This window comes from Aporhodopirellula rubra, from assembly GCF_014192335.1.
GTDB classification, from domain to species: domain Bacteria; phylum Planctomycetota; class Planctomycetia; order Pirellulales; family Pirellulaceae; genus Rhodopirellula; species Rhodopirellula rubra.
In genome coordinates this window covers 57,672-115,342 of record NZ_JACHXU010000025.1, presented here as the reverse complement: position 1 = coordinate 115,342, position 57,671 = coordinate 57,672, and the positions used below count along the sequence as shown (strand labels likewise).

Here is a 57,671-nt window from a genome sequence, read left to right as displayed (position 1 = left end):
CCTTTCCCGTCGCCAACCAATCCCCGACGACCTTTTCACGGACAGGAATTTCAGATTCCATCACCGTCACCATCCGATAGGTGAACCTATCGTCACCCCTCGTTACGAGAGACGGCACCTCGTTTGGTTCATGCTGCCTTGTCGAATCAAGGATTCACGTCAGGGCGTGCCGAGTTGATCTGCGACTGCAATAGATTCTTGAGGTAAGTGACCTTTTCGGGGTACTGAGCGGAGAGATCGTGACGTTCTTCGTTGTCATCGAGGATATTGTAAAGTTGGAACAAACCGCGTTTTTTGTCCGCCTCGACGAGCTTCATTCCCTCGCCCGTGATCAACGCGCAACTGCCCATGTGCGTAAAGCGATTGTTGACGATGACGTAATCGTGTGCTTCGGTTTGTGGTTTGCCTAGCAGTGTTGGCAGATACGAAATGCCGTCTTTTCCCGATGGCGGTTCGACACCGACAAGGTCCGCCAACGTCGATAAAAAGTCATAATGCGCGATCAGCAAATCGGTCTGACTCCCCGCTGCGACTTTCCCAGGCCAACGAACGATCATGGGGCACTGCATGCCACCTTGGTACCCACTGCGTTTGAGTCCCGCACGACCGCCCGCACCGTTGAACACGTCACCGTGTTCCGATGTTCGCCATTTCTTGTCCGTCAAATTGGCTTCTTCACCGTTGGGCAAACGACGATTCTTGTATTCCGGTTTGGGTCCGTAATAAAGTTCGTGCCCGTTGTCGGATGTGAAAAGCACCATGGTGTTGTCATCGATGCCTAATTGTTTCAGCTCCGCCATGATCATGCCAACGTGGTCGTCGAGCATCTTGACCATCGAAGCATATTTCTTTTCGGCCAGCGACATCGTCGGATAATCGGCAAAGTCGGGATGGAGTTCAGGGATCGCCACGGGCCCATGGGGGAGTTGCGTGGGGTGATACAGGAAGAACGGTACATCGCGGTGATCGCGGAGGTATTTCAAAATGCCCTCGATGAACACATTCTGCGAATACGTTTCTCCACCATAACCAACCGGTTCGTCACCTTGCTCACTCGTCTTGCCACAATCGGCGAGCGTGTTGCCGGGCAACTCAAACTGCTCACCGTTTCGCCACAAATAAGGTGGATAGAATCCGTGACACCGTTGGTGGTCGAAATAGCCTTCATAGAAATCCCACCCGAAACGCTTCACCCGTTCGTGCCAGGTGAGGAAGCCACGATCGAGCTTTCCGAACTGAGCGGTTTGGTAGCCGGCCTGTTGTGCGATTTGAGCAAGGAAGACCTCATTCGGCGCGATCGGATTCGCACTCTTTTTGAGTTGTTCCAATCGTCGTTGGTATTCCTCTTCGGTGATCTTGCCGGCATCACGCAGGATCGGCAGTCCGGCACGAGTCTGTGCCCAACCACCGACGCGTCCATCATGCATCCCGGTGAGCAGCGTCCAACGGGATGGTGCACAGTAGACGCCGCCGTAGTAGTTATTGAACTTCATCCCCTCGCGAGCGAGCCGGTCAATATTCGGCGTGGTGACAACCTGCTGCCCGTAGCACCCGAGCATGCCGGGACCGAGATCATCGGCAAAAATGAGGATGACGTTGGGTGATTTCGCAGGCGCGGACCTCACGAACGCGACACTCAGCGTCAATAGAAACAGTACGGCGAGGAAGCGATTGGTGATTCGGTTCATGATCTGACTTCGGTTGCTTGATTGGATTTACTGAATGCGTGCGGCGCATCACTGTGGGAGCGCAAACGAACTTAACTCAACTTCATTGCGTTCGATCCGCACCGTAACTTCGTCTCCCCTCCTGGGTCGCTCGCGTGCCACCTGCAGTCGCACGATGGCTTCCCCAAACGGATCCAACGCGGGGACCGTCTCTGACGCGATGACGTTGCCACGCACCAGGAGAGTCACCTTAGCTACTGGGGACGCAACTTGCCCGAAGTTCTCAATTTTGACACTCGCGGTATTGTCATGGAAGACCGGGGCACGTGCCGAAAGAATCGGTTCGATGTAATGCACACCTGGCAGACGCGACCAACCGAACATCAACTCTCCCGCGGTGGTTTTGCCGAGCAGTTTTCCCGCGAAGTTCTCGGAAGTGAAACCGCTGTCACCGGCAAACGTGACGATGAGGTCGTCCCCGCCTTCTTCGAATTTCACTGCCCGACAACCGCGACCAAAGTTCACCTCGTCCGAGGCACCGAAACGCAGTGATTGCACGTCGACATCGGAATGTGGATCGAAGCCGGACTCCGCATGAATTCTCATCCGAATCGAATCCGTGTTCCCAATGACCGATTTCTCGCCGAGCACCGTGAGCCTCCGCGGCACAGTGAGCGGCAACACGATCAGTTTCGAACTGTGCGAGTCGTTCGGAAGATCACCACGTTTGTCGAAGTCGATGACGGCAAAGTTCGCCGCGATCGCACGCCCGTGATCATCTTGAAGAATTCGAATCCGTTCGTACTTGTACCAGTCTTCTTTCACGCCGGACGCGTGTACGGCGATACCCGGCTGATACGCCTCGCCGGGTTCGACCGTCCAATTCACACCGTCCTTGGATCGCTGATACCACGCAATCCGTCCTTGCCAATCATTAACGATCAGGTGGTACTGCACTTCGTCTCGCCAAACGACCGGGTCTTCATAGCGACCTTCCGCGGGCGGATAGACGATTCCTTCGGTCACGCGAAAGAACGGCGAAATTCCATCCTTGCTAAACCACGCCTGTCCTTTGCGGTTGAGCATGAAGAACGAACCGTCTTCGCGTTTTGCGAACGTGTTGTTGTGCAGGTAGTTCACCGATTTGGTGTTCGGTCGATCACGACTATCGTACGTCAACTTCGACGCGGTCCACGGACCGTCAATGGAATCGGCAATGTAACAACCCGTCGTGTGATAGAGCACAAACGGGCCATTGTCCGTCTGATAGCACGTCGGGTTGTGACCGGCACCAATTTCTCGCACAACTCGGAACGGACCATACGGGCGATCGCAGACCGCGTGAACGATCACCGAGTCGGGATAGGCGAAATGGCCTCGAGGGTCATTCTCGGGCCATCGGCAAACGAACAAGTGATACTTGCCATCGACGTGCAACGTGTTACCGCCCCAATACGACCACTTCGGGTCTTCGATGCCATTGTTGACATCGCGTGGAACCACACCTTCGACACCCCACGTATCCGACGTCATCCCGCCCAGGTCGGGCATCGGTTCAAAGAGATCCATGAATCGACCTCCGCAAACCAGTCCCGCCCACTCGGCAGGTCGAGTTCGCTCAACAGACGAAGCTCGCTTCTTTGCAGATTTTCGCAAATCAGGGACAGGAACCTTTTCCTTCTGATCAGTGACAAACGCTGCCGCACTGTCTCGGGCGGCAGCAGGCGGCCCCGACTGTGCACCGACGACATTGGGGTGCAGTACCGACATGACGACGAGCGTGATGAGAATACGTATTCTTTGCATGATCGAATTTCTCGTGGGGCATCATCTTAAACTTGCCGTCGCGGGGGTTCAGATATGAACCGACCGAAAACCGACGCTGGCAACGCTCCATTAAAAAGAGCGTCCTACCAAGAGATTCCATTGCAGCGGCAATTTCGGCAACTTTTTGCCGAAAAAAACCGAGACGGCGGAGGCACCATGCGAGGCCTCGACGCCGATCCACCCAATTGATTCAGGCAGGAGCAAAGATTGATCAGAGAAGCCCGATTCGCCAGGAGTCAGTCCCGCAAAGCCTGGCGAGATCGACTGTCTCCTTTTTGGGCAGCTACGCTCGCCAAAGCACCGTCCACCGTCGGGTGACGGTGGTTACGGGCAAGAACTGAACAGCATTAGACTTCCAGGAAAAGACGCGCCGGGTCTTCGATTGTTTCTTTGATCGTGACCAAGAAACCAACGGCTTCGCGTCCGTCGACGATCCGGTGATCGTACGTCAATGCGATGTACATCATTGGGCGAATCACCACCTGACCATCTTCGGCGATCGGCCGTTCTTGGATCGAGTGCAAACCGAGGATACCGCTTTGCGGTGGGTTGACGATCGGAGTACTCAACAGCGAACCGTAGATGCCGCCGTTGCTGATCGTGAACGTTCCGCCCATCAGATCACTCGGCTGCAACCGGTTCTCTCCGGCCAGTCGAGCGTATTCGGCAATCGAACCTTCAATTTGAGAAAACGACATGCGTTCGACATTGCGAAGCACAGGCACGACGAGACCTTTGCCGCCACCGATCGCGATCCCGATGTCTTGATAGTTCCGGTAAACCATCGAGTCACCACGGATCTCCGCGTTGACCGCTGGATATCGCCGAAGAGCTTCGACGGCCGCTTTGGCGAAGAACGACATGAACCCGAGCTTAACGCCGTGCTTCTTCGCGAACGCGTCTTTGTACTTCGACCGAATCTTCATGACCGGCGACATGTCGATTTCATTGAACGTCGTCAGCAGGGCTGCCGTCTGTTGAGCTTGGACGAGCCGGGACGCGATCGTCCGCCGCAGCATGCTCATTGGCTTGACCTCTTCGCTGCGATACGCGCCTTCGGTCATCAGCGTGTGGGCGGGAGCGGCGTCCATGGCCGGCGGTGCCGTCATCGCTTGCGGAGGAGCGGGTGCAGGTGCTGCAGGCGCCGGTGCGGGTGCGGGTGCGGCAGGGCGAGTGGCACCACTGCGGATATAGGCGAGCACATCTTCCTTGAGCAACCTACCGCCCGGTCCGGTTGCGGGCACATCGGAGGCGGACAACGAGTGTTCGTCGAGTAGTCGCTGGGCCGCCGGCATGACGAACGCGGCCGCTCCGCCAACACTTTTTTCGCTCGCCCGTGATGCAGGAGCGGGGGCCGGTGCCGTGGGGGCACTCGAGTTCGATGCCGCAGGGGCATCGGACGATCCTCCACCGCCCTCGGGTTTTTCACCGACGCGAATGCTAGCAATCGTCTCGCCGACTTCCGCGAATTCATCCGTTTGTTTGAGAATGCCCTGCAGATAGCCGCTCGAGGGGGCTGGGATCTGAACAGACGCCTTCTCGGTCTCGATCTCAACCAGATCCTCACCATTTTCCACCCAATCGCCGTCTTTTTTCAGCCAGGAGCCGATTTGGACTTCGCTGATGGATTCGCCGACGGTCGGGACATCAACTGGAATGATTTCGCTCACGGAAACGTTTTCTACTTAAAAAGAGGGTTTTGCGAGGTGCGGAAACGAGCCACCAAGATAACGATCAAGGGTCAACATGTCAGCGGACCCGATCGGGAACAAGCGTTTTCGGGAAATTGTTTGAAACTGACGAGGATTTGAGCCGATGAAGTCGAATAGCCGGGGAAACGTTCACATTAAACCGATTGGGCTATTCCCAACTTTTCATACCGGCATTTTTTGCTTGCCCCAGCACTCGGAAGTTCAAACAATCTCATGTCCCAAGAATCCAGTGGAGGACACCCGCTTCAAGCCGGGCTGATCGTGCTGTGTCTGGTTGGGGGCGGTTGGTATTTCTTTCGTCACTATGACGTCGACGGTCTCGACGGGGTTTCGATATCTGCCAAACAGGAAAGTCGCCTCGGCGACATGGGAGATCCGTTCACATTCGCCTCGTCGACAACGATCCAACGGCCTGGAACCGGCGAAGTTGGAAGCGGTAATTTCACCAGCGAACGGTTTGCAAACAACGAATCGCTGACTGCGGTACGACCGTCGGATCCCGATTTCGAAGCGGACCCGATCATTTCCAGCCCCAGCGATCTGCATCGACGTGCAGGCATCACGGAATTCGGTCGTCGGACGCGGTACGCGCCTTCGCACCTCAAGGTGGCATCGTGGGCGCTCGACGGTTTCGGACCGACGAAACTCGCCAGCGATCTCGCACGCAAGAATCTGGTTCGCGTGGTGCGTCAATTCGATGTGATCGCCGTGCAACAAATCTCGTCGTTGCAAATGGATCTCGTGCCGCGAATTATCGACGCGATCAACGAAAGCTCGCTCGGCGGCGGGGCACCGCTGTTTGACTATGTTCTCGGTCCGCCGACCGGTCCCGAAGACCGAGGCGAGCAGATGGCGATCCTGTTTAACCCGGCCCGCGTTCGCGTCGACCGCACGCAGACCTACACGGTCGCCGATCCAGACAATCAGTTGACCTACGATCCACTCGTCGCATGGTTTCGCGCCGCCGAACCATCGGTCAGCGAAGCGTGGACGTTCAGCCTCGTCAACGTCCGGATCGATTTGTCACGTGCCCCTCGCGAAGTCGCACTGCTCGGACAGTTGATGAAGTCCGTTCGCGAAGACGGACGCGGCGAAGACGACGTGGTGCTGGCGGGACTTTTCCAGGCTGATGATTCTTACCTGCTGCCCGTGATCGCGGGACCAAACGTCCGGGCCTCCGTCACGAGCACGCCGACGGACATCTTCGGCCGACACCAAACCAGCAACGTGCTGTTCGATCGTGAACTCACCGCCGAAGCGATCGGCCGTGGCGGTGTCTACGATTTCCTTCGCGTGTACAACCTCAGCGTCGCTCAGGCTCAAGCCGTCTCGAGCTACCTACCCGTGTACGCCGAATTCACACCTCTGGAAGGTTCACCGCTGGTGCATCAAGCGGTCGCGCCGTCGACGATGCCCCGCTAAATGAAGCTCGTCGAGTTGGTTGCCCGTGCCCTTTCGCCGCGCGGCTACTCTCCGTGAACGGCCTTCTCCGTCAGCGACCGAACGAACGTGCCGATCGTCGCGACCGTGTATGCGGGAGTCATCAACAGCAGACCGACAAACGGTGGCAACAGTGAAACCGCCACCACGGTCGCAATCTCACTCGGCTTCGGAGCCGTCCCCGATACGGCGAGAATTTGGAACGCGTTGATCACTCCATGCAGCGCCGCGTAGCAGCCGATCATCAGCGGTATCGGCACGACCAAAATCAACATCGCGGCAGCCATCGGGCCTCTCCCGCGAATGACCACCGCCAACGCCAACGCGATCGACAGCAACGCAGCGGCAGGCAATAGAACGAGGTAGGTGGTCCCGAGGGAATTCACCATCCACGTCAACAAGGAAACTTGAATCGGTTCGTCAGCAATCACCTTGGTCACCTTTGTTCGACTGGCACAGATTGGACTACATTACGGACGTCAAGCTTGGCCTACGAATGACAAACGATCCGGATCGATGAACGTCTATGAACCGCCCACTTCTTCTCTTGATCGCGTTAGTCGTCGCACTTCCCTTCTTGCTCGCCCTCCTCTCAGGCACCGATCACACGGCTAAGGGGCGCGCCGATTCCGAGGATGCGGACGAGACAGCAATCCGCCGAGCCCCCATCACGCTGTTCTGCGCCGCCAGCAATCAAGCGGTGATGCAAGCGATCGTCAACGATTACCGACGCGATTTCGAATGCGAAGTGTTCGTCAACTATGGGCCTTCCCAAGGCCTGTTGTCGCAAATCGAAGTCAGCCGCACAGGCGATCTTTTCCTGCCCGCCGATGCGAGCTACTTGCAATCGGCGCGCGACAAAGACCTCGTCTCTGAAACGCACCCGATCGCTCGGATGCGAGCCGTCATCGTCGTTCGACGCGGCAACCCGAAATCGATCCGGTCACTCGACGATTGCCTACGTGCGGACGTGCGGTTCGTGCAAGCCAACCCGGACGCGGCGGGAATCGGCCGACTAACCCGGTCGCTCTTCCAACGCCAAGGCAACTGGGCCGCAGTCGATCGCGCCACCACCGCGTATCGCGGGAACGTGACCGAGGTGGCCAACGACGTCGCGGTGGGATCGGCGGACGCGGGCATCGTTTACGATGCGGTGCTCCACGACTATCCTGACCTAGAACCGGTCGAGATCCCCGAACTGGAAAATGCCGTTTCCGATATTGAAATCGGGATCATCTCGACTTCCAAACGAAAACCGTCTGCCTCTCTGTTCGTAAAATACTTGACCGCGAACGCCCACGGAAAACGGCGGTACCGTGAACACGGATTCGACGTAACACCACCGCAAACCGCCGCACTGCAAACCAACACACCGCAAGCCGTCGCATCGCAAGCCACCGACGAACGTTGACGCAAAAAGGCGAACCCCGACGCACCGTCGCACTGACGGAGCGAGCGGCGGGCTCGGCCTAAATACCCCGTATCGCGTTCTGCCTCCTCACTGTTCTTCCTCATCGCCTGTCTCGAATCCAACGTGTCCTCTCGACCGCTCGTGCCCCGCCGCCGCAGCGATGCTCCGTTCTTTTTATTGATGGGGGGAATCTCGTCGTGTTTCCTGCTTTTGATCGTGCTGCTGATCGCTGCGGATCTCGCTTTCACGTCGCTCGCCGATTTCAAGAACGTGCTTGCCAAGCCTGAAATTCGGGCATCGATTCGTTTAACGCTACTCTCCTGCACCGTTTCGGCGATCCTCTCGGTCATCGTCGCCATCCCGCTCGGTTATCTCCTTTCGCGTTTCCGGTTTCCCGGTCGATTCTTGATCGACACTCTGGTGGATATTCCGATCGTATTGCCTCCGTTGGTGCTGGGGCTGAGTTTACTGATCTTGTTTCATTTACCCATCGGAAGCAGCGGATGGGAGTTGGAAACATGGCTGCGAGATGAAGTCGGATTCCCAGTCACCTACCGCTGGCCCGCGGTCGTGATCGCACAATTCGCGGTGGCCTGTGCCTTTGCAATTCGAACCATGGGTGTCACCTTTGATCAAATCAACCCACGTGCCGAAGACGTCGCCCGAACACTCGGCTGCACCCGACTGCAGGCGTTTGTGCAGATCGCGTTGCCCCAATCGGGACGAGGCATCATCGCCGCATTAACCATTGCATGGGCGAGAGCACTCGGCGAATTTGGCCCGATCCTAGTTTTTGCCGGCGCAACACGGATGCGCACGGAAGTCTTGTCGACTTCCGTGTTCCTCGAAATGAGTGTCGGCGATCTCAATGCTGCGGTCGCGGTATCGTTGCTGATGGTCACGATCGCGATCGTGGTTCTCGTCGCGCTGCGTGGACTCGGCGCCCGCCGGTGGCGATTGGGAACCCTGACCGGAGATCGAACACGATGATTCGGTGGGACAAAACATGATTCGGCTGGACAACATCTCCATCACCGTCGGCACCTTCCATTTGCCAAACGTTTCGCTCGAGATCGAGCGAGGCCGGTACGCAATTTTGATGGGCAAAACGGGCTGTGGGAAAACGTCTCTCTTGGAAACCATCTGCGGCTTGCGCAAACCGTCGTCTGGGTCCGTTTGGCTTCAGGACGTTGACGTGACCCGTTACGCTCCCGGTGATCGAGAAATCGGTTACGTCCCGCAAGACCTCGCGTTGTTCCCGACGTACAACGTCGCCGAGCATCTCGAGTTCGGATTAAAACTTCACAAGGCATCCCCGAGTCAGCTGAAACAGCGCCGCGACGAAACCGCCGAGATATTGGGCATCACACATCTACTCCGCCGCCCCATCGACGGCCTCAGCGGCGGCGAGGCACAGCGAGTCGCGTTGGGAAGGGCGATCGCGGTGGAACCTTCCGTCCTGTTGCTCGACGAACCCCTCAGCGCCCTCGACGAAGAAACACGCGACGAGATGCTCGAATTGTTACAATCACTCAAAGAAGCCACCAACGTGACCACCCTGCACGTCACTCACAATTTGGCCGAAGCCGAACGACTCGCCGACTGCCGCTACCGACTATCCGATAGTGTCCTCGAACACGTCGCGATCGACTGAGCGGCCCGAAGAGAACGATCGATGTCGAAACCTTTGGACGACTCTAGGGTTGAATCGGTGGACGCACCGTTTCCCGTTCCGTTTGTTCGTTAGGTTGACCATGTTTGATCGTCTGTTCTTTCTGATCACGTTTGCTTTGGTGAACGGCACTGGGGTTCCTAATCCCGTCGTCGCGACTCAGTACGATCCGATGGTACTTCCCAAAGGATTCACCGCACAAACGATGAAACTCGAGGTGACCGACCGAAAGCGTGATCGTGAGATTCCGATCAAGGTCTACCTGCCCGAATCAGAGTCGCCATCGACGGTCGTGATGTTCAGCCACGGGCTCGGCGGCGACCGCGAAGGCAGTGCCTACCTCGGCGAACATTGGGCAGCGCGAGGGTACGTCGCCGTTTTCCTGCAACACGCGGGCAGCGACTCGGGCGTTTGGAAAGACAAACCCATTGGCGACCGCATGAAGGGAATGCAGGAGGCCGCCACGGGAAGGAATCTGATCAACCGTGTGGGCGACGTTCCGGCCGTACTTAATCAACTCGAAGAGTGGAACCGCGAGACGAGCCATCCGCTCCACGGGCGAATCGACACCGAACGCGTTGGCATGTCGGGACACTCCTTCGGCGCCCTCACGACGCAGTCGGTTTCGGGACAATCCGCAGGTCGTTTCCGTTCACGAGGAACGGACACGCGTATCAAGGCCGCCGTCATGATGAGCCCCAGCGAGCCGCGTATGGGCAACGCAAAACAAGCATTTGCAAACGTCGAGATCCCTTGGATGTTGATGACCGGCACAAAAGACACCGCGATCATCGGCGGGCAAACGGTTCAGTCACGGCGAGCCGTCTTTCCCGCACTGCCCGAGGGTGACAAATACGAACTCGTGCTGCACGACGCCGAGCACTCTGCGTTTAGTGACCGAAGCCTTCCCGGCGATCAGGGTGCGCGCAACCCAAACCACCACGTCGCCATCCTCGCACTCAGCACAGCGTTCTGGGACGCTTACCTGCGTGACGATGCTGCAGCAAAAGCGTGGCTCCAGAGTGAATCGGTGCGAACGGTTCTTGAGCCCAAAGACGTGTGGCAGACGAAATAGCGGGTACGTGTTCATCGTCGATGTGTCGACGGTGCTACTGAAATCACCTTCACTTTATTCCCACGTCATCGGCAATTCCTGACGTGCTCTCCGCGCGCGATCGACTCACATCCAAACGTTGTTGATCGGGCGTGACCATTCACCCCGTCTTGCGCGGCCCTGCGAATCGCTGTTAGAACAACGCCCCTCCGAAAACGTGCCCTCGCATTATGTTTGGAACTCGATTCTCTCTCGCTTGCGAAACCGCAGTCTCTCGCACCGAGCCCCCCCGAGTGCAACGGCAATAAAACCTCCGCAAAGAGGTGATTCGCCCCTGTGAAGGTTTTCTAAGGCATTTCACTTTCCTTTAGGAGGTTCCTGGCCTATACTTAGGTGTTCGGCCAGTCGAACCACATAGGTTCATTTCATTGGTTCGCCCCGCTGATCCGTGTTTCGATTTCGCACTTTATTTTTCGCGACTTTTCTCACGCACTCATTCATTCTTCCGCCATTGAACTGGGCCGTTCTCGAACCTGCGGCCAATACCGTCGTAGGAGCGGACCAGGGCATCAACTCGATGTTCGTCGGTTGCCGCAAAACGTCACGGAAGACATATCAGCCTGGCTCTTCGATAAGGAGTCGAGTGATGGGTGGATTCCTTCCTGTACCAAACACGACACCAACCTCCAAACCGTTGACGATGTCCGAAACATCGCCAACAGGGATCGCATCTCCTGCGATCTCAACCCCCGGTGCAGTCTTGCATCCCACCGCCTCCGGTGCAGATGTTGCCAGTCCCGTTCACGTTGATCGTGTCTCGACCGCGACAGCCATCGAGCACTACGAAGGGGTTCCCGCATACGGGTTAATCCGTCACGCTGCCGATGTGATCCCACACCGGATGGCGGTGATCTACGGAGAAAAGAGTTGGACGTACGAGGAATTGAACTTCGATATCGTACGCTGCGCCGCGATGTTTCAAGCATACGGCGTCGCACCCGGTGACCGCGTCGGCATCTTGCTTCCCAACGTTCCTGAATTCATCATCGCGGTCAACGCGATATGGCGTGCAGGCGGAATCGCAGTCGCACTGAGCCCATTATCGGCTGCGAATGAAATCGACAAACTGGTTGACCAAACCGGTTGCAAAGTCATCGTCACACTCGACATGCTGGCACACTTGCTCGCGCCGAGTCACGCGAAACTCGAACATACGTTTTACGTTTCGATCCGCGAACACTTGCCCGCGTTCAAACAGCTCGGCTATCTGTGGATGCGTCAACAACGTGTCGGAACATGGTCGCTTCCTTCGGACAATTCGCATCACTGGTTGCAAGAAGAAATCTCGACCACGCTGCGTGAGTGGAAACCCGTTTCGATCAATCCGAAAACGGACGCCGCCTACATTTTGCCGACCGGTGGCACGACAGGAGAATCCAAACCGGTCACGTTGAGCCATGAAAACATGGTCGCCAACGCATGGCAACAATTGATGTGGACTCAACGCCGGTTTGCCGAGGACACGATGCTCGCCGTCTTGCCGTTTTTCCACAGCTACGGTGTGTCGGCAATGGTAATGGGCGGGGCCGCGATGGGCGCCACGTTGGTGCTGCATCATCGATTCAACGTTCGCCAAGTGATCGCGTTGATGGTGGAACATCGTCCCACCGTGTTGCATGCCGTGCCCGCCATGTTGGTGGCCATGAACGAGCGTCTCGATAACTACCCGGCCGATCTGAGTTCGCTGAAGTGGGTAATTTCCGGTGGTGCTCCACTCGAGGCTGAGATCGCCGAAAAATTCTCTCACCACAGCAACGCCCTGGTGGTTGAAGGTTTTGGATTATCCGAAGCCTCACCGGTCACCCACGTCGGCAACCTCTTCGATGAACCCTGCTACGGAACCATCGGTCTCCCACTGCCTGAAACGCAGTGCCGAATCGTCGATAACAAAGGCGGCATGGAAGACTTGGGCTGCGGCGTGGTCGGCGAAATGATCGTACGTGGCCCGCAGGTGATGCTGGGATACTGGAACGATCCCGAAGGTACACACGAGGCGATCCGCGATGGATGGTTGATGACCGGTGATTTAGCCACTCGAGACGAGTCCGGCCGCTACACCATCGTCGGACGTAAAAAAGATCTCATCATCACATCGGGATTCAATGTCTACCCCGTGGAAGTGGAGACCGTGCTGCAATCCGCCCCGGGTGTGGCCGAAGTTGCAGTGGTCGGACAACCCGATCCACAACGTGGCGAGATCGTCAAAGCGTTCCTCGTGATGCAGCCTGGTGCGACGTGGGACGAAGACGCCTTACGGGCGTATTGTCGTGAACATCTTTCCAAGCACAAACAGCCGCAGATTTATGAGCGGTGTGTTGACGAGCTGCCCAAGAATTTCTTGGGCAAGATTATCCGCCGCAAACTGCGTGAGTCGGAACCAACGCCAACGCGTGACCTGCCAGGAGAAACCGCATGACCATGAAAAGTGACACACAACCGTTTACGCCTGTCGCCATCGTTGACGGCGTCCGGACACCGTTTGCAAAAGCGTTCGGCAAACTCGCGGACGTTTCCGCGGTCGAACTTGGAAAGATCGCGGTCCAGCAGTCCTTGCGCCGATGCGGTCTGTCCCCCGAAGTGGTCGACCAAGTCATCTTTGGCAACGTCGCTGGCCCCGCAGACGCGGCGAACATCGCCCGCGTGATCGCGTTAAAGGCAGGCGTGCCCGAATCGCAGATCGCGCATACCGTCAACCGGAATTGTGCGTCGGGAATGGAATCGCTGCTCGCCGCTTGCACTGCGATCGCGCATGGCGACGCAACCGCGATCATTGCCGGCGGAACCGAATCGATGTCTCAAATCCCACTCCTGGTCCGCCCCGATGCCGCCAAATTGTGGGCGAGACTAGCCCGGGCAAAAACCATCACAGGCCGGCTTTCGGTGTTGAAAGATTTCCGCCCAAGGCACTTCAAACCGGTTGCCGGAATCGAATTGGGTCTTACCGATCCGGTGTCCGGAATGAACATGGGCGAAACCGCGGAACTGCTCGCTCGTGAGTATCACATCTCACGCCGCGAACAAGACGAATACGCCGTGCAGAGTCACGCGAAAGCGAGCAAGACTCAAGAACGCTGTTTCTTCTCCGGCGAAATCGCTCCAGTAACGCTCAAGAACGGTGAGGTGTTCGATAAAGACGATGGTATCCGTCACGGCCAATCGCTGGAACAACTCACTCGCCTGCGTCCGATCTTCGCCAAAGACGGCACCGTCACGGCGGGCAACAGTTGCCAGGTAACCGATGGCGCCGCCGCGATGGTGTTGTCATCGGCGAAAGGACTTGAGCGGTTTTCACGTGCGCCGCTGGGACACATCACCGGGTTTTCGATCGCGGGATGTGACCCGCGACGCATGGGACTCGGCCCCGTCTACGCGGTCGCCAAACTGATGAAACAAACCGGCTTCACGTTTGATGATTTTGATTTGATCGAAATCAACGAAGCCTTCGCGGCTCAAGTCATCGCATGCGAGCGCGCGATGGCGTCCAAAGAGTTCGCCGAAAAAGAATTAGGCCAACCCGACTCAGTTGGCGTGCTGCCGATGGACCGCGTGAATATTCACGGCGGCGCAATCGCGTTGGGTCATCCGGTCGGAACCACGGGGACCCGCATCGTCCTAACGCTCCTACGGGCGTTGCGTGAATCCGGCAAACACCGCGGTCTGGCAACGCTCTGTGTCGGAGGCGGGCAGGGCGTTGCCATCGTGGTGGAAACGCACTGAATCACAACTCGTTAATTGCCATCAACCAACGTTAAATCGGCCAACGTTATATCGGCCAGGAATCAGGAGCCAACGACTCGGCAGACAACAACCACTCATAGGTCTTAGGGAGAATACGATGAACGAAAAAAAATACAGCTCTTTCGACGTCACAATGAATTCGGCGGGTGTCTTAACGGTCACTCTCGATGTCCCTCAACGTCCCATGAATGTGTTCACGGTCGAAGTCATTGATGAACTCGACCACATCATTACTGACATTGAATCCCGCCGCGACGTCAAACTAGTCGTGTTCTGCAGCGACAAAGAGAGCGGTTTTCTCGCGGGTGCCGACGTTCGTGCGATTGCAAATATTGCGGGTCCGTCTCAAGCCGGACGCCTGATCGACGCCGGTCAACAATTGTTCCATCGCATCGACCACCTCCGCGTGCCGACTCTCGCGGTGATCCACGGCCCGTGCTTGGGCGGCGGTCTCGAATGGTCCCTCGCGTGTGACTACCGCATCGCTCGTGACAATAGCAGCACCAAGATCGGCTTACCGGAAATCAAACTCGGTTTGATCCCCGGCTGGGGAGGCACTCAGCGATTACCACGTCAAATCGGACTGACCCAAAGCCTCAAAATGATTCTGCAAGGCAAGCCCGTTTCGGCGCACACCGCAGCGAAGATCGGATTGATCGATCGAGCAATCTCGCCGGACGATTGGGAAGACGGAGTTCGACATTTCATCAGCGAAGTGCTGCATTCCCGCTATCGACGTGACACACCGATGCGTCAATCCATCAACCGATGGCTACAACTGAGCCGGATCGGCAGCTCGCTGATTATTCGTGCCACCCGGCGAAAGGTCAAACACCACGAGCACCAATACCCCGCGCTCAGTGCAGCGGTTCGCGCCGTCGAATCCGGTCTGCAAAAACAAGGTGCAGGCTACGTCACCGAACGTAGCGAGTTCGTCAAATTGTTGGCCACGGCAACTTGTCGAAATCTACTGAATCTCTTCTTCGCCCGCGAATCGGCTCGCGACATCAAGACGTGGGCGACGCGAGACCGGGCGGACGTTCACTCCCATGAGATCCGCCGCATCGGCGTGATCGGTGCCGGTGCCATGGGTGCGGGGATCGGTCAGTTCGCCGCCACGCACGGCTACGAAGTCTCCATGCGCGAAGTCGATGACTCGGCGGCCCAATACGGCCGGGAACGCGTCGAAAAACTGATGAAGAAGTACGCCGAACGCAATCGCCTTTCGCTATCCGCACGCAGTGAATTGAACCAACGGATCGCCGTCGCCTCGAACGATGACGCGATCGTGTTGTCAGACCTCGTCATCGAAGCGGCCGTGGAAAGACTCGAGATCAAACAAGAGATTTTCCAGCATCTTGATGCGCTCGTCGCCCCCGATTGCATCCTCGCGACAAACACGTCGTCCCTTTCGGTCGAAAAGATCGCCGAGAAAACCAAACGTCCCGAACGGGTCGCTGGGCTGCACTTCTTCAATCCGGTGCACCGCATGGAATTGGTCGAAGTCGTACGTGGCAGCCGAACCAATAACGACACGATTACCCGATTGGTGGCTTTCGTTCGCTCGCTCGGCAAGACCCCCATCGTGACCAAAGATTCACCCGGCTTCCTCGTCAACCGTGTGCTGTTCCCTTATCTCGGCGAAGCGGTCTTGATGTACAACGAGGGCTACGCTCCCGCAGACATCGACCGCGAGCTACGGCACTTTGGAATGCCAATGGGACCGTTGCAACTGATCGACCAAGTCGGCGTGGACATCGCGATGCACGTTGCCGGTTCGCTCGGCGACGTACTCGTTGGGCTCGATCCGGTCGTCGATGTCCTCAGCGGGATGGTCGAAGAAGGCGAACTCGGCAAGAAAGCCGGATGCGGCTTCTATCGGTACCGCGACGGCAAAGCGATGCCGCGTTCGGATCAGACTACCGTGCCGATGACCGTGCTCGATGTAAACGATCGATTCATGGCCGACGGGCTTAACATGATTCAGCGACGACTCGTTTATCCCATGCTCGCCGAGTCGGTTCGTTGTAAAGAGCAAGAAGTCGTCCGCGATGATTGGATGATTGATCTCGCAATGGTACTCGCCACCGGGTTCGCACCACATCGCGGCGGTCCGCTACGCGTTATCGATTCGATCGGCGCACGCGTGGTTTATGAAAACATGCTGCAACTGCAAATGATTCACGGCGTCCGGATGAGCCCTCCCGAAACATTGGCTTCCATGGCGGACAAAGGATCGCGGTTCTTCGTTCGCGAAGGATCAATCGATTCGAGCGAAAAGGAAATGCCGAGCAACTAGCCAAGGACAGCGAATCCCCGATCGACAAATCCTATTTGCCGATCGACGCCTTTGATGACGTGCAATCTCTCAATATTGGAGTTTCCGATGAGTACCGACTTTCACAACACCACCGACCTCGACAACGCCCGCGAACCAACAACGCAACCGGTTAAAAAGGATTCGTTTGCCGAGGTGGCACTGCGTCTGGGCGGTGCGTCTGCGGACGAAGCCAAACGCACGGGCGTTTTGGATACCGCCGACGATGAAGTCGAAGCCCTCTTCGCACCGCGGTACCAAACCGTCAACAGCCCCGTGCATCGTGCCGTTTGGGCAAAGAGCAACGCAACGGAAGATTTCTCGTCCTTACCACTGCAACCTTCGCCCTCGGTCGCTCTCGTGGTCGAGCAGTCACTCACTATCGTTCGCAAACACCGCAACGAAAACACATTGTTCGGTGAAGACGGAAAGATCACGACAAAGGTGATCGCGGAACTCGGTTCGGTCGGCTACTGGGGATTGCTGGTCGATCGCGAGTACGGCGGCAGTGGCGCGAGCATGCGTGAATTCACCGACATGATCACACGCATGGCAACGATCGATCCCACCGTCGCCGGGCTCGCATCGGTACACGGTTGCATCGGCGCCGTCGACCCTGTTCGTTCCTTTGGCAATAAAGAACAGAAACAGCGGTTCCTTCCGACACTCGCCGACGGACGCACCCTGTCCGCGTTCGCATTAACCGAACCGGGTGCGGGCAGCGACTTAACAGCCTTGAAAACAACGGCGGTTCTCGAAGGCGATGAATACATCGTCAACGGCGAAAAGCTTTTCATCACCAACGCGGTACCCGGACGCACTATCGGCCTCGTGTGCATGATCGAGAACGTACCGAGTGTGTTGATCGTCGATCTCCCTGCCACCACCGACGAAACGTTTTCGCTGAACCGCTATGACATCTACGCTCTGCGGCGTGCTCACAACAACGGATTGGTATTTAGGAACTTTTGCGTTCCCAAAGAGAATCGTCTCATGCCGATCCAAGGCGACGGACTGACGATCGCTTATCACGGGCTGAACCTCGGACGTGTTTCGCTCTGTGCCAATGCGGCTGGCGCGATGCGTTGGATGATGAGCGAAATGTTGCCATGGGCGGCTTATCGAGAAACCTACGGACTCGCGATCGAGCGTCGTGAACTGATCCGTCGCCGTATCGGACGGATGGCCGGAATGATTGTCGCATGCGATGCGCTGTCGGCATGGTGCGCGGGTCTACTCGATCAGGGATACCGCGGCGAAATGGAATGCATCATCGCAAAAATCTTCGGTAGCGAGATGCAAAAAGAAGCCGCGATCGAATTGTTCATGAAAACCCACGGCGGCCGATCGTTCTTAAAAGGACATCTGTTCGGTGACAACGTTCATGACTTCCTCGCACCTTGTATCTACGAAGGCGAGGGCGAGGTGTTAGGAATGGCGTTCTTCAAATCGATGGTCAAACATCACGGCAAGGAGTATTTCGAACCGATCGGTCATGCCCTGCACGCACTCGGTGTTTCCAAACCGAATCCGCTCAACCCGAAACATGCGTGGGCTCTCCGCCGACCACTGTTTCGATACGCCGGATGGTTCGCACGACAAACACTACGACCGGCCAACTGGCGCGATTCGGGAGTGAACGACTCCGATTTGCAACGGCATGTCCGATTCGCCCGCAAGTATCTCTCCGACAGTGGAATGAAAGTAAGTTCGACGATGCGAACGTACCAACTGAAACTCGCTGATCGACAATGTCGCATGTCGGCACTCTCGCTCGACATTCAATCCGCCGTCGTGATGTTGGTGACCAGCCTCTATGCCGGGCGCAGCAACGACGCGATCACACGAACCGCCGGAGATGTGATCTGTCGTGAATTGCGGTTGCGAATGGAGGGCGGTAAACCGAGCGATCGGGACTTCCGGAACGTCACCGGACTGGGCGCACGGATTGCAGCGGAGGGTTGGTCAGCACTCGACGGAGTGCAGTCCGGAAAAATCATGATGCCCTACAAATAGGAAACCTTCGATTTCACGAGGAAAGTGCCAACGATGAACATCCCCAACCTGATCCCGTTTCGGACGAAAACGCCCCCAACGCCAAACCGAACACGCCGTGCCGTCGTCGCGCTCGGTGGTGGGGGCGCGCGTGGTCTGGCGCATCTCGGCGTCATCGAAGTGCTGAAGCAAACTCGCGTTCAGGTCCAACGCTATGTGGGCGTCAGTATCGGAGCACTTATCGGCGCCATGTGCGCGATCGACGATGACATCCTTCACGTCCAAGGCAGGGTGATGGGTTTCCTTGACTCGCCCGGTTTTGATCATCATCAACAGCAGTTGTTCGGATCCGCAAACGTCCCCAACGAAACCGCCAGCACGGGAATCATGGCGTGGTACGACCGAGCCAAGTATCTCTACTCGGCTCATCGTCGTTTGACACGCGCCGTGACTCAACAATCGTTGTTGCACGATGCGATATTGACCGCGTCGATCAACGAGTTGATTCCCGACGTCGAGTTTTCGGATCTGCCGATGCCGTTAAGCATCGTCACCGCTGACCTGCGAAGCGGTCACCGCGTGGTGTTGGAATCCGGTTCGGTGCGTCGAGCCATCCACGCTTCCATGGCACTGCCAGGCATTTTCCCTCCGGTCGAACATAACGGGATGCTGTTATGCGATATCGGTGTTGTCGATTCCATCCCGACCGCCGTCGCGAGTGCTTATGCGAACGACCTAACGATCCTGGTCGACATCGGCCAACGAAACGCTCGCATGGAAAAGTTTGACACCGCGATGGATGTGATGATGCGAATGCAAGACATCGGCGAACAGATCCTCCGGCGCGAGAAAACAGAACTCGCCGACGTCCACATTCGTCCCGAACTGACGGGCATTTCGTGGTTCGATTTCCAGAACCCCGAAGAGGTGATGGATCGAGGCCGTACCGCCGCCTCAGAAGAGTTTTTGCGACACTCGTTCTTCCACACCGGTTCCTCCGAGGCAGCCGAATCCGCCACCGGAGATCACCCCAAACCCAATCCCGCTATCGAGAACGTCCGTTTTCGATAAGCGACGTCAATTCCGTTTTTAGCTTCTCCGCGACCTGCGGATACTCATCGATCACATTGTTTTTCTCTGCCGGATCGGCTTCGAGGTCAAACAACATGTACTTAGGGACGGGTGTGTTTGCCAGCGACGTCTCAACGACCACGTTGCGTGCTTTTTTCCGATCGTAGCGATGTAGCTTCCATTTACCGGATCGGTATCCGAACGTTCCGTTTCCACCATTGTCCTGTTGGACCAGCGAATCACGTCCCTTGGCGTAGGGGCCGCCCAGGAACGCATCGGATAAATCCATGCTGTCGAGCGATGCACCTTCGGGAAGGGAAGTCCCCGCCAAGGCGGCAAAACTCGCCGCGAAATCAATTGTGCAGACAATCGCATCACTCACGCCGGGTTGGATTTTTCCTTTCCAACGCGTGATGAAGGGCGTGCGTGTGCCGCCTTCGTAGACGCTGTACTTTCCACCGGTAAACGGCCCGCCCGCGCGGTGCGAACCAATCTTCTCGATCGCTTCGTCTTTGTACCCGTCGTCGAGAACAGGACCGTTGTCCGAACAAAGAACCACGAGCGTTTTTTCCGAAAGGTTGAGTCGCTCGAGCGTCTTCATTAACTCGCCTACACACCAATCAAACTCGAGGATCGCATCACCGCGCAATCCGAGTTGTGATATTCCTTGGAACCGTTCGTGTGGCATTCGCGGTACGTGGATATCGTGCGAAGAGAAAAACAGAAAGAACGGTTCGCTGCGATGCTCTTCGAGGAACTCGTTTGATTTCTCGATCCACTTGTCGGCGAGGTCTTCATCGCGGAAGCGGGCCGCTTTTCCGCCGGTGTAGAAACCGATGCGGCTGATCCCGTTGTGAATGGTGTTGTTATGACCGTGCGACCAATCCAACTTTAATGAATTGCGATTGGTAATGCCGTTGGGATGCTCGGGGCTGGGACTCTTTCTCCCCACCCACAAAGGATCGGACGGATCGAGATTCAGCACGCGGTGGTCTTGCACGTAGACCTGTGGCACCCGATCGTTCGTCGTCGGCAGCAAGAAACACGAATCGAATCCAATCTCCAATGGCCCCGGTTTGAGATCGCCATTCCAATCCGGTCCGTCACCGCCACCGAGTCCCAAGTGCCACTTTCCGACTACGCCGGTCGCATAGCCACCGTTCTTCAAAATCGAGGCTACCGTTTCGGTCCCCGGCTTGATGATCGCGGGTGCATTGGGTGGCGCGATGCCGGTCCCTGGTCTTCGAAACGCGTACGTTCCCGTCAACATGGAGTACCGTGTCGGCGTGCATGTCGATGCCGAACAGTAGCCGTTTTCGAATCGAATCCCTTCGGACGCCAAGCGATCAATGTTCGGCGTCGAAATCGACGTCGCCCCATAGCACGAAAGATCGCCGTACCCCAGATCGTCAGCCATGATCACAACAACATTGGGCTGATCGCCTGACGCCGCATCCGACGTCACCGAATACAAACACTGCAAAAGGCAAGCAGCCGACAAGAAAAAGGCGAGTTTCATGTGATGTTCTTCAAAGAAGGGTGGGGACTGATCGTGATGGGTGGCGTCTCGCGGTGCGAGCACGGCATGCGTCGGCAACCGCCGATTCGCAACCAATTGCCAAAACACTAACCTGTTAGGCGAATGCCGTCGTGGATGCGATCCGGCGGATCCTCCGCACGCGAGAACCGGGGATCGATCGATTCGCACGACAACACTCACACATCGGTCACGACGACAAACAGACGGCACAACGCCCGGGCAACGCCAGACATTTGCGACGTGTTGTGCAGCACACAAGTTAGTTCCCTAAGGCATCAGGAACAACCAACAGTTCATGCACAATGGAGAAAGCAAGTACCACGACCGGAGACTTATCTCGCGTGCCAGGCAATCAAAAAACCCGCCACAGCAGGCAGGTGGCTTGGATTTCCTATCGAGAGACTCCGAACAGGCGTTTCGCCGCGCAACACCATTCATTCCCTCCAAATCAAACGCCATACTGAATTCGCTATGAGTCCCATCGTCGAGCTTCTCGTGCTGACCGCACTTGCGGGAGCCGCCATCCCGATTGGCGGCCTCGTCGCCTCTATAGAACACATTCGCCCTCATTGGCTCGAGCGAGAGTTTCGCCATACCGTGATCGCCTTCGGGGGCGGGGCACTCATTTCGGCCGTCGCGTTGGTTCTAATTCCCGAGGGCATCAAGACGATTTCGACATGGGAATCGGTGCTCGCGTTCGCGGCCGGAGGGCTCTTTTTCTGGGGCCTGCAGGTGCTGCTCGATCGTTCGGAATCCTCCGCGTCACAGCTTGTCGCAATGTTGTCAGATTTCATCCCCGAGGTGATCGCACTGGGTGCAACGATCGCAACGGGAAAGAGCGGCGTGATGTTGCTGGCATTGATCATCGCGTTGCAGAACCTTCCCGAGGGATTCAATTCCTATCGAGAGTTCATCAGTGGCGGGATGCGAAAATCCAAAATCCTGTGGGCGTTCTTCGCTGCGTCACTGCTCGGCCCGATCTTGGGCGCGTTCGGTTTTTGGATGCTGTCGGATCACCCGCGCGTGATGGGATGGATGCAGGTGTTCGCGGCCGCCGGGATTCTCTATCTGGTCTTTGAGGACATCGCTCCGCAGGTGCCATTGAAACGCAGCAGCTTCCCATCCCTCGGAGCCGTCCTCGGATTCTTACTCGGCTTGCTGGGCAAACTTCTCGAGGGCTGAGCCATTCGAAAAACGATGGTTTACAATCCGCTTCGGGAAGCGGCGCGGTCGTGCAGAAAACCTCGCAGGGCGGTCGCAAACTCACCCGCGGTTTGGTACCGCTCATCCGGTTCGGTGGCAAGGCACTTCGCCAAAATGTCATCGAGTTGCGGGTTGAACTTTTCGTTGATGCTGGAGGCCCGTTTCGCTTCCGTGGTCGCGATCGTTTGGATCGTTTCTTCGCGGCCCATCGAACCGGCTCCGTGCGGATGCTCTCGCAACAAGAACAAGTACAACATTGTCGCGACGGCGTAGAGATCGCTGCGATGATCGACACGATCGGCATCGCCTCTGGCTTGTTCTGGTGACATGAACAATGGCGTTCCGAGCACGGATCCTTCACTGGTCTCGTTCGATGACGGTCCCCCGTACGCTCGAAACATCGACTTACTCAACCCGAAGTCGACGAGTTTCGGTTGCCCATCACGCCCGACCATCACATTAGACGGTTTGACGTCGCGGTGAATGATGTTCTGCGAATGAGCATGCTGCAGCGCATCGCAAATCTGAGCCATCATCTCGATAATTTTTGTCGCCTTCGGCTTCTGTGACGCCACGTAATGTCCGAGCGACTCGCCGTCGACTAGTTCCATCGCGTAATAAGCAAAGTCCCGCTCAAGGTGGCTCGCATAGATCGCTGCGATCCCCGGATGATTCATCTTACGCATCACTTGGACTTCGCGAGCGAACCGTTCGAACACGAGGTCCGTGGCAAGGTCCGCACGAATGATCTTGATCGCCGCGAGTCGTCCGGTCGCAACATGCGTCGCTCTCCAAACCGTCGCGAAGGCACCTTTACCGATCAAGTGATGAATATCAAATCCATCCACCTGCGGCTTCGTCCACTGCGCCGGTGGAACGGCCTCGACGATACGTCGCGCCGACGCCAACCGGCTCTTCAACAACGCGGCAACGATCGGTTTGGTCAGATAGTCGTCGGCCCCGGCATCGAGCCCTTCGATCATATCTTCTTCGCGATCACGACTCGTCAATAGAATGATGTACGTGAACGGAGCCTCGGGATTCTGCTTGATTCGGCGGCAAACTTCGACGCCCTCGATCTCTGGCATTTGCCAATCAAGAAGAGCCAAACGGGGCGGATCATCCGACTCTAAGGCATCGAGTGCTTCACGGCCATTTTCCGCAAACACGACGCGGTATCCCCATGGCGCAATCGCCGCTTGCATCAGCTTTCGCCATACCGGATTGTCGTCGGCGATCAGCAGTTTCATGAGTTAGAGTTGCCGGGACTGAGCAATTTGTTTCAACCGATTTGCAACTGATTCTCCTCCAGATCGAAGCTCATTCCTAGTCGTGTACCACTTTTCACTCGGCACAACTTTTTGAAAGGTTTCGGGATTTTGCCCGCTCGGTGTCGCCCTGCCGTTGGCCAGATCGACACGGTCTCGCGCCTCTTCTTCCAACTCGCCGGCAATTCTCTGTAAGACCACCGCACCGAGGGCGGATGCGGTTCCCTTGAGTTGATGAGCACTCGCCGCAACCTCGGCATCACTACCGCGATCGATCGCACCGGAAAGATCCTCGATTTGCCGTGGCCACTGCTCGGCAAACGTCTCGCTCATGATTGCAAGGAATTCCCAATCGTCGCCGACGTTCTGTAGTAATACTGACTCATCGATCGATTCCAAAGCATCGAGAGTTGGTTCGGCGTCTGCAGACAGTTCGCTCGATTGCTCCGATCCGTTCGCAGTCGGCTTGCTCCCGGTATCCCCATTGCCCAATTCACCATCGCCTACATCCAGAGTCGCATCGAGCATGATCGCAGGATTCGCTTTCATCTTTGGCCTCCCGTTGGTCAAATCATCTTCATCATCGTGTTCGCCCGCCAGTGCCTCGTCCGTCTTATCACTCGCTTCGTCCGAGGCATCGCCAGCTTCCACTGCGGCAAATAGACGCTCCGGTGTATAGGGTTTGGAAACGTAGTCATTCATTCCCGCATCGAGACAACGAACTTGATCACCGCTCATCGCGTGGGCGGTCATTGCAATAATATGAATACTCCGGACCGGTTCGGGCAATGTCGTGCGGATCAACGTAGTCGTTTCGAACCCGTCCATCTCTGGCATTTGAACGTCCATCAACACGACATCATATCTCTCATTCCGAAGCCGTTCGATGGCTTGGAATCCACTCGCGACGCCGACGACATCGTGACCGCGGGCACGCAGCATATTTTCAGCGACCACTCGGTTGATTCCACCATCCTCAACGAGCAAGATTGCTCGAGAGACAGCGCATCGACCAAACGTGCTTTCCGAATCGGCGTTTTCCCCGCTCTGCATATTGGATGCATTCGATTCGGCTTGCATCGATTCATCTTGCCCGCCATCTGCGTGACCGTGCCCGGCTTGAGCCTGGCCAGATTTCTCCGGATGCATGCGAACCGCTTCGGCGACCAACGTCATCAAATCAGTAGGCGATATCGGTTTGGTCAAACAACGAAGGATATTTAATTCCTCTACCCAATAGTGTTCGATTTCGGCCCCCATCGATGACAACCAAGCAATCGGGGTATCGCAGACCTCGTCGTCGTCACGTACCAGACGAGCCACGTCGCGGCCATCGAGTTTCGGCATCATGTAGTCGAGTAGCACCAACTGATAACCACGCCCCGCATCCTGCGCCGATCGCAATGTATCGACCACATCCGCACCGTCTTCCAAACAATCGACATGGCACCCAGCATCGTCCAACAACTCTTTCAAAATGATTCGGTTGATCCGATGATCATCGACCACCAACAATCGGGTACCGCGGATTTCTTTCGCGTGGAGGTTGGCCGCCGCGAATTTCGCCTCGGCCTTGGATTGCACCCGCAACGGAACGTCGAACTCGAATCGACTGCCAACGCCCTTCGTACTCTCGACGCCCAATCGCCCGCCCATCCGCTCAACCAATCGTGCACTGATCGCCAGTCCTAATCCGGTGCCTCCGTATTGCCTCGTGGTCGATGCATCCGCCTGAGTGAAGGCTTCAAAGATTCTTTCCTTCTGCGTCTTCGTCATTCCGATCCCGGTATCACGCACCGATATCATCATCCGAACTCTCGACGGCGAATCGATAAAATTGACATTCGTATCGAGCATCGTATCGTCGCGATCCGCACTCGCCTCGACAATGACTTCACCATGCGTTGTAAACTTCAATGCGTTGCCAACTAGGTTCACTAAGACCTGACGCAAACGTGTCGGGTCGCCAATCAAATAGTTAGGTGTTCCCGGCGCTATCCGAACCGCCAATTCGACTTCACCTGCCGAGGAAGGCGCGACGGCACCTTCGGCCAATGAATTGACGAACTGCCGCCCTCCCGCAACGGCTTGGACGGTCTGATTGATCAACTCATGCAGAACAAACGGAACCTCCTCGAGCTCGATCCGTCCCGCTTCGATTCGCGAAAAGTCCAGCACATCATTGAGGACGTTCAACAATCCGTTCGCGGACGTCTTGATCATCGTCATGAATCGGTGCTGTTCCCGCCGCAGCGGACTCCGCAGCAACAGTTCGGTCATGCCCAGGATGCCATTCATCGGTGTGCGGATCTCATGACTCATGTTTGCCAAAAATTGACTTTTGGCCTGCGTCGCTCGTCGAGCCTCGGCAGCCGCCTGCGTCGCCCGGTCCCGCTGCTTGCGAAGCTGTCGACGACCGATCGCCTGATGCGCTAGACTCCCTTTGAGAATGCCGATGATTGCGATTGCCGACAAATACAGCGACACCACCGTGGCGAGGATTGCGATCAAGCTCAAACGCGTCCAAACAACCGATCGAGCATACCGGGTCGCAGAAAAATCAACGCCAACGAGTGCTTCGACGTTTCCCTCTTCATCCCACATCGGTGCGTGGGCTGAAACCCAATATCCCCAACGATCGTGATGCGGAATTCTCGCAAAGACGATCTCACCTTCAAACGCGAGACGCAATTCTTCGAAATTCACATCGGAATAAAACTCACCAATCTTCGTTCGGGACTCCAACTTCCCGGTAAACTTCCCATCGTGATCGTAATCCGTCTCCGAATCGACAATTAACTGATACAGGTCTTGCCCATCAACCAACTCGACGTCTTCTGTTTGGCTGAATGACGCCCGCGATTCGGGCGTTGCCATTCGAAAGGTGTAGATATCTGCCACCTGACGATTGACGGACAACCATCGCTTCTGAGCCTCGATCATTCGCAGATATTGAGGATCATCAGCCGGTGTTTCCGGCGTGATCGCAGCATGACCGAGCTCCTGCAATTCAATCGCGTACGTCGGCGCGATTCCGATCAGTTGTTCGCGAAGTATCTGCCGCTGCAGACGATCAACCCATTCCACCAACACGTAACCGACCGCCAGGGTGGCGACGAGCACAAAGAAGGACAATCGCAAACGGAACGGAGGCAACCGATTCTCGATCGCCGACACCGGGTCTTCACTATCGTTCTCCTCCTGCGGCAACGGCGATTCATCGACCAGTCGTTGCGGAGTAACCTTGGCGACATGCCGAAGCACGAAGGCATAGGCGAGCAAAATAATGACGCAGAAAAGGACGTAGTCGATGCGGTATTCGTACCACGTCTGCCAAAACATCGTTCACCTGTTGCTATTCGGTTGCACCCATGAGCGTGATTCACACTGGCAAACAGGACACACGCACGCCCAATCATTTGCAAACCACCTCGACAACTATCCTATTCGTTTCCGCGGATGTCTGCATAGCGTCCACCAACGCCATCACGTACGTCAGCGGTCGATGACCGTCGAGTTCGAAACGTTATTGCCAAAATCGTCGAAACGGTCGAGCGTCCAGATCACTGCGTTAGTTTCCGGATCAACCTCTATCAGAATCGGCTGGCCAGGACCGGCGTGGCAATTTCCAATCATCCAATGACCGTTGCCGAGAACTTCCACTGTGGTCACCCACGCCAAACGGATCCCTGGCAGATCATGCTGATGAATCTGACGGACGATTTGTTTTTGCGGAGTCACCTCGAGAACGCAGTGCCCATTGCCACCGCCGATCAACGTGTTCCCATTAGCGAGTCGCGTCGCCGAAAACAGCCGATTGCCAAAACCTTCTGGCCCGTGCCCTCGCCGCGACACCTTTTCGAACATCGGGACCTCGTATTCCCACACCACATCGCCCCGTGAATCATATTCACGAGCTTTACCATCGGCTTCGTGCGTAACGAGGTAGTGACCGTTCTCGAGTTTCCGAACCAAACGAGTGTCCGTGTGAGGGTTGGGGTGATCGACGACGAGTTTCACTTCATGGAGCAACTTTCCGTCACGATCAACCTCGATGATTCTCGCCGGTCCCGACTCCGCAATCATCGTCGCTCCATCTGCGAGCCTTTCGAATGCGTGCACTTCCACTCGTTTTCCCGCGTTCCCGTTCGCCGACGCGCTGTCGTATTCCCAAACGACTGCGTTCGTCGCCGGGTCGATTTCGACGACCTTCGCGGAACCTTGGCGGGTCAACAGATGTCCGTTATCGAGCACATGAATGTCGTGAATACCGCCCCATGGCATCTGCCATGAAACCGAACCATCGCGTTCCACGATAACGAGCCCCGTTTTCCCGTGCAGCAATACCCGATGCGAGACTTCACTGTCATCGCTGGCGTTCGCGCCCACCGGATCGATCGTCGCGAACAAAACCGCGAATACAAAAACGAACGCGTACACGAAGGACCTGCACCAGGTTCGCTCATCATGCACCTGATCGACACTTCGAAAACACGACTCCACGGGATCGCAAAAGGGCGTTTCGAACCGGGTACCCATTTGAGAATCAAACCCTAGACTGTTTGGCATCGGTATCGGGCATTTCAGGGAGGTAGGAAGTTTCGGACAGTGAATCGCGAGCAAGATCAATCATCGAGCAGATCGGTTTCCGTCGTCATCCCGACGTGGAATGAATCAAACGCGATCACGAAATGCCTCACGTCGACAGCAGCACTCCACCCGCTCGAAATCATCGTCAGCGATGGAGGCAGCTCAGACAACACCGTGCAACAAGTACGTCAATTCGCGGACCGTCAACGCGAACGTGTGATTGTACTCGACAGCCCGACCGGACGTGGTCAACAACTCGCGCATGGTGCGGCCACCGCGAACGGAGACTTCCTGCTCTTTTTGCATGCCGATTGCCTTTTACACGAGCACGCGATCGACCAGATGCGAGCGGCGAACTGGCCCTGCTGGGGTGGTTTCCATCAACGAATCAATGACCGGCGATGGCGATTCAGAATGCTCGAAGCGGGCAATGCTTTGAGAGCCAAAACGCTGGGCCGAGTGTTTGGCGATCAAGCGATCTTTGTCCGACGTGATTGGTACGAAGATGTCGGCGGCTTCGCCAATGTCCCACTGATGGAAGACGTGATGTTGTCGGCGCAACTGCGTCAGAGAAGTCGTCCTCGTTTGTTGCCAGGCCCGGTCGTGGTTGACCCGAGACGATGGCTTCGACGGGGCGTGATCGCTCAAACCTGCCTGAACTGGCAAATCCAAGTCGCGTTCGCGCGAGGTGTTTCTCCCGAAAAATTACGAAAACGATATGACCAAAACTAAATCGCGTCGCGGCGACATCGAGTCAAAGCCGCTGATTGTTGTCAAAGGCGGACTATTTTTTCTGCTCGGCTGCATGTCCGCTGGCCTGCTGCTCAGTTCGATTCTCTCCTTCCGCAACGCCTTTCTCCTCGGATTGACGATCTGGAGTTTTTGCCGTGCGTACTATTTCGCGTTTTACGTAATCGAACACTACATCGACGGATCATTCCACTACAGCGGTTTGATCGACTTCGCCAAACACTGGATCTCGCGGCTGAAGTAATGAGACTTTGAGAACGCGACGCCGCTGCGATGGCATCTCTCCGGCGCAGCGTACGGCAACGCTCGTCGGATCATGTCGAAGAAAATCAATGACCGCGAAAACGCTACCTTTTTGCGAGCGTCATTTCTCGCAGCTCAGGCATCGTTTCTCGAAGTATCGCCAAAATGTCGGCCCGCATGGCTTTCGTCAAATGAGCGTACTCATCGGATTCGTTTTTGTTTTCGAGAATTTCGACTAACCCTGCCAAGACCTTTGATCGAACCTCATCGGGCAAACCGCCGAACGCGTCGGAATAGATCAAATAGCTGCATGGGTATTTGAACAACCGAGTCTTGAGATCGAAATTCCGCAGGGATCGTCCCTTACCGTCGCGCGCTCCACGGGCTTCGAAATCAGCCGCAAACGATGTCGATCCGCTCACCTCGTCGGTTAGTTGAAACTCATCACACATCAAGAGATGCCTCAACACGTTCTGCGTCGACGCCGCGATCCGGCGCTGAGCACTTTCACTGACGAAATCCTCTGGTCGTTCGAGCAACGCGTTCATTTGGTAAGTCTGATGCAACGCTTGACGCGTCTCATAGTTGGCCGACGCGATCGCGTTGTGCATTTGTGTCTGATGTTCCAACACCATCAACGCAACAATGTCGCTGTGTGGTGACAGGTAGGCATCGGTCTGAAATCGATCACTCAAGTCCATTTCGTTGGCACCGGATTCGCGATCAAACGTCATTTCATCGTCGACGCAGATGGTGTTCCCCATGTGCCGCATGGTGCCGTGCTTTCCTGTGACATACCAACCACCCCAACGATCATGAAATTGACTGGTCTGATCCGTCGTGAATGTGCCGCTGCCGAGTTTCGGTCGCCCCGCCGCATCCGCAAAGACGCTTCGCACAAGATATCCCGGAACGTTCTGCGTTCGGTTCGACGCGTGACACGACAAACATCCGCCACGGTCACGGACAAACTTGGGTTGCTTTTTGTCTGTTTGCTCGAGCGTGTAAAACGTCGCACCCTGTTTCGCATCCGTTGATGCAAATTCGAGCACGTCGCCACGCTGGCAATAACCGACATAGACATCATCGCTAAAGTACAGCGCACGTGGACGCCGGGGTGATATCCGTGTCAGTTGCAAACTCGTTTTCGAAAACACGAGTGCCTGGGAACTGACCGGGATGTCCAATTCATCTAACACCGATCGGAGGAATCCGAAATCGGAATCGTATTGCAATTCAGTATCACCCGACTTGACGCGATCAGCGAGCCGCGCAACCGGATCGTGGACCTCAGCATTGAGGTAATCAATCGGGGGTCGTTCGTACCCACTTTGCTGCGCGGTCGCCATACCGCTGATCCGCAATACCAGGAAAACGCCCAAACAGAATGGGATGATCGGGTATTGAATTCGGTTCATCGGCGAGATTCCAGTGGATTTGGCGGGCTGGATGGGCAGTTAGCATAGACGGGAAGCCGAATTTTCTTTCAAATTGAGCGTCTCGGAACCCTTCATAACTACACAACATGGTATAGAATGGCTATCTACATGTCAATGTGCAGGTTTGAGCAATTGAGCACGTCAGGGTCATTCGTCCGTCTTATCGTCAATCAGCATGCTATCTAAAACAGCCGAGTACGCTCTGAGGGCCATCGCTTGCATGGGCAGTCAAGTTGGTAGTCCCATTTCAGCGGACCAACTCGCGGTACAGACCAAGGTACCGCGGCGTTACCTGACGCGCGTGCTGCAGGACTTAGCGGCGGCGGGGCTTGTCACGTCACGACCGGGCCCTGGAGGCGGCTATGAGCTGTGCCAAAGCATCGACAAACTCACGATTTTGGACGTGGTCAATACGGTTGCCCCGATCGAGCGAATTCGGAACTGCCCCTTGGGACTGAAATCCCATACATCACTCTGTCCGCTGCACGCGGAACTGGACAAAGCCTACGCGGCAACCGAGGCCGCTTTCGCGGGCGTCACGATCCGCGAACTGGTGGAATCGGCCAGCCCGATCCATCCATTGTGCGAAAGCATGTAACGCGTTGCGATTTTGCGTCGCAGGAAACCAACCGCGATCACCGTTACGGTAAAATGCGCCCGGGCTGGCGCTTTGATTTTAACCATCTCCAAAGCTTCCTGCCCCAACTCGACGTGTTCTCTTAAACAAGAATTCGCCTGAGGAGACCGACAGGGTGTGACGCGTGATTGCCACAACAATCGCGGCCGCTCTCGCCAACGGTGCTTTTGGCGTACGAACATTCCGAGACGAGATGGTCTGCGAAACACTGTTCCACGAGGAGCCTTTCCGCGTAAAACCTTTTCGCGACCAACCCGCCGCATATTTCCCCACCCACCGTAACTTCATCGTGATTGGTCCCATCGCCATGGACAGACGCTCCTTCCTGACTCGCTCCACGCTCGCCGCCTCGACCGCCGCCCTGATCGCAAATCAAGCGTATGCGGCACCAAATACCACACCCCGCCGGGTCGGTTTGATCGGCTGCGGCTGGTACGGCAAATGCGATTTGTTGCAACTGCTCAACGTTGAACCCGTGGAGGTCGTATCGCTGTGCGACGTCGATTCGAAATTGCTCGAGGAGTGTGCGGACCTCATGCAATCGCGTCAGAAATCAGGGAATCGGCCGCGGACGTACGCCCACTTTGCCGACATGTTGGCCGAGAAGGATCTCGACATCGTTCTGGTGGCGACGCCTGACCATTGGCACGCTCTGGCGATGATCGCCGCCGTGAACGCGGGCGCGGACGTCTACGTTCAGAAACCCACGGGCGTGGATACGCTCGAGAGCAAAGCGATGCTCGACGCCGCACGCGCGACCGGACGCGTCGTCCAGGTGGGAACGCAACGGCGTAGCACACCGCATTTGATCGAAGCAAAGAAACGCGTCGTCGACGAAGGCTTGCTCGGCAACGTCGCTTTCGCGGAAGTGTGCTGCTACTACCACATGCGCACGAACAAAAATCCTCCGATCATCGCACCGCCGGAGCACCTCGATTTTGAAACGTGGACCGGTCCGGCCCCGATGCGAGGTTACAACGAAGTCATCCATCCGCGTTCTTGGAGAGCGTTCATGGAATACGGCAACGGAATTGTCGGCGACATGTGCGTCCACATGCTCGACCTCGTTCGCTGGCAACTCGGCCTCGGATGGCCGCGTCGGATCAGCAGCGTCGGTGGCATCCAGGTTCAAACCGAATCAATCGCAAACATCTCCGACACTCAAACCGCAACATTTGATTTCGATGAACTCGATGTGGTCTGGACGCACCGCAGTTGGGGCAGTGCCCCTGACCCGCAGTACCCTTGGGCGGCGATCATTTACGGCGACCGCGGAACACTGAAACTCAGCGTCCAGCGGTATGATTTCGAACCCCGCGGTGGTGGCAAAAAACTCAGTGGCGAGCCGCTCATCGAACTCGATCGATACCCGAGCGACGAATCCGACGTCAAAAATTGGAAGATGGAACTGCACGTCGCCTCCGCGATTCGCGGTCACATGCGAGATTTTCTCGACGCGATCGACAAACGCAGCAAACCGGTGGCCGATATCGAACAGGGGCATATCAGCAGTGCCTCGTGCTTCATGGCCAACAACGCCATGCAACTGGGCCGGACGCTTGAATTTGACCCTTCAACCCACACGATTCCCGGGGATTCCGAGGCAACCGCCGCACTCAAACGCACCTACCGGGCACCCTATCAGCACCCGGCCGGTTGATCTTGCCTTCAACGATCATGTTCACCTAAAGTCGATTTTGCCACTCAGCGATCCAGACGGATTGCGGGGTGACAATGTCTAACCGACCCACTCCAGTCATGAGGGCTGGCCCTGCGGTGGTCGGTTTTTTCTCGGGAAAATCGTAATCCGATTGCCCCCGAGGAGCATGCACTGCACTCGGTCAGCGGTTCCCCACCGTTGCAGACCCCGTGTGGGTCACATGCACATAAATCAAGTGTCGACCGGCGCCACCGGTCGGTTCCTGAATTGATGACATTCACTGGCAAGGAGTGCCGAGCATGAGATCCCAACGTCGAATTCCCTCCGTCGTTCAAACGCTCACCGAGAGCTTCGTTGTGACGGCCGCCTTGATCCTTGTGATCAGTGTCAGTCTTCAAACCAACGCCGCGGCAGAAGGAAACTTACGCCGCGGAGGCTCCGACTTCCAAAGTCGCAACGGTGACATCTCGATCACGAGCGACTTCCCCGGCGGACGGATGAATCAATGCACGCAGATCAGCAATGATACGTTCGCGATGACCATCGCGCCAGAGTCAGACCCGATCAACGACAGTGCCTGGTACGCATTTCGCGTTCAGTCACAACGAGAACAAACCATCCGGATTCTCCTGCACTACGTTGGCGGCTCGCACCGTTACGAACCTAAAATCAGCCGCGACGGAGAGACGTGGCAATCGGCCACTGAGTTGATCTCCAGCGCCAGCAATTCCGGCCAAGACGTCGAACTGCGTGTCCCCGTTGACTCCAAACCGCTGTGGATCGCCGGCCAAGAGTTGCTCTCCACCGACGAAATCTCTCAGTGGTCCAACCAACTCACCAAACTACCTCACGTTGATAAAAAACGTATCGGACGTTCCGTCCAAGGACGTGCCGTCGAGCAATTGACGATCACCGAAAGCGAAAAGCCCGATTACGTTTTCCTGATCGCCCGGCAACATCCGCCTGAAGTCACCGGGGCGATCGGCATGGTGCACTTCGTCGATGCTCTCGCGTCCGAATCCGAAATCGCACAACAGTTCCGTAAACGATTCGCCGCCCTGGTCGTGCCGACTGTCAATCCAGACGGCGTGCACCACGGTCACTGGCGATGCAACGCCAACGGCATTGACCTCAATCGTGACTGGTCCCATTTCACTCAGCCCGAAACGCGGGCCGTTCGCGAACAACTGCTCGAATGCCGCCGCGCCGGACACGATCGACTGTGTCTGTTCGTTGATTTTCACAGCACCTACGACGACGTGTTTTATATCCCACCTCAAAACGCCCGTGTCTTCCCCGCAGGGTTCACGCGTCAATGGTTCGCCTCGATCCAAGATCGATTCCCGGGATACAACGTCGCCGTCGACGACAACCACAACGCACACCGCAGCACCAGCAAAGCGTGGGTCGATCGAACGCTCGGCGTCACTGCCGTCACCTACGAATTCGGTGATGAGACCGATCGAGAAACTATCAAAACAGTTGCCACCGGTGCGGCCGAAGAAATGATGCGGTTGCTTCTCGCTCTGCCTCAGAAAAACACGAACCTCACCCAACAACCGCGCAAACCGGCCAAACCTCAACCGCTCAATCCGGAAATCCGCCTCGTCTCCGGCGTATCCGATGGCGAGGAAGCGATCCTTCGCTAATCACGAGGATCGCGACGGGATCGTTGGTATGAATGAGATTGGCACCGGCATGCGTCGGTTTTGCAATCGTACGCGTCGCGTTTCGGATCACGCGAAAGGTTCAACACGTTCGATACCGGAGTCGCGGATCGAACGCTGACGCGCATCTTCAATCGACATGTCGTGCCATTGCGGTCGACGAACAAACGCATGAACCGCCCGCGTTGACCACGCGTCGAGTCGCCAAAACGCGATCAACACGACGGGGCCCATCGCTCCGGCAATCCACCAGATCAGCCGTGGATGAATGCCGTAACACCAGGCACCGAGCAACGGGGCGATCACAAACCCGAGCGACACCGTCGTTGAATAGGTTCCGATCCGCTTTGCACGCAGGTCGACCGGTGATGAACGAGAGACATATGCCAACATCGTCGGCATCGCGATCATTTCACCCACGGTCCAGACCAGCACCGCCACAACGGCGAAGTGGTAACTCGATCCGAAGCTCAACACCGCAAACCCTTCACAACTCAGGAACGCGCCCACGGCAATGATCCGGAGGTCACTGAAGCGTTGTAACGATTCAACTAATACCATTTCGGTTGCCACGATGATCAACGTATTGATCGAAAACAGGAGACCGATCTGCCATTCCACCATTCCATATTCGTTGCGAAGGAAAATGGGGTGGGTACTCATCAGTTGAAAGAAAACAAGGAACATCGCAAACGACGCAGCGACGAAACAGAGTAACTGTCTCGTGCTGGCCAATTCTCCGGACTCGTTGATCGCACGTTCGGCCAGTGACGATGATGTACCAACCGAGTTGCGTCGATGTTCGGCATGATGCATCCCGGTCAAAAGACCAAACGCCAACAAACAGAACAACGCGTCAGAGAAAAAGAGCCACGTGTAGCTGTATTGAGCGAGGAAACCGCCCATCGCGGGCCCCAACGTAAAGCCGAGGTTCAACGCCAAACGATTCAACGCAAACGCACGCCGATGCAACTGCGTCGGAACCGACTCCGCAATGGCTGTCACGTTCGCCGGACGTAGCGACTCCGCCGCGATGCTAACCAAGAACAACGTCACCAAAACGCTGGCCTTGCTGTCCATTTGCGAGAGCACAATGAATCCGATCGCGGTGCTGACCAGTGAAGTCTGCTGCACCCGATAGGCGCCAAACCGTCCCGCCAAACGTCCACCCGTGAACGAACCGACGCAGGCACCCAAACCGTACGTTGCAATGGCATAACCGGCGAACCGTTCGCCCCACCCCAATTCTTGGCTCAAGTAGATCGACAGGAATGCGAGCACCATCGCCCCCGAACGATTGACCAGCATCACCAACGCGAGTATCCAGGCCGATCGTGGCAATCCTTCGAACGAACGTCGGTAGCGGCGGATGACGGATTTCAACGGAGGGACTTTCGCGGAACCGCAACAATGACCGGTGTGCTATCGAACAACCATGACCGGCGTGCTAAGTGATTGCGAAGAGTGGGACACCGGCGGCAGCCAAACACGGGTCTTCGCAGAATACCGCACAGGACCAACACCACTGCGGGAAGGTTCGCAACATTCTCCTCTCGCCTCCGCCCATCGCGGATGACCTCCACCTCTGTTCACGCCGCCCACCGGCACGCACCTCCATCGATCGATCTCCGCCTTTCGATCACGCGTCTGCCCCTTGGCCGACATCGCAAAGGCAGCCCGGCGCATCAAACGATCTGGCGGTCACAGCGTGAATTGCGTATGGGTGTCATTCGGCCTGTGTATTTTCACACACGGGTCGTCAATCCAGGGCTCTGTGAATATCGGCCCCGCCGAAATACCGGTGCCGTTGAGGTTCGCCGCTCCTGAGGCGGGCAAAGGATCGAGAGATGGGTACGACGAACACGCTAGTTCACAAAAAAAATCGCTTCACCGTGCGACGGGAATTTCTGTTCGCACTTGCCTCGCTCGCGATTGTGAGCACGGTGTACCGCGACGCGTTGATCGCGATGAACCCTGCCAAATGGGCGACGGTCTCCGCGTGGGGATTGTTGATGGTCGGGATCGTGATCGCAGGCGGACTGAGCGACCGATTCGAACAAATGCTTCGCCGGCTTCACAACCGAGACGCGATCAAAGCAACTCCCGAAGAATTCGAGCAGTTGCTAGCACGCGTCCGTCAACGGGCTCAAAAAGCCGCCGCCATCGGCAGTGTCCTGTTTCCCGCAATCTTGCTGCTCGCGTACGCATGGGTCTATGCAGGTGCGCGATGGAACGCGTTGCCGACCCTCGACCGGGTTTGGTTCATGGGCGAAGTCATCCTGGAAGCCATCGCAGCTCGATTCGTCGGCCGGTATGTGGGTCGCGGAATCTCCTACGGATTCTTTGGAAAGCACTTGGCCGACGATTGCGTCAAACTCAAAGTCATCCCCGGCCACTCCGACTCCGCCGCGGGTTTACGACCGATCGGTGATTTCTATTTTCATCAAGCGACCGTCACCGCGTTGCCCGTCGCATTCCTCGCCTTCTGGGTGTTGGTGATTCCAACTTGGACGACGCTCTGGCCGAGCATCGATTCCGAATTTGCGTTGCAGTGGAAGAACACCTACCTCGTGTTTTTCTTCCTCACGCTAGGAATCGAAATACTCGCATTTGTGCTGCCACTATGGTTCGTCCATCAACTCATGGCTGTACAAAAAGACGGCATGCAAACGCGTGTCGACGAACTCAGCGCAAAACTATCCAAACTCAATCAGGAACCAACCGCGTTAGGGCAAACTCCAGACGACGGAACCGAACGAGCTCTCCTGATCGAGCAAATCGCATCGTTCGAAAATCTTCCCACCTGGGCACTCGCTCCCGACGTGCGGCAACGGTTCGCGTGGGGTAATCTTGCATTTTTGGCTTCACCCGCCCTGCAAATGTCGCAAACCGTCATCGACGCAGTTACTTAACACGTCCCAATCTGTTGCGTAAGTCATCAAGACGTTTGGCAGTGTTTGATTGAATCAATTGCAATCCAAAGCATCGCTGACCAAAGGACGCTACAGGTTGTGGAGGTGATTTGTCATAAAAGACAGAGTCACCCCCGCAACGAAAAAACGCCAACCGAAATGGTTGGCGTTTTCATGTTTTCGCAAATGAATCGAAACGACTAGTTACGCAGTGAGCGATCGAGGTCAAAACGGTCCGCGTTCATGACTTTGTTCCAAGCCGATACAAAGTCGTTGACGAACTTCTCTTCCGCGTCCTCAGACGCATACACTTCCGCAATCGCACGGAGTTGTGAGTTCGATCCGAACACGAGGTCGACAGCCGTCGCACGCCATTTGACTTCGCCCGTACCGCGATCGCGACCTTCGTAGAAGTGCTCGCACACTTCCGACTTATTCCATTTCGTTCCCATGTCCAACAGGTTCACGAAGAAGTCGTTGGTCAACGCTTCGGTGTTGTCCGTAAAGACGCCGAGCTTCATGTCGTCCGTATTTGCGTTGAGCGTTCGCATCCCACCGATCAACACCGTCATCTCAGGAGCTGTCAAAGTGAGCTTCTGAGCCCGGTCGATCAACAATTGTTCGGGCGCCGTTCGCACGCCGGTACCGACATAGTTTCGGAATCCGTCCGCGGTCGGCTCGAGGACCGCGATGGCTTCCACGTCCGTTTGCTCTTGCGATGCATCCGTTCGACCGGGTGCGAAAGGAACCGAGACGTCATGTCCCGCGTTCTTGGCTGCCGCTTCCACAGCCGCGCAACCGCCCAAGACGATCATGTCCGCGAGTGACACTTTCTTCTCGCCTTTCTGCGATTGATTGAATTCGACTTGGATCCCTCGAAGCGTTGTCAAAACCTTCGACAATTCTTCGGGGTTGTTCGCCTTCCAATCTTTCTGAGGTGCCAAACGCACGCGGGCACCATTCGCGCCGCCCCGTTTGTCCGTGCCGCGGAAAGTCGATGCCGACGCCCATGCTGCCGATACCAATTCGGAAACTGACAATCCCGACGAAAGGACCGTCGCCTTCAACGCAGCAACGTCCTGTTCTCCGATCAACGCATGGTCGACCTCAGGAACAGGGTCTTGCCAAATTTGAGGTGGCGCAACTTCAGGGCCAAGGCATCGCGAATACGGTCCCATGTCACGATGCGTCAGCTTGTACCACGCCTTCGAAAACGCGGCGGCAAACTCATCAGGGTTTTCGTAAAAACGTCTTGAGATCGGCCCGTAAATGGGATCCATCTTCAACGCCATGTCGGTGGTGAACATCATCGGTGCGTGCGATTTGTTCGGATCATGAGCATCCGGAACCGTTCCCTCAGCCGAATCGTCCTTTGGCGTCCACTGATGTGCACCAGCCGGGCTCTTCGTCAGTTCCCACTCGTAATCGAAGAGGTTCTCGAAGTAGCCGTTGGACCATTCCGTCGGCGTGGTCGTCCACGCACCTTCTAATCCACTGGTGATTGTGTCGCCCGCGTTGCCGCTGCCATACGTGTTCGTCCAACCGAGGCCTTGCTCTTCGAGACTCGCACCTTCGGGTTCAGGTCCGACGTTTCCTTGCGGAGTCGCCGCGCCGTGAGCTTTCCCGAATGTGTGTCCCCCTGCAATCAACGCGACCGTTTCTTCATCATTCATTGCCATCCGGCCGAACGTATCTCGAATGTCTTTGGCCGCGGCGATCGGATCAGGTTTCCCGTTGGGACCTTCCGGGTTGACGTAGATCAATCCCATCTGGACCGCTGCGAGTGGATTGTCGAGTTCCCGTTCATCGGAGTACCGCTTGTCACCCAACCATTCGGTTTCCGGTCCCCAATCGATATCGATTTGCGGTTCCCATACATCTTCACGTCCGCCGGCAAACCCGAAGGTTTCGAATCCCATCGATTCCAAGGCACAGTTACCGGTCAGGACCATCAAGTCGGCCCAAGACAGTTGTCGACCGTACTTCTGTTTGATAGGCCACAACAGACGACGTGCTTTATCCAGGTTGGCATTGTCAGGCCAACTGTTCAACGGCGCAAACCGTTGCGTTCCGTAGCCCGCACCACCGCGACCATCGGTAACGCGATACGTTCCCGCGCTGTGCCAGGCCATTCGAATGAAGAACGGGCCGTAGTGGCCATAGTCGGCCGGCCACCAATCTTGCGAGGTGGTCATCAATTCGGTGATGTCTTTCTTGACCGCATCAAGGTCGAGTTTTTGGAACTCTTCGGCATAATCGAATTCGCTCCCCATCGGATTGCTTTTGAGCGAATTCTGATGCAGGATCTGAAGGTTCAATTGGTTCGGCCACCAGTCGTGGTTCGCATAGGAACCGGACTTCATGCTTCCATGACCTGGGGCCGTGGGCGTTGCCGAGACCGCAGATCCCATCACGGGGCACTGCGCGATCGAATCGCCGCTGCCATGAATAGATGCAGTTGGCTGTACCTCCTCGGCGGAGACAGAGGTGGCGATGCAGAGCACCGCGCAGCTCGACAGGAATCGAGTGAAAAGTCTTGTGTGGGGCATGATCTCTCCAGGGGTAGGGAATAGAAACTCATCACGAGCTTGGCGGACCATTAGGTCATCATGACACATTATCCGCGTTATCGCGTCATACTTCCAATGCATTCTTCAGATGCCTAGTATGCACGATACGCATCGCTCGAATTCACACATCCCTGAAATCGACGAAGCAACCGCCTAAAACGCACGTCACGGACCAAACAGACTCCTATCGTCGCCGTCTGCGAGCGAAAAGAGCAACTTGCAGGCTGCAATTTTCTACCATCCCGCCCGTGAGCATTCTCACGTGACCGCGAGAGAAAACTCTTTCTGACCGCCCAACGTCGCCGTCCATTTCTGCACAGCCCCATTTCCGTGCGTTTGGTGTGCGACGTTCCCAAATCGCACACCCCACTGCCGGTTTCACCGGAGCCGGACATGCAGCGGTCGACACGAATTCACAGAGCGGCCGCGACGCCCCCGACCGTGATCATGACGCCCTACTCTTGCGTCGACGTCGTGGTGTCCATCTCGGTCGCTCGTGAAACGCTGTCCTCAATAAGGCCACTGACGTTGAGACGCAGTAACGCGATTTTCGGCAACTCACCGTTCGCTTGACGCGGTTGCAGTAGCTCCTGTTCATCGAGACTTGCAAAGTCTTCATCGCGAAGCGAACGCTCCACCTGAAACGAGTTGTCGATTAACTCACACTTATCCGCGTTCAAATTCCGGATCAAACCGCGACTGCCGTGACTGACGTTTCCTCGCAATAGATGCCCGTATCCCGGAACGTCCTTCGAGTTGTCATGCGTGCGGCATAACATGTTGAAATTCGTCCCGTTGCGATAGGCGACGTTATTGATCCAGTCGGAACCGCCGGGATGATGATTGGCATAGAAACCACCGTTCTTGTTGTGAACCGCCAAACACTCTTTGACCAGGTGACGAGGCATCGGTCGTGGCAACTTTGATGCTGGTGCCGAGGCAAAACCACCGATCTTAAAACCGTTTCCATCCGCGAGGCTTTTAAACTCGGGAGAGTATCCGTTGTTAAACGCCCAACAGTTTTCAAACGCAACACTCTCGGATGCGTTGATGCAGTCGAAACCGTCGTCGCTGTTAAACCACGCGCGACAACCTCGAAACACATTCCCCGTGCCGCCCTTTGCCGGATGGTATCCGAAACCATCGGTGTTCCCACCCCGGCCATCTTCAGAGACAGAGTCGTGGTTGCGATACGCGTCACAGTTCACGATCAAATTGTCCGCTCCTTTGGTGGCATAGAAGCCGATCGCCATCCCATCGTGCATCCCCAGCCGTTCGAAAACGTTGTGATCACCCTCATTTGAAAAACAGATCGACTGAGTGTGCCCGCGCATCGTGACCTGCACTCCGACCACTTCAATGCCGCGAAAATGCAACCACGATCCAGACACTGAAAACGCATGAACACGTTGGTTCCGTGGTCTCACATCGGCGAAATCGAAAACCGGACGCTCGTCTTCATAGGCCCAATAACGAATCGGTTCCGCCGAGCGGCCACTTTTGTCAAACCGCAGAACGTGTGCAAACCAACGAGTTGACTTTGCGACTCGTGACTCGCTCACCAGATACGTGCCGCCACGAATAAAAACCGTATCGCCCGGTTCCGCTGATTCTTGAGCCTTCATCAGCGTCGCGAACGGCTTCTCTATCGATCCGGCGTCGGAATCATCGCCATCGACCGCAACAAAGTAAGTGGCGGAATGCGAGCGAGAACCTGCGAAAACGAACAATCCAAACGTGGCAAAAACGGCCAATATAAATCGGGACATGACAAACATTTCTCAAGGTGGGACTGTCGACGAAGACTCGAGCGACAGTGCTGGGTGAATCCAGCATGAGAGGCGGGACAGCAGAAAAATCTATGGACAATCGTAGTCGACCGCCATTGACGTGTCGACGCGTTTATCGCAACCGCTGGTCATGCCACACGATTACGTCTGCGTATCCCAAGCCAACTCAGACTACCGGTGAGAACCACAAAGTCCATCGACTTGCGACTCGATAACAATACTCACTTCAATCGCATGCATGCGACAATTTTCCATCTGATGGAACGTGTCATCACAGGACTAAATTATCTCATTCAGAGCACTGACACCGGTCGCCTCAACGTTGCAGAGACTTCCTGCTGCCAACAACCAATAGACTCCCCCACCTCAGATAAAAGTTGCTCCCATGACAATCACTCGTATCTTCACGCTAACGCTGCTGATCGTCGTTACGATGACGACGCAGGTGATCGCACAACCGGGTGCGGGCAACCTCGTTCAACAGGAAGGCCAATTGATCCAGGACCTCAGCAGCCATCGCTGGAAACTCAAACGGATGCATCCCGGCCGAGGCGTTGAGGAAGGATTACACGAACTGCCCAGCGGCGACATCGAGACATCAGTTTGGATACCGGCCAAAGTGCCCGGCGATGTCTATACCGATCTATGGAAAGCTGGTGTGTTGGAGGATCCCTACTTCGGTCGCAACAGTGTCAAAGCTCAATGGGTGATGCAGGACGAATGGTGGTACTCGCTGCAGTTCAACGTCAGCCAAGCGGTCGACAACAAGATCGTCCGGCTCGAGTTCGACGGCGTCGACTACTCATGCGAAGTTTGGCTGAACGGACACTACCTCGGTAATCACGAGGGCATGTTCTCACCGTTTTCCTTTGACGTCACCGAGCTGCTTCACACGAGTAGCAGTTGGCTCCATGGACGCAACATCCTGATGGTGAAGCTGAATCCACCACCGCAAGTCAATCACAAGGTCGCGGGACTCAAAACACCCTGGTTCGGTGACTACTGGCGAGACCTCGTGCCATTTGGCATTTGGCGACCGGTTCGCTTGGTTTCTACGGGGCACGTCCGTTTCGACAATCTCTACGTCAAATCGAAACTGAATGAAGACGGTTCCGCCGACCTCGACATTGAAATGACTGTCGAAAATGTCGCCAAAGATCCACGTGACGTCGCCGTCAATGTGACGCTCGAAGGACACAACTTCGACTGCGAGCCGATTCATCTTTCGAGCGAACGAACCTTCCAACCTGGCTCGCAAACGATCCATCAGACCGTCACGGTCGAAGCCCCCAAGCTGTGGTGGCCTTGGGATTTAGGCGATCCGAACCTTTACACCGCGAACGTCTCGATCACCGACCACGCCTCCGAACTTGATCGCAAATCAACGACGTTCGGTATCCGCGAAGTCAAAATGGAGTGGAATCCTGGCTTCACGAAAGACGAAGTCAGCTTCCCTCGCACCGTGATGCTCAATGGAAAACGTCACTTCATCCGCTCGGCATGTTGGGGCGGACCGCCCGACATTTTTGTCGGACGCACGTCGACGGACGAATACAAAAAACTCATTGAGATGGCCAAAGACGCCAACATGAATAACATCCGAATCTTTGGCTGGCACCCGCCGGAAATTCCCGAGTTCTATCAGTACTGCAACGAGGCCGGCATCACGGTTTGGCAAGACGTCATTCCGCTCGGGACGGCGAACTTGTCACAAGACGAGGCGTTTATCGAGCGGATTTACGAAGAGGCCATCGCGGTCATTCGAGAACGTCGCAACCATCCTTGTTTGATCTTGATCGAAGGCGGCGAAGAAGCGTTCCTGCGTGCGTCGGATGCTGAGTTCACAAAGAAATTCCTGGATGAACTGGGCCGCCGATTGCAACAGCATATCGACCTTCCCTACGTGCCCGACTCACCACTGACCTGCCCGGTCGCACAAAGTGTCGGCTACAAACCCAAGGAAGCCGTCCACGCTCTCGCCTATTTTTATTCGATGGGCCGATGGCTGATGGAAGATTGGTACAGCGAATTGGACTTCCCGATCGTTCCCGAACTCGCGATCACATCGGTACCCAACGTCGAAAGCCTTCGCAAATTCATTCCCGAAGACGAACTCTGGCCCCCCGGACCGAGTTGGGGACATCACTGGGCGGATCTCGATCGATTGCGGATGCAAAACTTCGACACCTTTGGTGAAGAACGAACCGGATCGTTACAGGAGTTTGTCGATGCCACCCAAGACTCCCAGGGCACAATATTTCAGCTGTCCGTCGAACACTTCCGTCGAGGCAAACCACGCGTCAGCGGCATCGCTCTGTGCCACTACATCACCTATTGGCCAGACATGAAATGGGGAATCGTCGACAACTACCAACAACCCAAACGCTCCTATGAATTCGTCAAACGGGCCTACCAACCGCTGCTCGTGAGTTTGCAGTTCGATCGCCGTCGTTGGCATGCGGGCGAATCCTTTGCAGGCAAGTTGTGGATCGTCAACGATCGATTCGAATCGCATGAGAACTGCCAAGTCGAACTGTCTTTCTACGATGATCAAGATCACGTCCTTGCGACTCAAACAATTCCCGTCGAACGCATTGCCCCAGACTCCTCCACGATGATCACGGACATCGATTGGCCGATTGCAAAATCTGTGGATACCGTTTTCCACGTCAAACTGAAACTGATCGATAGCGAAGCCGAAACTCTTTCGAGCAACCGATACATGCTGTTGATCGGCGACCAAGCCGAAGCAAGGGAACACATGAAACAACTCGGCAAAAAGATGCACGAGTCCGTGTCCAAATACACCTACGACAACTACTATCGTTTTTTCCCTGAACTCAATGATTCAGGTGGCAAACCATCGGACTCCCAAACAGACGTCCCCCGCGCCGCCGGATTCGACTGAGAGTCAAATAGTCGCCCATCCGCCCCGCGGATGGGCCCAGTGCTTTAGCAGGTACATAGAAGTGATTCGGTATAACGACAATTCCGCTGATCGTGATCGGTTCGGCGTAGGCCAGACCAAGGAGCCTAAGCGACGCAATTTCGGCACGACTGAGCAAGTGAATGCCGGAACTCGCAAAGCCTCGGTCCGGCCTAAAGTTCGCGGCAGTTTCGCCAGATGTTTCCTGCATACCTGCTTAACACCCTCCGCCATCGTGGGCTGGACGGGCCAAGTGAGCCAATTGCGGAGCAAATGGGCGACGACAGGGTGACGGTAAGAGAACGAAGGCGTCCACCCGTTGATTGTCTTGGGAAGATATGTTCCGATCGGTTTTCTACGATTCTGAACCGTTCGATTCTCAAGTTTCTCCGTCCATGACCACCATCCTCCACAACCCTCGTTGTTCCAAATCCCGTGCCGCTGTTGAGTTACTCGAGTCTCGCGGGGTTGATTTCGAAGTTGTGAAATATCTCGACAATCCGCCGAGCGAAAAGGAGCTCACTCGCATTGTCAAACTACTCGGTGTGTCACCCGAGACGATCGTGCGCAAAGGTGAAAAGCTCTACAAAGAGCTCGGATTGGCCGACAAGAAACTCTCCAATCGCGAGTGGATCGCGATGCTCGTTAACAATCCCAAACTCATCGAACGCCCGATCGTCATCCACGATGAGAAAGCGGCGGTGGGCCGTCCTCTCGAAAATATCGAAGCGATTCTAGATAGCTAATCGGCTAGAAAATTCGCCACGCTTTCGCGTCAAGCTCGCGTTCCAATTCGGGATCATCGGCACGAGCCAGTAGGTCGTAGTAAGCGTACGGGTATTTGAATACGTGCCCGATCCCGAGCGTTTTGTCGCCCCTTTGAGTCCAATATTCAGCGTCCTCTGGCCGGAGTTCGCTGATCCGGTGCTCTTTGATTTTACGGTCACCCGATTGCGGCCCCATCCGAGTCACGGTCACGTATTTACAAAAGGCCGTGCGACAACTTTCCGCCCATTCGACGTGCCCCATCGCAGCCATCTCAATGAGCGATTGACCAAACGTCAACATGTGACCGGCAAACCCTTGCCCGAACCCGGCAAAGCGATCGATCGCGTCACTGGCTTCTTTCAAGACAAAACGTGACGAAGCAATTTCATCCGCAAACGAAGGCGGATCCACCTCGTCAGATGGCGTGATGTCACGCCACGGTTTGATTTCGCCAATGAGACTGCACACGCCCTCGACGCGTTCCGGCGTCGCGGACTCGGGCAGCATACGAAAGCCTTTAATTGCATGCATGGCAAAGATGGCATCATGACCGACTTCGCGAAGCACACCACTGCCCTCAGCCAATTTCTTGCCGATACGTTCGGCAGCATCGTCAATCGGCTCTCCCGGAGGAAAGGGATCACACAGTTTCGTCGACGCCCAGTTACGATCGAAAAGCTCAACAATACGATTCGTCGTCGGTTCGCCAAGATCGTTATCGACACACATCAAGTGCGCCGAAATCATCGATGCTCCCCGGTGCCCGTCTGCGAAATAGCTTCGCTCGGGAGCTCTCGCAAGTGCATTGAGTCCGAGTTCAATCAATCGCTGTTGCGACAAACCTAGCTCTTCCGCTATCGCGCAAGGATCAAGGTCTGCCATCAGCGAGCCGAGCATCGCTGTACTCGAAATTGCGAACTGCCTTCGATTGATCATCATTCACTCCGCAAACGAACATCGCCCTCCCGACATTCTACACGCCTTTGGTTGGCCGCATCGCACTGCCGATCTAGCGAAACGACCTAAGAGTGAATTCCGAGACTTTTGATTCGGGATGCGAGCGTCGTGGGCTTCATCCCTAACAAGGCGGCTGCGCCAGCGATTCCGTAGACTTTGCCATCGCATGCCTGCAACGCACGACGAATGTTGTCGGCCTCCAATGTCCGCAGTTGCGACGCCGTCAGGATTTCATCGGACTCGCCAACCGGAGCCACGCTCGCGGTAGGCTTGGCAGGTGTCTGAAATTCCAACCGCAACTTTCCCTTCGGTGACGTGATCAACGCGCGCTCAAGAACATGTTGCAGTTCCCGGATGTTGCCGGGCCAATCGTATCGGCTCAGTTCGATCACGTTAGCTTGCGTCAGACGTGGGGGCTGCCTTCCCAAACGCCGCGACAGAATGCCGATCAAGTGTTCGGCGAGCAACGCGAGGTCGTCTTTGCGTTTTCGCAGTGGTGGCAACTCGATCGGGAACACGCTCAATCGATAGTACAGATCAAGACGAAACCGTCCCGCTTCCGCCTCCGCTTTCAAATCACGATTGGTCGCGGCGATGATGCGAACGTCCACCTTCCGCGTCTGTTCTTCACCAACCCGTTCGAGTTCGCCTTCCTGAAGAACCCGCAACAGTTTGCTCTGCAGGTCCAACGGGATCTCACCGATCTCATCAAGAAACAACGTCCCGCCGTCCGCCAACTCAAACCGTCCGATTCGATCACGAAGTGCCCCGGTAAAGCTGCCCTTGGTATGGCCAAAGAACTCGCTTTCGTACAGTTCCCGCGGGATCGCCGCACAATTGACTTTGATCAATGGACGTTCGTGACGTGAGGATCGAGCGTGAATTTCTCGCGCAACCAGTTCCTTCCCCGTACCACTTTCGCCAATCACCAAAACGGTCGAATCCGTCGGCGCGACCAGGGAGATCTGCTGCGCGACAGCTTGCAACGCATCGCTTTGGCCGATCATCTCACCGAATGATTCGCCTCGCAGCTCTTCTTGAAGATAGTCGTTCTCGAGTTCCAAACGATCACGCAGCGACTCAATCTCTTCCCACGCTCGAGCGTTAGCGATCGCGGACGCGACATGATCGGCAATCATTCGCAGCCACACCAAACACGAGTCACCAATTGTCGTTCGGGAAAACACCGCGAGCACCCCGAGGACCTGACCTCGATGAACCAACGGTTGCCCGGCAAACCCGCGAATGCTCTCCGCCTCTGCCCATTGCGGACGGACCAACCAATCCGGTTCGCCCTGAATGCTCGGCACCTCGAGTGCCACACCCGTCGTGGCAATCCGCCCGACCTTGCGGATGCCCAGCGGAAAGCGACGGAACATCCCATCGATTCGGTTCAGGTTCGTATCAGGATCGATGATCGATCGACCGCCGCTGGCGACCAGATGAAGACAACTCGTTTGATCTGGACACTCCGAACGCATCGGACAGGTTGGGCAACCTTCGCCGGGTCGGATCAACCAAATCCGTGCCAACGCGACCGCTTGCGACCCCGCCAAATCATCGACGACCAACCGCAAAACGTCCGCGACACTCCGCTGTTGGGCCATCGCCAACAATAACGCTTTCGGATCGCGAATCAGGGGAACGTGGCTGTCAATCATGCCCACGTCATACACGAATTTTCGTGGTTTGACAACGATTTTTCGTGCAACCACGAGTTTTCGTGCTCGCAAGAAAACCCACACGAAACCCCTAAACCCTTTCAGAAAAGCAACTTGCGACTTACGCAATGCAATCGGCACGGATTGTGCCTAAGAGCTTACGCAACGCCAGGAACGTTTCTGGCACTTTCTTCAATCACCTGGATCCTCAAGGAGTCCACTCATGTCCCGAATCGAAACCGTGAACCCAGCCCAAGCGACCGGCCAAGCCAAAGAACTTCTCGACGGCGTCAAAGCGAAGCTAGGCATGACGCCCAACCTGATGCGAGTGATGGCAAACTCGCCCGCCGTGCTCGACGCGTATTTGAAGTTCAGCGGCGCGTTGAGCGAAGGAGAACTCTCCGCCCCAACACGCGAACAGATCGCACTCACCGTCGGGCAGGCCAATTCCTGCGATTACTGCCTCAGTGCCCACACGGCGATTGCGAAGATGAACGGTCTTTCCGCCGATCAGATTCGTGCCGCTCGCCTCGCTTCGTCCTCCGACGCCAAGACCAACGCGATCTTGGTCTTCGCGTCACAACTGATCGAAAAACGCGGCTTCGTCTCTGACGCCGACATCACCGCGGCTCGCGAGGCGGGCGTCACTGATGCGGAGTTCGCCGAAGTCATCGCCAATGCGGCCTTGAACATTCTGACGAACTACTTCAATCACGTCGCGCAAACCACGATTGATTTCCCGGCTGCGGAAAAGATCACATCGGGCCCGCCAACCGAATCGCCAGCGAACGCGCAGAGCTGCCACAGCGACGCGTGCAGTTTGGCGTCGTAGGACACTGGCGATTCACCAATCGTTACACCGAAAGTAATTGAGAACCAAGATGCCGAAACCTACCGACATCCGGCCGCCTTTCACGCGCGAGACCGCCATCGCGAAAGTGAGGGCGGCCGAGGACGCCTGGAACACCCGAGATCCGAACCGCGTCGCGTTGGCGTACAGCGTCAACAGCCGGTGGCGCAACCGCGACTCGTTCGTCCAAGGGCGTGATCAGATCGTTGCTTTTCTCACCGGGAAATGGGACGCCGAACAAGAATACCGGCTCGCCAAACAATTGTGGGCATTCACTGACAACCGGATTGCGGTTCGGTTCCAGTACGAATACCGCAACGCGTCGGGAAAGTGGTTCCGTGCCTACGGCAATGAGAATTGGGAGTTCGACGACGACGGCCTGATGCGACGGCGTGAAGCCAGCATCAACGACTACGCCATCGACGAATCCGATCGCAAGTTTCATTGGCCAATGGGCGCACGCCCCGACAACGACGCCGGTCTCGAAGAGCTCGTGCAATAGCGACCCCATCGAGCCGCACTCGCTCACGCCCAGGGCAGCGGATCTTGCAAAAGATCCACCGTCTGCCCTGGGCGTTTCGACAAAAACCGTTCAATCGAATTTCCAATCAACTCAGAAAGTAAACCATGTCCCTTCTCCGAAACATTTTCATCTTGACTGTCGCTCTGTTTCCTTTGACGACAAGCACAAACACTTTGTCCGCCGATACTCCCGTTCGCAGCGTGAAGACTGCCCGAGTAAATTACCGCACGGTGGAGATCGAAGGTCTAGACATTTTCTACCGGGAAGCCGGCCCCAAGGATGCCCCAACCGTGTTACTGCTGCACGGGTTCCCCACGTCATCACACATGTTCCGCGATTTGATCCCGTTACTCGCGGACCGGTACCACGTGGTGGCTCCTGACTATCCTGGATATGGCAACAGCTCCGCTCCGCCGACGGACGAGTTTGAGTACACGTTTGATAATGTCGCCAGGATCGTTGAAATGTTCACCGAACGCCTTGGGCTCGAAAAATACTCGCTCTACCTGATGGACTACGGTGCCCCAATCGGCTTTCGCCTCGCGACGGCTCATCCTGATCGCGTTGAAACACTGATCGTTCAAAACGGGAACGCCTATGACGAAGGGATCGACAACGACTTTTGGAGTCCCATCAAAAAATACTGGCGTGAACGCACCGACGAACAGGGCGACCAACTGAGATCGCTGTTGACGATCGATGCGACCAAGTGGCAATACACCGAAGGGGTGCGTGACGTCGAAGCGATCAGCCCGGATACGTGGGGACATGTGCAACCGTTGCTCGATCGCCCTGGTAATCAAGAGATCCAATTGGCGATGTTCTACAGTTACGGCAGCAACCCGCCGTTGTACCCGCAATGGCAGCAATACCTTCGTGATCACCAACCACCAACACTGATCGTGTGGGGCAAGAACGACGCGATCTTTCCCGCCGCGGGGGCCTATCCCTATCAGCGAGACCTTCGCAACGTTGAACTGCATCTGCTCGACACAGGACACTTCGCGCTCGAAGAAGACGCAGCGATCATTGCGCAACACATGCAACGTTTCCTTGCCAAACACATCGGTGGCCATCACGAAGTTCACAAAAAACTCAGCGCAGCATGTCAGTGACATCTTCGTGAAGGTCGCTTGAACCAAGGCGACGTTCGCTCGCAGCAAAGACCGTCAAGCTTGACACTCGGTCAGCGAAACGTGTTAGGAATTCAGGGGCAGGCTGACTTCAGTCGCCCCGCAACTCCTCAAGACCGTCGAGGATAAGATTCAATCCAAAATCAAGGTTATGCAAACCGTCGTGACGTCCCGCGATCACTTCTTGTGACATGCCATTTAGGTACGGGTATTGTTCCTCGGGAATCTCAGGAAGATACGCTTTGGCCACTTCAGCGTATTCGTCGGGCTCGAACGGGAAGTTTAGCTTTTGGAGTGTGAAACCGTGCACGTAACTGTCGATCGCGTTCCACGCATGATCGGCGGTCGTGTAGGAGAACCCGGCTTCGATCAGACATCCGATTGTCGAGTCGACAAAGTGCAACATGTGCGGGCCGATGTTGGCTCGCGACACAATCAGCATCGTTGCCCACGGGTGCCGCATTAAAACTTCATGAGCCGACCTCGAGCGACGGTGCATTTCGACACGCCAATCCCCGCCAACCGTGGGCACCTCAATTTCGCTCACGATCTTGTCGACGATGCCGTCGAGAATCTCATCCTTGTTGGCGACGTGGTTGTACAGCGACATGGCTTCGACCCGCAACCGAGAGGCGAGTTTCCGCATCGACAATGAATCAATCCCTCCCGTATCGGCAAGCTTGACGGCCGCGTTCAAGACACGATCCTTCGTCAACGCGGCCCGGCGTTTTACTGGCTTTTTGGCTTTTGCCATGCACTCTCCTCTTGGCGGCGGGCCTGAAATGACGTTTCGAACTTGACTCACTTACAGCGTAAGCATAACATCGCGATAGTGCAACTTACAGCGCAAGTCTCAATCGCCACCCGCGGCCGGGAAATCTCATGAGCCCCTCCGTTCTCGCCCCTCAGCACGTCCAACCCTCCGGTTATCGCGATAACGAATTCTCGCGAGCAGAACATCCAACGCGGCAATCCAAAGAGCAAACGATGAAAGCGGTTTATCAGGAGAAATATGGTTCGCCTGATGACCTTCGCGTCACCGATATCGCGAAACCGCAGATCAAGGAGGACGAGGTCCTCGTGCGAGTTCACGCCGCCGGACTGCACGTCGGTGATAGCTTCGGCGTTCGCGGAACTCCGTTGCTGATGCGGGTCGCGACGGGACTTTTCAAACCTAAATACGGTGTCCCTGGTTTCGACGTGGCGGGGACGGTCGAAGCGACGGGCAAAAAAGTAACGCGGTTTCAAACCGGTGATGAGGTGTTCGGAACCTGCTTCGGTTCGTGTGCTGAGTTTGTTGCGGTCAACGAAAGCACACTCGCGGCAAAACCCGCAAATGTTTCCTTTCTCGACGCTGCCGCGATGCCGACGTCCGGTCTCGCCGCGCTGCACGCACTCCGCGATGTTGCCAAACTGCAATCGGGCCAGCATCTCCTCGTCAACGGAGCCTCCGGTGGTGTCGGGAGCTTTGCCGTGCAGATTGCCAAAACATACGGCGCCGTCGTGACGGGTGTCTGCAGTGAAGCAAACTCCCATACGGTTCGCGCGCTCGGTGCGGATCATGTGATCGCTTACGACCGAGAGGATTTCACGTTAGGCGAACCGCACTACGATGTCATTTTTGACAACATCGAAAACCGCTCGCTTTCAGATTGCCGTCGTGTACTGAAGCCCAACGGGATGCTGATTCTCAACAGCGGGACGGGCGCGAAAGGTCTGGCAATGTTCGTCCGTTTGATCAAGCCGCTGTTGTTGTCGCCAATGATTAAGCAGAACCTGCGACGATACCTTTCGGTTCCCAATCGCGATGATTTGAACGCGCTCATGACGTTCGTCGAAGCGGCTCAAGTGCGTCCGCTCATCGATCGAACTTACACGCTTTCCGAAACGCCGGACGCGATTGGTCATATTGAAACGGGACACGTCAAAGGAAAAGTGGTGGTTCGAGTCCTCGATGCATCATCGCCGCAAACACAGAATGAACCAAACTCATGAGCGAGCTACGAATACTACAATTCGATGACTTAGACGGTGCCGTTGCCGAGACCCGCGAGTTACTGCGCAGCGGTTACACGCGTCAAGGCAATTGGTCGCTCGGTCAAATTTGCCGTCATTTGATTTTGGTGCAAGACCCGAGTGTGGACGGTTATCCCAAATGGATGTCGTTGTTCGCATTCATGCGTCCGGTAATGCGTCGGCTGCTTTTACCGAAAGTACTCAGCGATGATTCGCCTCGCGGCATTCGCACGGCATCGATGTTTGTTCCGCCCGCGGAGGTGGACGACGCGGCGGAAGTGGAACGCTTTGTGGCGAGTGTCGAGCGTTTCCACGCGCACGCCGGTGACTACGCACCGCACCCCGCGTTCGGCCAACAATCACGCGAAATGATCGAACGAATCCACACCTGCCACGCGGCGCATCATTTACGGTTTCTGCAACCGGCGGAGACCAGCACCGGCGGAATCTGAAGCAGACCCGATTCAGCTTGCTTTGCCCGAAATCAAACTTCGTCGACTTCGCGTTGACAATCCGCGTCGGTTAATCAATACTTCGCCCGTTCGTGGTGACTTGCTAGCAATTCTTGTGAGCAGGTGAACAGGGAACTCCGGTGAAATTCCGGGATGGTCCAGCCGCTGTGAACTGCCCCGGGTGCTACGGCATCCGAAACGTATTTCCCTTTCTCTTTTGAAAGGCCATTGCCGAGAAATTTCGGCGAGAAGGTCGGGAAATCGGACGGCAGTAAGTCAGAAGACCTACCACGAAATAGACGTTGAGTGCCCTCTCGGATTGGGGCGGACGTTGCAGCGAATTTCTTCATGCCGGTTCGTGCGATACGACTGTGCATCGACTGCGATTTGCTGACCAATGAAACGCCGGTTCGCCGCACCACCAGCAAGCCCGTTAACTGTACGACGACTGTCCGTTAACACCGTTGTGTGCTGTTGTGCGAACCCGCCGAACCGATGCATCGCCCTGCAAAGTTGAACTCGCGAGGTGCGTGCGCAATCATAGGAAACATTGGCATGGGTTGGACGGCCGAACAAACATCCACACTTTCTTCCACATGGATGGTGTGCAAACGAGATGGACGTGAATCTGAATTTGACCGCGAGCGGATTCAACTAGCGATCCAAAAAGCGTTCCGGGCGGAGATGCCATTGGAAGAGTCTCAACCGTTGCCACCCGAGATCCATTGCGATATCGAGGCGATCATCGATCAAGTGACCGAACTCGCCGAATCGATCAGTTCGGGAGATTCGATAAGCCCAGGGGGCTCCATCAACGTCGAGCAGATTCAAGACGTCGTTGAAATCGGATTGATGCAGCGACAGCATTTCCGCGTCGCCCGCCGCTATATCTTGTATCGCACCGAACACGCCCGCATCCGGGCAGTTCGCGGAGAAGTTCATGGGCTCGACAGCATTGATGCGGTGCCCAACACCAACCGTATCGAAGTTGAGCTGGAACCCGGCGTGAGGGTGCCGTTTGACCCTGATCGTCTGGTCCGTTTCCTAGAGCGTTGCCCCGAATCTCACTTGCCCGAAATCGACGCGAGCGAAATCATCGCCGAAGTGATTCGCGGCGCATTTGATGGGATGACGCCCAGCGATATTACTCGCGCCCTCGTGCTCTCATCCCGCAGTCGCATCGAGCGAGACCCGGCATACGATGCCCTCGCGGCGCAGCTGCAGCGATGGATCATCTACCAACAATCACTCGGCAAATCCCCGTTTTCCGATGATTTTAAATCCGTCTATCACGAACAATTCGAACACTACATCATCGAGGGAATTCGCTGCGATCGATTGTCGGAAGAACTGCGTGACTTTGACCTCCGGCGGTTGTCAGATGCATTGTCGCCTGAGCGCGACACGCAGTTTCAGTATCTGGGATTGCAAACTATCTACGATCGATACTTGCTTCATAAAGACGGGCGACGAATTGAAACGCCGCAGTATTTTTGGATGCGAGTCGCGATGGGACTGGCTCTTGCTGAAACCGACGATCGCGAAGGCCGGGCAATCGAGTTTTATGAATTGCTGTCGAGTTTCCGCTACACGACCGCCACGCCGACGCTGTTCAACTCGGGAACGCAAAATCCGCAATTGAGCAGTTGTTATCTGACCACGGTCCAAGATGACTTGGAACACATCTTCAAATCGGTCGGTGACAATGCGGTGTTGTCGAAGTGGGCAGGCGGGCTCGGCAATGACTGGACGAACATCCGTGCGACTGGAGCCCGGATCAAAGGCACCAACGGCAAAAGCCAAGGCGTCATTCCGTTCCTCAAAATCGTCAACGACGCCGCCGTCGCGGTAAACCAAGGCGGCAAGCGCAAGGGCGCCGTGTGCGCCTACATGGAACCGTGGCACCTGGACTTTGAAGAATTCCTCGACCTGCGAAAGAATACCGGCGACGATCGACGACGAACGCACGACATGCACACCGCTGCGTGGATTCCGGATTTGTTCATGCAACGGGTTCGCGACGGCGGCTCGTGGACACTCTTTAGTCCTGACGAAGTGCCGGATTTGCATGACACCTATGGAATCGATTTCAAGACACGCTACGAGCAGTACGAATCGGATGCCAAAGAAGAAAAACTGCGGCTGCATCGAACCGTTGCTGCAACGGATCTATGGCGAAAGATGCTGACGCGACTGTTCGAGACCGGACACCCTTGGGTGACATTCAAAGATCCCTCCAACGTTCGTTCACCCCAGGATCATGCCGGTGTTGTTCACAGCAGCAATCTTTGTACTGAGATTCTGCTCAACACGAGTCCCGAGGAAACCGCGGTTTGCAACTTGGGCTCGATCAACCTCGGCGCTCACATCGTCGACGGCCAGCTCGATCATGAGTTACTTCGACACACGATACAGATCGCGATGAGAATGCTCGACAACGTGATCGACATCAATTTCTACCCAACTCCCGAAGCACGCAACGCGAACCTACGTCATCGGCCGGTCGGCTTGGGGCTGATGGGTTTTCAAGACGCTTTACACAAAATGGGCATGCCCTACGCGAGCGATGATGCGGTCGCGTTCGCCGACACGAGCATGGAAGCGATCAGCTATTTCGCGATCCTCGCTTCGAGCGAACTGGCCAAACAACGTGGCAAGTATCAGTCCTACACCGGATCCAAATGGGATTGCGGTTTGTTGCCGATCGACACGATCGATCTGTTGGCTGAGCATCGCGGTGAGCCGATCGATGTCGACCGAGGCAACACCCTCGATTGGAACATTGTACGTGAGTCCATCGCCCAGAACGGAATGCGAAACAGCAACTGTTTAGCGATCGCACCGACGGCGACCATTTCGACGATCGTCGGTGTAACACAGTCGATCGAACCGACCTACAAACAGCTCTACTCGAAGAGCAATCTGTCGGGTGAGTTCACTCAAGTGAATACGGCCTTGGTCAACTGTCTCAAAGAACACTCGCTTTGGAACGCCGAGATGGTTGATGCACTGAAGTACTACGACGGCGCGGTAGGAGAGATCGCAATCATGCCCGAGCATCTCCGTCGGTTGTTCGCCACAGCGTTTGAAATCGAACCGCAATGGTTGATTGCCGCCGCGGCTCGTCGCCAAAAGTGGATCGACCAGGGACAATCGCTGAACTTGTACCTTTCCGCACCGAGTGGCAAAGCGATTGACGCGATGTACCAGGCCGCATGGCAAAAGGGGCTCAAGACGACGTACTACTTGCGTTCGCTCGCGGCGACCCAAGTCGAAAAGTCGACCGTAGATGTGAATCGGTTTGGTATCCAACCACGCTGGATGAAGTCGCAGAGTGAGTCGAGTGGAATTCGCATCGACCGCAGCGATGTTGACTTGATCACCCACGAACGACAACCCGCCCAGGTTTGTGACGTCAACAATCCTGATTGCGAAGCGTGCCAGTAAGGTCGCCTGATCACGATGCGATTCTACAGCCACTGGATCGAACGGGCGTTTAGCTTGACGCACACGCCGGGTATCGCCCGTTCTTGGCAGCGGGTCGAACCCAACGGAAGTCTGATCGTCTTGACCGATGCAGGCGGGTTCGACTTACCGTCGCGAGAGGGCCCTTTTCTCGCGACCCATCTTTCCGCACACGATGAACTTTTATCCGGGCCCGAACTACTGCCCACGCGGCTATCACTGGCTGTGTGGCTTCGTTCGCGGTCGACCTGTCCGATCCCAACCGACCCGAGAATGTAAACGATGACCAACCAAACCACCCCAGCAATTTCCAGCAAACGATTTTCCGCCGCCCAAAAACGACTGATCAACTGCAACCAAGTCGACGTCAATCAACTCATGCCACTCAAGTATCACTGGGCGTGGGAGCATTACCAAAACGGATGCGCCAACCACTGGATGCCGACGGAAGTCCCGATGACCAAGGACATCGAAACGTGGCGAAGTGATCGACTGTCGGATCCCGAACGCCACGTCATCATGCGGAACCTCGGCTTTTTTTCGACCGCTGAAAGTTTAGTCGGTAACAACCTTGTGCTAGCGATTTTCAAACACGTCACCAATGCGGAATGCCGCCAGTATCTGTTACGTCAAGCGTTTGAAGAGGCGGTTCATTCGCATACGTTTCTTTATGTTGTCGATAGTCTT

General features: G+C 56.0%; 43 protein-coding genes and 1 riboswitch (2 of these 44 cut by a window edge). Of the genes, 28 read left to right on the top strand and 15 right to left on the bottom strand.

What is annotated here, in order from left to right:
* On the top strand, positions 1-80 hold the final stretch of the coding sequence (locus FHS27_RS25505) for a sulfatase-like hydrolase/transferase (RefSeq protein ID WP_184308378.1). It extends 1,687 nt beyond the left edge of the window; 80 of the gene's 1,767 nt are visible here — the last part of the coding sequence; its start codon lies off the left edge, out of view; its stop codon occupies positions 78-80.
* Positions 81-146: 66 nt separating this feature from the next.
* On the opposite strand, the gene FHS27_RS25500 is transcribed toward FHS27_RS25505, so the two are convergent.
* The gene (locus FHS27_RS25500) at positions 147-1,688 is read right to left on the bottom strand and encodes an arylsulfatase (protein ID WP_184308377.1); all 1,542 of its coding nucleotides are present in this window, start codon (positions 1,686-1,688) and stop codon (positions 147-149) included.
* Between the two features lie 48 nt (positions 1,689-1,736).
* Complete coding sequence (locus tag FHS27_RS25495) at positions 1,737-3,473, bottom strand: hypothetical protein (protein ID WP_184308375.1); 1,737 nt, start codon at positions 3,471-3,473, stop codon at positions 1,737-1,739.
* Positions 3,474-3,527: 54 nt separating this feature from the next.
* Between FHS27_RS25495 and FHS27_RS25490 the strand changes: the two genes are divergently transcribed.
* A complete protein-coding gene (locus FHS27_RS25490) occupies positions 3,528-3,683 on the top strand; it encodes a hypothetical protein (RefSeq protein ID WP_184308373.1) in 156 nt (51 codons plus the stop codon).
* A 158-nt stretch (positions 3,684-3,841) separates the two neighbouring features.
* Here the strand turns inward: FHS27_RS25490 and odhB are convergent, their stop codons facing one another.
* Complete coding sequence (gene odhB, locus FHS27_RS25485; protein WP_184308371.1) at positions 3,842-5,164, bottom strand: 2-oxoglutarate dehydrogenase complex dihydrolipoyllysine-residue succinyltransferase; 1,323 nt, start codon at positions 5,162-5,164, stop codon at positions 3,842-3,844.
* 255 nt (positions 5,165-5,419) lie between these two features.
* Between odhB and FHS27_RS25480 the strand changes: the two genes are divergently transcribed.
* Complete coding sequence (locus FHS27_RS25480) at positions 5,420-6,628, top strand: deoxyribonuclease I (protein WP_184308369.1); 1,209 nt, start codon at positions 5,420-5,422, stop codon at positions 6,626-6,628.
* A 44-nt stretch (positions 6,629-6,672) separates the two neighbouring features.
* Here FHS27_RS25480 and FHS27_RS25475 read toward each other — a convergent pair whose 3' ends face one another.
* Complete coding sequence (locus tag FHS27_RS25475; RefSeq protein WP_315854697.1) at positions 6,673-7,077, bottom strand: hypothetical protein; 405 nt, start codon at positions 7,075-7,077, stop codon at positions 6,673-6,675.
* Between the two features lie 95 nt (positions 7,078-7,172).
* On the opposite strand from FHS27_RS25475, the gene modA reads away from it, so the two are divergent.
* The 9 genes from modA (at position 7,173) to FHS27_RS25430 (ending at position 19,964) form a co-directional block, all read left to right on the top strand.
* Complete coding sequence (gene modA, locus FHS27_RS25470) at positions 7,173-8,057, top strand: molybdate ABC transporter substrate-binding protein (protein ID WP_184308365.1); 885 nt, start codon at positions 7,173-7,175, stop codon at positions 8,055-8,057.
* 123 nt (positions 8,058-8,180) lie between these two features.
* Positions 8,181-9,047 (top strand): ABC transporter permease, encoded by an 867-nt coding sequence (locus FHS27_RS25465; RefSeq protein ID WP_184308363.1) that lies wholly within the window; start codon positions 8,181-8,183, stop codon positions 9,045-9,047.
* A gap of 16 nt (positions 9,048-9,063) precedes the next feature.
* Positions 9,064-9,711, top strand: coding sequence for an ABC transporter ATP-binding protein (locus FHS27_RS25460; RefSeq protein WP_184308361.1), 648 nt, complete (start codon positions 9,064-9,066; stop codon positions 9,709-9,711).
* A gap of 100 nt (positions 9,712-9,811) precedes the next feature.
* On the top strand, positions 9,812-10,804 hold the full coding sequence (locus tag FHS27_RS25455) for an alpha/beta hydrolase family protein (RefSeq protein ID WP_184308358.1): 993 nt from the start codon (positions 9,812-9,814) through the stop codon (positions 10,802-10,804).
* Between the two features lie 679 nt (positions 10,805-11,483).
* Positions 11,484-13,259, top strand: coding sequence for an AMP-binding protein (locus tag FHS27_RS25450; protein WP_184308356.1), 1,776 nt, complete (start codon positions 11,484-11,486; stop codon positions 13,257-13,259).
* Positions 13,256-14,560 carry a thiolase family protein gene (locus tag FHS27_RS25445; protein WP_246420913.1) on the top strand — a complete coding sequence of 435 codons (1,305 nt, stop codon included), beginning with the start codon at positions 13,256-13,258 and terminating at the stop codon, positions 14,558-14,560. The genes FHS27_RS25450 and FHS27_RS25445 overlap by 4 nt, the downstream gene beginning before the upstream one ends.
* Positions 14,561-14,678: 118 nt before the next feature.
* Positions 14,679-16,880 (top strand): 3-hydroxyacyl-CoA dehydrogenase NAD-binding domain-containing protein, encoded by a 2,202-nt coding sequence (locus tag FHS27_RS25440; RefSeq protein ID WP_184308354.1) that lies wholly within the window; start codon positions 14,679-14,681, stop codon positions 16,878-16,880.
* Positions 16,881-16,967: 87 nt separating this feature from the next.
* Positions 16,968-18,914: an acyl-CoA dehydrogenase family protein gene (locus FHS27_RS25435; RefSeq protein ID WP_246420911.1), complete on the top strand. Its 1,947-nt coding sequence runs from the start codon at positions 16,968-16,970 to the stop codon at positions 18,912-18,914.
* Between the two features lie 33 nt (positions 18,915-18,947).
* The gene (locus FHS27_RS25430) at positions 18,948-19,964 is read left to right on the top strand and encodes a patatin-like phospholipase family protein (protein ID WP_221225386.1); all 1,017 of its coding nucleotides are present in this window, start codon (positions 18,948-18,950) and stop codon (positions 19,962-19,964) included.
* Here the strand turns inward: FHS27_RS25430 and FHS27_RS25425 are convergent.
* Complete coding sequence (locus FHS27_RS25425; protein WP_184308348.1) at positions 19,939-21,483, bottom strand: sulfatase family protein; 1,545 nt, start codon at positions 21,481-21,483, stop codon at positions 19,939-19,941. The genes FHS27_RS25430 and FHS27_RS25425 overlap by 26 nt on opposite strands.
* A 492-nt stretch (positions 21,484-21,975) precedes the next feature.
* Between FHS27_RS25425 and FHS27_RS25420 the strand changes: the two genes are divergently transcribed.
* On the top strand, positions 21,976-22,686 hold the full coding sequence (locus FHS27_RS25420) for a ZIP family metal transporter (protein ID WP_184308345.1): 711 nt from the start codon (positions 21,976-21,978) through the stop codon (positions 22,684-22,686).
* A gap of 20 nt (positions 22,687-22,706) precedes the next feature.
* On the opposite strand, the gene FHS27_RS25415 is transcribed toward FHS27_RS25420, so the two are convergent.
* The 3 genes from FHS27_RS25415 to FHS27_RS25405 all read right to left on the bottom strand — a co-directional run bounded on the left by FHS27_RS25415 (position 22,707) and on the right by FHS27_RS25405 (position 28,514).
* On the bottom strand, positions 22,707-23,957 hold the full coding sequence (locus FHS27_RS25415; protein ID WP_184308343.1) for a protein kinase domain-containing protein: 1,251 nt from the start codon (positions 23,955-23,957) through the stop codon (positions 22,707-22,709).
* 3 nt (positions 23,958-23,960) lie between these two features.
* Positions 23,961-27,317, bottom strand: coding sequence for a hybrid sensor histidine kinase/response regulator (locus FHS27_RS25410; protein WP_184308341.1), 3,357 nt, complete (start codon positions 27,315-27,317; stop codon positions 23,961-23,963).
* Positions 27,318-27,470: 153 nt separating this feature from the next.
* Entirely contained in the window at positions 27,471-28,514 is a 1,044-nt protein-coding gene (locus tag FHS27_RS25405; protein WP_184308339.1) for an outer membrane protein assembly factor BamB family protein, read from the bottom strand.
* Positions 28,515-28,583: 69 nt separating this feature from the next.
* Between FHS27_RS25405 and FHS27_RS25400 the strand changes: the two genes are divergently transcribed.
* Positions 28,584-29,297 carry a TIGR04283 family arsenosugar biosynthesis glycosyltransferase gene (locus tag FHS27_RS25400; protein WP_184308337.1) on the top strand — a complete coding sequence of 238 codons (714 nt, stop codon included), beginning with the start codon at positions 28,584-28,586 and terminating at the stop codon, positions 29,295-29,297.
* A complete protein-coding gene (locus tag FHS27_RS25395; RefSeq protein WP_184308335.1) occupies positions 29,284-29,559 on the top strand; it encodes a hypothetical protein in 276 nt (91 codons plus the stop codon). Before FHS27_RS25400 ends, FHS27_RS25395 begins: the two co-directional genes overlap by 14 nt.
* A 103-nt stretch (positions 29,560-29,662) precedes the next feature.
* Here FHS27_RS25395 and FHS27_RS25390 read toward each other — a convergent pair whose 3' ends face one another.
* Positions 29,663-30,976, bottom strand: a complete 1,314-nt coding sequence (locus FHS27_RS25390) for a hypothetical protein (RefSeq protein ID WP_184308333.1) — start codon at positions 30,974-30,976, stop codon at positions 29,663-29,665.
* A 196-nt stretch (positions 30,977-31,172) separates the two neighbouring features.
* Between FHS27_RS25390 and FHS27_RS25385 the strand changes: the two genes are divergently transcribed.
* From FHS27_RS25385 to FHS27_RS25375, 3 genes are all read left to right on the top strand, one after another.
* Complete coding sequence (locus FHS27_RS25385; protein WP_184308331.1) at positions 31,173-31,595, top strand: Rrf2 family transcriptional regulator; 423 nt, start codon at positions 31,173-31,175, stop codon at positions 31,593-31,595.
* Positions 31,596-31,941: 346 nt separating this feature from the next.
* A complete protein-coding gene (locus FHS27_RS25380) occupies positions 31,942-33,294 on the top strand; it encodes a Gfo/Idh/MocA family protein (protein WP_184308427.1) in 1,353 nt (450 codons plus the stop codon).
* Positions 33,295-33,593: 299 nt separating this feature from the next.
* Positions 33,594-34,943, top strand: a complete 1,350-nt coding sequence (locus FHS27_RS25375) for a M14 family metallopeptidase (RefSeq protein WP_221225385.1) — start codon at positions 33,594-33,596, stop codon at positions 34,941-34,943.
* Positions 34,944-35,030: 87 nt separating this feature from the next.
* On the opposite strand, the gene FHS27_RS25370 is transcribed toward FHS27_RS25375, so the two are convergent.
* The gene (locus FHS27_RS25370) at positions 35,031-36,344 is read right to left on the bottom strand and encodes an MFS transporter (RefSeq protein WP_184308327.1); all 1,314 of its coding nucleotides are present in this window, start codon (positions 36,342-36,344) and stop codon (positions 35,031-35,033) included.
* 509 nt (positions 36,345-36,853) lie between these two features.
* Between FHS27_RS25370 and FHS27_RS25365 the strand changes: the two genes are divergently transcribed.
* A complete protein-coding gene (locus FHS27_RS25365; RefSeq protein ID WP_315854696.1) occupies positions 36,854-37,873 on the top strand; it encodes a hypothetical protein in 1,020 nt (339 codons plus the stop codon).
* A gap of 200 nt (positions 37,874-38,073) precedes the next feature.
* On the opposite strand, the gene katG is transcribed toward FHS27_RS25365, so the two are convergent.
* Together katG and FHS27_RS25355 are read right to left on the bottom strand one after the other, a co-directional pair.
* Complete coding sequence (gene katG / locus FHS27_RS25360) at positions 38,074-40,236, bottom strand: catalase/peroxidase HPI (protein WP_246420922.1); 2,163 nt, start codon at positions 40,234-40,236, stop codon at positions 38,074-38,076.
* A gap of 662 nt (positions 40,237-40,898) precedes the next feature.
* A complete protein-coding gene (locus FHS27_RS25355) occupies positions 40,899-42,212 on the bottom strand; it encodes a right-handed parallel beta-helix repeat-containing protein (RefSeq protein WP_246420909.1) in 1,314 nt (437 codons plus the stop codon).
* A gap of 406 nt (positions 42,213-42,618) precedes the next feature.
* Between FHS27_RS25355 and FHS27_RS25350 the strand changes: the two genes are divergently transcribed.
* Positions 42,619-45,141: a glycoside hydrolase family 2 protein gene (locus FHS27_RS25350; protein WP_184308321.1), complete on the top strand. Its 2,523-nt coding sequence runs from the start codon at positions 42,619-42,621 to the stop codon at positions 45,139-45,141.
* 413 nt (positions 45,142-45,554) lie between these two features.
* On the top strand, positions 45,555-45,905 hold the full coding sequence (gene arsC / locus FHS27_RS25345; RefSeq protein WP_184308319.1) for an arsenate reductase (glutaredoxin): 351 nt from the start codon (positions 45,555-45,557) through the stop codon (positions 45,903-45,905).
* Between the two features lie 4 nt (positions 45,906-45,909).
* On the opposite strand, the gene FHS27_RS25340 is transcribed toward arsC, so the two are convergent.
* A complete protein-coding gene (locus tag FHS27_RS25340; RefSeq protein ID WP_246420907.1) occupies positions 45,910-46,824 on the bottom strand; it encodes a hypothetical protein in 915 nt (304 codons plus the stop codon).
* 125 nt (positions 46,825-46,949) lie between these two features.
* Positions 46,950-48,545, bottom strand: a complete 1,596-nt coding sequence (locus FHS27_RS25335; RefSeq protein WP_184308422.1) for a sigma-54-dependent Fis family transcriptional regulator — start codon at positions 48,543-48,545, stop codon at positions 46,950-46,952.
* Between the two features lie 223 nt (positions 48,546-48,768).
* Here FHS27_RS25335 and FHS27_RS25330 point away from each other — a divergent pair, with 223 nt between their 5' ends.
* The 3 genes from FHS27_RS25330 (at position 48,769) to FHS27_RS25320 (ending at position 51,033) form a co-directional block, all read left to right on the top strand.
* Positions 48,769-49,377, top strand: coding sequence for a carboxymuconolactone decarboxylase family protein (locus tag FHS27_RS25330; RefSeq protein WP_184308315.1), 609 nt, complete (start codon positions 48,769-48,771; stop codon positions 49,375-49,377).
* Between the two features lie 49 nt (positions 49,378-49,426).
* Positions 49,427-49,897: a nuclear transport factor 2 family protein gene (locus FHS27_RS25325; RefSeq protein WP_184308313.1), complete on the top strand. Its 471-nt coding sequence runs from the start codon at positions 49,427-49,429 to the stop codon at positions 49,895-49,897.
* Between the two features lie 125 nt (positions 49,898-50,022).
* Complete coding sequence (locus tag FHS27_RS25320; protein ID WP_246420905.1) at positions 50,023-51,033, top strand: alpha/beta fold hydrolase; 1,011 nt, start codon at positions 50,023-50,025, stop codon at positions 51,031-51,033.
* 109 nt (positions 51,034-51,142) lie between these two features.
* Here FHS27_RS25320 and FHS27_RS25315 read toward each other — a convergent pair whose 3' ends face one another.
* Positions 51,143-51,805 carry a TetR/AcrR family transcriptional regulator C-terminal domain-containing protein gene (locus FHS27_RS25315; protein ID WP_184308311.1) on the bottom strand — a complete coding sequence of 221 codons (663 nt, stop codon included), beginning with the start codon at positions 51,803-51,805 and terminating at the stop codon, positions 51,143-51,145.
* 128 nt (positions 51,806-51,933) lie between these two features.
* On the opposite strand from FHS27_RS25315, the gene FHS27_RS25310 reads away from it, so the two are divergent.
* From FHS27_RS25310 to FHS27_RS25295, 4 genes are all read left to right on the top strand, one after another.
* Positions 51,934-53,046 (top strand): NAD(P)-dependent alcohol dehydrogenase, encoded by a 1,113-nt coding sequence (locus tag FHS27_RS25310; RefSeq protein WP_184308309.1) that lies wholly within the window; start codon positions 51,934-51,936, stop codon positions 53,044-53,046.
* Positions 53,043-53,519 carry a DUF1569 domain-containing protein gene (locus tag FHS27_RS25305; RefSeq protein WP_184308307.1) on the top strand — a complete coding sequence of 159 codons (477 nt, stop codon included), beginning with the start codon at positions 53,043-53,045 and terminating at the stop codon, positions 53,517-53,519. Before FHS27_RS25310 ends, FHS27_RS25305 begins: the two co-directional genes overlap by 4 nt.
* A gap of 76 nt (positions 53,520-53,595) precedes the next feature.
* Positions 53,596-53,826, top strand: a riboswitch (cobalamin riboswitch).
* A 248-nt stretch (positions 53,827-54,074) separates the two neighbouring features.
* A complete protein-coding gene (locus FHS27_RS25300) occupies positions 54,075-56,966 on the top strand; it encodes a ribonucleoside-diphosphate reductase subunit alpha (protein ID WP_184308305.1) in 2,892 nt (963 codons plus the stop codon).
* A gap of 300 nt (positions 56,967-57,266) precedes the next feature.
* Positions 57,267-57,671: the 5' end (the start) of a ribonucleotide-diphosphate reductase subunit beta gene (locus tag FHS27_RS25295; RefSeq protein WP_184308303.1), read on the top strand. Its footprint extends 642 nt past the window's final position; the window shows 405 of its 1,047 coding nt (coding positions 1-405); its start codon is at positions 57,267-57,269; its stop codon lies beyond the right edge, outside the window.

What these genes read in the sequence shown, in the direction of transcription:
- FHS27_RS25500 (WP_184308377.1), bottom strand. Translation starts at nt 1,688, where the DNA reads ATGAACCGAATCACCAATCGCTTCCTCGCCGTACTGTTTCTATTGACG.
- FHS27_RS25495 (WP_184308375.1), bottom strand. Translation starts at nt 3,473, where the DNA reads ATGCAAAGAATACGTATTCTCATCACGCTCGTCGTCATGTCGGTACTG.
- FHS27_RS25490 (WP_184308373.1), top strand. Translation starts at nt 3,528, where the DNA reads ATGAACCGACCGAAAACCGACGCTGGCAACGCTCCATTAAAAAGAGCG.
- FHS27_RS25480 (WP_184308369.1), top strand. Translation starts at nt 5,420, where the DNA reads ATGTCCCAAGAATCCAGTGGAGGACACCCGCTTCAAGCCGGGCTGATC.
- modA (WP_184308365.1), top strand. Translation starts at nt 7,173, where the DNA reads ATGAACCGCCCACTTCTTCTCTTGATCGCGTTAGTCGTCGCACTTCCC.
- FHS27_RS25460 (WP_184308361.1), top strand. Translation starts at nt 9,064, where the DNA reads ATGATTCGGCTGGACAACATCTCCATCACCGTCGGCACCTTCCATTTG.
- FHS27_RS25455 (WP_184308358.1), top strand. Translation starts at nt 9,812, where the DNA reads ATGTTTGATCGTCTGTTCTTTCTGATCACGTTTGCTTTGGTGAACGGC.
- FHS27_RS25450 (WP_184308356.1), top strand. Translation starts at nt 11,484, where the DNA reads ATGTCCGAAACATCGCCAACAGGGATCGCATCTCCTGCGATCTCAACC.
- FHS27_RS25445 (WP_246420913.1), top strand. Translation starts at nt 13,256, where the DNA reads ATGACCATGAAAAGTGACACACAACCGTTTACGCCTGTCGCCATCGTT.
- FHS27_RS25440 (WP_184308354.1), top strand. Translation starts at nt 14,679, where the DNA reads ATGAACGAAAAAAAATACAGCTCTTTCGACGTCACAATGAATTCGGCG.
- FHS27_RS25435 (WP_246420911.1), top strand. Translation starts at nt 16,968, where the DNA reads ATGAGTACCGACTTTCACAACACCACCGACCTCGACAACGCCCGCGAA.
- FHS27_RS25430 (WP_221225386.1), top strand. Translation starts at nt 18,948, where the DNA reads ATGAACATCCCCAACCTGATCCCGTTTCGGACGAAAACGCCCCCAACG.
- FHS27_RS25425 (WP_184308348.1), bottom strand. Translation starts at nt 21,483, where the DNA reads ATGAAACTCGCCTTTTTCTTGTCGGCTGCTTGCCTTTTGCAGTGTTTG.
- FHS27_RS25420 (WP_184308345.1), top strand. Translation starts at nt 21,976, where the DNA reads ATGAGTCCCATCGTCGAGCTTCTCGTGCTGACCGCACTTGCGGGAGCC.
- FHS27_RS25415 (WP_184308343.1), bottom strand. Translation starts at nt 23,957, where the DNA reads ATGAAACTGCTGATCGCCGACGACAATCCGGTATGGCGAAAGCTGATG.
- FHS27_RS25410 (WP_184308341.1), bottom strand. Translation starts at nt 27,317, where the DNA reads ATGTTTTGGCAGACGTGGTACGAATACCGCATCGACTACGTCCTTTTC.
- FHS27_RS25405 (WP_184308339.1), bottom strand. Translation starts at nt 28,514, where the DNA reads ATGGGTACCCGGTTCGAAACGCCCTTTTGCGATCCCGTGGAGTCGTGT.
- FHS27_RS25395 (WP_184308335.1), top strand. Translation starts at nt 29,284, where the DNA reads ATGACCAAAACTAAATCGCGTCGCGGCGACATCGAGTCAAAGCCGCTG.
- FHS27_RS25390 (WP_184308333.1), bottom strand. Translation starts at nt 30,976, where the DNA reads ATGAACCGAATTCAATACCCGATCATCCCATTCTGTTTGGGCGTTTTC.
- FHS27_RS25385 (WP_184308331.1), top strand. Translation starts at nt 31,173, where the DNA reads ATGCTATCTAAAACAGCCGAGTACGCTCTGAGGGCCATCGCTTGCATG.
- FHS27_RS25380 (WP_184308427.1), top strand. Translation starts at nt 31,942, where the DNA reads ATGGACAGACGCTCCTTCCTGACTCGCTCCACGCTCGCCGCCTCGACC.
- FHS27_RS25375 (WP_221225385.1), top strand. Translation starts at nt 33,594, where the DNA reads ATGAGATCCCAACGTCGAATTCCCTCCGTCGTTCAAACGCTCACCGAG.
- katG (WP_246420922.1), bottom strand. Translation starts at nt 40,236, where the DNA reads ATGAAGTCCGGTTCCTATGCGAACCACGACTGGTGGCCGAACCAATTG.
- FHS27_RS25355 (WP_246420909.1), bottom strand. Translation starts at nt 42,212, where the DNA reads ATGTCCCGATTTATATTGGCCGTTTTTGCCACGTTTGGATTGTTCGTT.
- FHS27_RS25350 (WP_184308321.1), top strand. Translation starts at nt 42,619, where the DNA reads ATGACAATCACTCGTATCTTCACGCTAACGCTGCTGATCGTCGTTACG.
- arsC (WP_184308319.1), top strand. Translation starts at nt 45,555, where the DNA reads ATGACCACCATCCTCCACAACCCTCGTTGTTCCAAATCCCGTGCCGCT.
- FHS27_RS25340 (WP_246420907.1), bottom strand. Translation starts at nt 46,824, where the DNA reads ATGCTCGGCTCGCTGATGGCAGACCTTGATCCTTGCGCGATAGCGGAA.
- FHS27_RS25335 (WP_184308422.1), bottom strand. Translation starts at nt 48,545, where the DNA reads ATGATTGACAGCCACGTTCCCCTGATTCGCGATCCGAAAGCGTTATTG.
- FHS27_RS25330 (WP_184308315.1), top strand. Translation starts at nt 48,769, where the DNA reads ATGTCCCGAATCGAAACCGTGAACCCAGCCCAAGCGACCGGCCAAGCC.
- FHS27_RS25325 (WP_184308313.1), top strand. Translation starts at nt 49,427, where the DNA reads ATGCCGAAACCTACCGACATCCGGCCGCCTTTCACGCGCGAGACCGCC.
- FHS27_RS25320 (WP_246420905.1), top strand. Translation starts at nt 50,023, where the DNA reads ATGTCCCTTCTCCGAAACATTTTCATCTTGACTGTCGCTCTGTTTCCT.
- FHS27_RS25315 (WP_184308311.1), bottom strand. Translation starts at nt 51,805, where the DNA reads ATGGCAAAAGCCAAAAAGCCAGTAAAACGCCGGGCCGCGTTGACGAAG.
- FHS27_RS25310 (WP_184308309.1), top strand. Translation starts at nt 51,934, where the DNA reads ATGAGCCCCTCCGTTCTCGCCCCTCAGCACGTCCAACCCTCCGGTTAT.
- FHS27_RS25305 (WP_184308307.1), top strand. Translation starts at nt 53,043, where the DNA reads ATGAGCGAGCTACGAATACTACAATTCGATGACTTAGACGGTGCCGTT.
- FHS27_RS25300 (WP_184308305.1), top strand. Translation starts at nt 54,075, where the DNA reads ATGGGTTGGACGGCCGAACAAACATCCACACTTTCTTCCACATGGATG.